The organism is Bacteroides sp. M10, assembly GCF_014334015.1.
Classification (GTDB): domain Bacteria; phylum Bacteroidota; class Bacteroidia; order Bacteroidales; family Bacteroidaceae; genus Bacteroides; species Bacteroides intestinigallinarum.
Window position 1 is genome coordinate 2,028,942 of record NZ_CP060488.1, and the last position, 57,671, is coordinate 2,086,612.

A 57,671-nucleotide genomic window follows, 5' to 3' on the forward strand; every position below is an offset into this window, starting at 1 on the left:
AGAACGGCATTGACGTGCTATTCGTATGTAGATACTTCTTCTTCTGGAGAACCAGACTTTCCATAAACTTTTCATCCTGTTTTATTTTAAAATAGATAAACTAAACTTATTGAAGCCTTACTAGGCCCTATGTAATGATAATCACCTTTGTCTCGTAATCCGGCGCATTTCTTGACGCAGTTGTACTGCTTGTAGCGGATAAAATCGTATCCTACTCCCAGACTTGTTTCTATATTCCAATGATTATCCAGCATCCAGTGATATCCGGCACTGATACCTCCACCTGCCAGCCATCCTTCATATCTGTATTTTTTCAACCCGGCGAATATACCGAAAGGCAGTTTTTTCCCTCCGATATTGAATTGTGCCCCATTGAGGTAAGCACCCCAGAAAAAGCCGTTAAACTTCTGGCAAGTCCAGTATTTATATTCTGGCTGTATCAGCCAATAGCGGTTCACATATTTCTCTTCCCGTTTCCATGGTCGCAGACTGCCGGTCAGTTCAACTGTGCTTTTATTTCCTATGGCATAGGAAACTCCGGCTTCGAAAGCCCCATCTATTGCCGGAAGCGTATTCACGCTGACTGCTACTTTCTGTGAGCGACAGTGGAGCCAACCAACTGATAAGAACAGGAATAAGAATAAGAAATATTTCATTGTGTCTGTTCGTTAAGGACGTTTATTATTTTCAAAAAATACATTCAGATTGTAAGAAGCCTCTTCGGAACCTTCTGTCTTAGCAGCCTTTAACATGCGAATGCCTTCGTATGTGTTTCCAGTCATCAGCTCATATACACCCCGGCAATTCTTATAAGCAAGGCTGTCATGAGGAGCCATCGATAAAAACTTGCTTATTGATTGAGTGTCTCCTTGTTCGATGGCAGCAGCGGCAGCGTTTAGGTTGGCGATGGGGTGTACAGGATACAGTTTGACACTGATGTTAATAATTTGGTAAAACTTAGCTTTGTTATCTGCATACGACAGAGCTACGGTATAGAGTTCGCGGAGCGACAACATTTGTGGATTGACGTCAGCCATAATCTTAGCCTCTTCAAGATTAAAATTCAACTCTTTCTGATTTCGTATATCTACATCATCCGTAGCCGGGGAAACATACGAACCTTTATATTTCATTTTTGTGGTTGTCGTATCAGTTGGCGACGTGTTTTCTGCTGTTGATGTAACCTCGTCCGGATTCTTTTGGGAGGATGGGAGTGCAGCAGGTTGAGATGTAATGAGTAAAGTATCTTTCAACGCTTGTTCACCTTCAGGACGGATGATTGTTCTCCGAAGGAGGAGAGTTGCATGGTTCATCCAATCTTCTGCGGGCAATGAAGTCCGGTAAGCGATGGTGCGGGAATGACTTTCGTCGATACCGGCAACGAGGTAGGTTGCGTCCTCTTCCTTATGCTCGCTTTTTTTTCGTAATATCTGGTTACGCAGATATAATTTCTGTTTTTGTTTGCCGTTCAATAAGATGGAAGGTAGTAAGATTTTTCTTTCCTGTCCGGTTAAGACGGGCGTTAGTCTGACGGCATTTTTAGACTCCATATTTTCTATCTCTACCGATACATCCATGGAGAGTAGTAATGAATCTGCCCGCACTCCGAGAAAGTGTGGAGTAATATCCAGTTTAATGTTTTGTGCCGGGAGTAGATTGCATATCAATAAGCTGAAAAATATGAATGCTTTCGTTTTCATTTTATGTGGTTATTATTAGGTTGATTTATCGGATGAAATATATAATTGATATCCCTGCTTGTGTAGGTCCCCAGTAGTTGCAGCTTGATTTTTCCAATAGGGCTGCACCTTCAGACTGTCCGTAGCGTTTATAGTTAAGGTGTGCATATCCGAGTGAGATTCCTGCTTCCAGATTCCATTGAGGGCTGATTATCCATTGATAACCGTAGGAAATGCCGAAACCTGCCAGATTGCCTTGATATCTGTTGTGAGCAATCTGCCTGTTCTCAATACCCAGCATTTTCCCATCGCTGAATCCCCAGGGGAGCATTCCTCCAAAATTGAACAAAGCATAGTGTAGCTGAAAGCCGATAAAACTTCCTGTGAATGCTTCATTAAACCATTTACGGTATTCTGGCTGCAACAGGAAATGCTTCATCTTTTTGTTCCCTCCGAAGTTCCAGGGGTTGTAATTGAGGGAAAGGCTGATGGTATGCGTATCGTCACATCGCACTTCTCCTCCCATATTGAGAGTAGTGGTTAGATCGTAAAGCAGATTGCTTTTAATGGCTATATTTTGTCCGCAAAGGTTCGAAGCAGGCAGAATACATGCAACAAAGGCAATGATAGCTAGCCCATGTTTAATGTTTGCCGCATGTCTCCACCTGTTGCTGGCAGCAGACCTTTCATTTTTGCTGATATTGGGTTTGTGTGTCATAATTATTTGTTTATGTGTATCTGTTACTTCTTAGGTAACGGAACTCCTGTTTAATGACAGGAACACATGGGGGAAAAGTAAAAAAGACGGTGGTCTTTTATTGATATATGTCTCTGGAAGCTTTCGGACAGAAAAAAGTGGTCCGATGATTGGCAATAGATAGTTGGAACATGAACTAAAAGTGATTCGTGTTCTCATATCTTATTTTATTCTTCGAAAGAAGTTGAATAAAATAATGTATAATTAATTTGGAATGTAATACTCTTTTTATATATCTTTGTGCAGTATTTATATCCGTTACCTAAGAAGTAATGGATAAGGCAGATTGCTGATAGATAGTTGTTTATGTATTATTGATGACTTGTGTTGTAAGATTCTACGTAAAAACAATTCAATTGATTGGCTTCTGTTCTTTTCTTCAAACCAAAACCTTTCAGATAAGTTTGCGTGGTTTTTATAGATTTATGTCCTAGTGATTCACTGATCATTTCAATAGGGATTCCCTGGTATTTGGCATTTGTTGCCCAAGAATGCCGAATGGTATATGAACTGACAGGTGATTTTAGGTTTAGTTCTCTTGACAGGCTTTTTAATTGATTGTTGAATCGGCGGAGGGCTGACTGATATTCCTTATATATGCCTTCTTCTTTTCGTCTCTTATCTCCTCTCATTATATTAAATAGGTAGTCTGGGCAATCTTCTCTCGGTGGATTGCTGTTACGCAGCCTGTTTATCTCTTTCTTGGAGGTGTCCAGGATTTCAAGACTCATTGGTGTGCCTGTTTTTATACGATTGTATCTAAGGATTCCGTCTTCCAATGCCGATTTCTCTAAATGTGCGAAATCAGAGAACGGCATACCGCAGAATTGGAACATCAACCGTGCGATAGCTTGCGTACGGATTAAGTGTTGGGATTGAGGGGCTTTGTAGAGAAGTGTATGCAGTTCGCTGACCGGGAGCGCCTTTTTCTGTCGTACATCTACGCCAGTGTATACGTCACGAAACAGTCGGGGGATAAAGCGGGCTACCCCTGCTTCTACACCACGATTATAGATGCTGCGCAACATACGCATATAGGTCGAAACAGTGTTTGGCTTCAACCCATGTTCGTGGAGGTGCTGTCCGTATCGTCTCAAACTATCGCGAGTGATCTGCCCGAAAGTTATGCTGGGAGTACCACAGAACCTTGTGAATGACAGAATTGCATTCTTATACACATGTGCTGTCGAATAACGACCTTCTTCCTGTAAATTCCGGATGTATGCTTTGGCGCATCCGGTAAATCCGTTTTTATTACTTTTTCGTTTCATAAGCTTGTTTATCTTTACTTGTTATTCAGGGACTATAACAAAAGTAGTTATCTTTTTTGTTGTTAATGCCTTTAAAATCTCTCCGATTACCTTGTATTTTTTGTAGCTTTGCTTCGGATTTGGAAATGAGGTTATTCAGTTATGCTGCAAAAAACGAAAGGAATAGTTCTTCATACGTTGAAATACAATGATACTTCTATCATTGTAGATATGTATACGGAGTTGTTCGGCAGAGCTTCTTTCCTTGTAACAGTGCCTCGTTCGCGAAAAGCGGCTGTGAAATCCGTACTTTTCCAGCCGTTATCTTTTATCGAGTTCGAGGCTGACTATCGGCCTAATGCGACACTTTATCGTGTGAAGGAAGCGAAATCTTTTTATCCATTTTCTTCCATACCTTATGATCCGTATAAGTCTTCGATGGCACTTTTCTTGTCGGAGTTTCTTTACAGGGCTATCCGGGAGGAGGCAGAGAACTGTCCGTTATTCGCCTATCTGCAACATTCTATCATTTGGCTGGATGAGTGTGGAGAGGGATTTGCCAATTTTCATCTGGTTTTTCTGATGCGTCTTTCGCGTTTTCTGGGGCTTTACCCAAACCTGGAAGATTATCATACCGGCGATTACTTCGATTTATTGAATGCCTGTTTCACTTCCATTCGTCCCCAACTACATTCTTCCTATATCAATCCTGAAGAGGCTGCCCGTCTCCGTCAATTGATGCGCATGAATTATGAGACCATGCATCTTTTCGGTATGAGCCGTGCGGAGCGTACCCGTTGCCTGACGATTATGAATGATTATTATCGTTTGCATCTGCCTGACTTCCCGGCATTGAAATCATTGGAGGTATTAAAAGAACTGTTTGATTAGTGCTTTTAATCGTTTACGGTTATCCTGCTTTTATTCGTTTCCAATCCAGAAAGGCCAATACGGCGTTTTTCAGTGCGGCGATGCTTTTGATTACAGACAAGATACTGAATTCTAAAAATATATGTTACTTTTGTCCCTTATGAAATGACAAGAGAGAAAACAACATGAAAACATTCATAAACTTCACGACTTATTTTCTTATTCTATTGGGACTCTATAGTTGTAACGGTGATGTATTTGTTGATGATTTCCGGTCTTCCGATTCAGAACTTACTTTGGACGGAAACGGTGATGTCGCAACGATCCGATTTGCATCTTCCAATTGGGATTTATTTGGGATGTATAATTACGATGAAAGCTTTTCCTATCCATATAAAGTTTTTGATGAGAATGGTAATCTGATAATGACGGATCAAATCCCATACTTGAAGGGATTGGGCAAGATTGTATGCGACGAGGAGTTGATAGGTTTCACCGTCGATCGCAGCAATCCTAAAGAATTGAAGATAACGGTGGACGAGAACGCTCGTTCTACTCACTTTCGATTAATGCTTGTAGTAGGCAACGAATATGAGTCGCAAGATATATATGTTGAAATTTCACCATCGGACAGGTATGTGTTCGATCATATCACTTATTCTTTAGATATGTATTCTTACGGAAAGGTGATAGAGACACAAAGAAGTTTTGTACAATCTAACTATTGGGACATTCCATACCCCTATCTGTTATCTCCTTATGAGGATGTTCAACATGAAGTGATATTCACAAGCTATATGCCCGAGGCTTTTCAATTATTGGGAGAAAGTAATCTGACAGTAGAGATACCGAGCATTAAGAGTAGATATTTGGAGATGAATGGTAAAAAGGCGCAATATATCTCTACAAAACAATCCTTTCCTTACCATAATACAGAGCAGAAAGAAATCCTCATTCCGCCTTCTACTATTCAGAGAATCACCTTGATGTTAGAGTATGAGCGGTTTGAAACGCAATACACTCTCTATGCTTTCCACCCTAAAACCAAAAAGCAACGAATCATCACCGGTATGCTGCAAAGTAAAATGCCTGTAGACTATCACATAAAACGCGAGAACATCAATGAATAGAAATATGAATACCGGACGATTGCTGTATATGATTTGCTTATTAGCTTTCTCGGCAGTTGGCGGAAAGTTAGAGGCACAGACAGTTGTGCAACCAGTCGAACAGCAACACGACAGCATAAAATATGCGCCTATCCATCAGATTGGTTTTGACATTCGTCCCGGTTATGTGGCTCCGACAAATAGTTTCCTCGAAGGAGATAATGCGCAACAGAAAAGGATTAACCAATCACTTTCCCTGCATTTGAAATATGCTTTCCGGTTTAGCAAAGACTCCAATTTGGGTAGATTGTATCCTCATGCTTATCAGGGGATAGGTATTTCATATAATACTTTCTACTGTCCCGCTGAATTGGGAAATCCCGTGGCGGTATATGCCTTTCAGGGCGCACGTATTATGCAAGTTTCACCTCGTCTGTCATTTGATTATGAGTGGAATTTCGGTGCATCTTTCGGTTGGAAGAAATATGACGGGCAATACTATCCGCAGAATGAAGTTATTGGTTCTAAAATCAATGCATATATCAATTTAGGTTTGGTATTGAATTGGCAACTTCATCCGCAGTGGAAACTGGCAGCAGGTGTAGATCTCACACATTTTTCCAATGGAAATACACATTATCCTAATGGGGGACTTAATGTTATTGGAGGAAGAATCGGAGTGGTACGTACGTTCGGTGAAGAGGATGCATCCACAGATGTTCCCAAACGCCTTTATGTGAAGCCGCATATCAGCTATGACTTGGTGATATACGGAGCTACACGTAAAAGAGGGTTTGTAAAAGATGGCGTACCAAGTTTGGTGCCCGGTTCATTTGGTATTGCCGGGCTCAATTTCGCTCCGATGTATAATTTTAACAACTATTTTCGTGCCGGGCTTTCTCTGGATGCACAGTATGACGAGAGTGCCAATATTAAAGACTATAAACTGGAAGGAAGCTTTATGGACGATTTAAAGTTTCATCGTCCTCCTTTCCGGGAACAATTTGCCGTTGGTTTGTCTCTCCGGGCAGAATGGGTGATGCCTATTTTTTCAATCAATGCAGGTATTGGGCGAAATCTGATATGCAGTGGGGATGATACAAAAGGGTTTTACCAGATTTTGGCTCTCAAAACCTATGTCACCCGACATTTGTTTTTGCATGTGGGATATCAGTTGAGCAAATTTAAAGATCCTAATAACCTGATGTTGGGGCTTGGATATAGATTTCATGACAAACGATGAAAGAATAATCTTCATTTGCACGTTATTACACCGATATTTCGTGATAAAATCGAATAATTACGGCTTTAAAATCAACTTATACTACACAGAATGGGTCGTATACAATGGAAGAGTAACTGTTTCATGCCTTGAAACAGGCTGTTTGCTATATCGAAACACTTTGTTTCTAGGCTCTAAACAAAGTGTTTTTGACGTTGAAACAATGTGTTCTTATACTGTGAACTAATGCTCTATACAAAAGATAAGAGGTGTTGCTACTATAAAAGAAAGTTGCAGATGTGTGTAAGATAAAACATCTTGCACGCATCTGCAACAGTATCTTGCACGGGTTTATACTGCTATTAATCAAATAGATAAACTCTGGTTAGTGTAGGGTGCAAGATAAAAATAAAATCTTCTGTGGAAGTCCCGGAGGTTATCCCAAAAGCTCTTTCACTTTTGCAGAAATGGCACGTCCTTCTGCAAGACCTGCCAACTTCTTGGAGGCAACTCCCATAACTTTACCCATATCTTTACCGCTTGTAGCACCTGTTTCAGCGATAATTTCCTTCAATGCAGCTTCCAGTTCTTCGGCAGTCATTTGTTTCGGCAGGTATTTCTCCATAACGGCTACCTGGCCTAATTCTACGTCAGCCAAATCCTGACGACCCTGTCCGATATAGATTTCAGCAGAATCTTTTCCTTGTTTCACAAGTTTCTGGATAATCTTCAGAGCAGCATCATCCGTCAATATATCGTTAGCTCCCGGGGCAGTCTTAGCTTCCAGGAAGAACTTCTTTATATTTCTCAAAGTTTCAAGGGCTACTTTGTCTTTCGCCTTCATTGCGGTTTTAATGTCTTCGCTGACTTGATCGAATAAATCCATACTATTATAATTAAAAATTAAAGATTAAAAATTAGATCTGAAGCCTGATTTTGCGAGTTTATAATTTTCGTTCTTAGTTCTTTGTTTAGAACGTAATCACACCGTTGTCATCTGTAGCTTCTTCCGTGGCTACTTCCTCTTCCAGAGCGGCTTTCGTCCGGATTTTGGTAAGAGTAGTCTTATCACGCATATAAGTGGGAGAATCTTCTACCATGGCGATGATGTCATCGTTGTCCAGATCTTCCGTGTTGAAAAGATAGATGTGGCGGCGTTTGCGGAGGCTCTTGCTTCCGATGTTGCTGGCACTTTCGCCGTATGCCTTGCGGATACGTTCCTTGTTCTTTTCTTTTTCCTCTTCCAGTTGCAGTTGGCGTTCTTCCTCTTCCTGGCTGCGTGCAGCGTGCAGGCTGTCCATTCCGGGAACGTCTTCCACACCGAATCCGGTTGCCAATACGGTGATTTTTACTCTTGTTTCTAGTGAGTTGTCGATGGCAACGCCCCAAATCACTTCCACCCCTTCGCGGAATTTGCTCATGAACTCGTGTATCTCGTTCATTTCCTCCATCATCAGTTCCGATGACGGGCAGAAAGATACGTTCAACATTACTTTCTTGGCATTGAAGATATCATTGTTGTTGAGCAACGGAGAATGCAGGGCATCGTCGATTGCTTTCGTCACACGATTTTCTCCTTCGCCGAATCCGGTACTCATGATTGCTACTCCACCATCTTTCAGGATGGTTTTCACATCGGCAAAGTCAAGGTTGACCGTACCCCGCATGGTGATAATCTCGGCAATGCTTTTGGCAGCAATGGAAAGAGTATCATCGGCTTTGCCGAAAGCGTTCATAAAGGTAAGGTCGGCGTATATTTCGCGCAGGCGTTCGTTGTTGATAACCAGCAAGGCATCAACATGCTGGGCGATGCGCTCTACGCCGTCCAGTGCCTGGATAATTTTCTTTTCTCCTTCGAAGATAAAGGGGATGGTGACGATACCGACAGTCAGAATATCCATTTCCTTCGCAATGCGGGCGATGACCGGAGCAGCTCCCGTTCCGGTTCCTCCTCCCATTCCAGCGGTGATGAATACCATCTTGGTGCCGTCGTTCAGCTGGTTTCTGATATCTTCTATACTTTCTTCGGCGGCGTCGCGTGCCCGTTCGGGACGGTTGCCGGCTCCAAGCCCTTGCGTGATGCTACGGCCCAGTTGCAGTTTCACCGGGACAGGTGATTCGGCCAATGCCTGGTTGTCCGTGTTGCAAAGAACGAACGTTACATCATGGATGCCTTCCCGGTACATGTGGTTTACAGCATTACCACCACCACCACCTACACCAATCACTTTGATGATCTTCGGTGAATCTGTCGGGAAATCGAATTGTACTATCTCGTCCATAATAATATGATTTCTGATTTATGATTTCTGGTTTCTGAACTCTGATTTTTGAATCTTGATTTATAAGTTATGATTTATGATTTATGATATAGCGCGCAGCCAACTCATAAATCATAATTCATAAATCATAAATCACTTCATATCGTCGTCGGAGAAGATTTCTTTCGTCAACGAGTCGATCTTGCGCTGAATCCAGCTCGGACCGGCTTCTCTTTTCCGTCTTTCCTTCTCTTCCTTTTCCTTTTGCTTGCGAAGTTTTTCCGCTTCTTTAGCAGCTAACTTGGCTTCACGCTCTTCTTCCTCTTTCTTGAGGCGGGCGAGGCGGGCCTGTTCCTTCAGCTCCTGGTCGTCTTCAAATATGTCTGCGGTCCTATGCACTTCCGGCTCCGGTTTGGAGACTGGCGGTACGGGAGCAGCAGCTTGCGGGGCGGTTTCAGTCAGGCAACAGTTTTGGTTCCCTTCAAACAGGAGACCGAACAATGTGTTCTGTGAACCGTCTTTTTTTAGTATATTGTTGGGGGCATGGACCGTATTGCGTGGAAGTTTCGCCATCCGTATCTTTTCTATCTTGCTGCGTTTGCGCAAGGTTTCGTCCAAGTTCTTCAGGTTGGCGGCCCCTCCTGTCAGGATGATTCCTGCCAGCAGTTTGTCCTCGTAGCTCGATAGTTGTATCTGGTTCCATACGTTGGCAACGATTTCCTCGGCACGGGCTTCGATGATATTGTTAAGATCCGCCACTTTGATGATACGGTTGTCATCATCCAGTTTGCAGGTTGCTTCTTCCTGTTCGGGGTCCTCTTCATAGAGGGCGTCGCCGTAGGCTTTTTTCAGGCGTTCGGCTTCTTCCTCCTCCATTTGCAGGGTGGTGATGTCACGCGTGATGCTGTTGCCTCCCAAAGGCAATACAGTCAGGAAGCGGAGAATGTTATTCTTATATACAGAGATGGTAGTTGTGTCTGCTCCGAAGTCGATCAGTGCACAACCCGAACGGCGTTCGCTTTCTGTCAGTACGGCATTTGCGGTTACTAACGGGGCGATCAGTTGGTCGGCAATATCAATTTTAGCCTGTTGGAAACAGTGCTCCAGGTTCTTACGTACGGAAGCACGGGCAACGATATTGAGGAAACGTCCTTCGATGTGGCTTCCTACCAGACCTACCGGATTGGCTTGCAGGTTATTACCTACCTTATATTCTTGTGGAGCTACGTCCAATATATCCATATCGACCACCGGGATGGCAATGTTCTCATCACCAATAGCGCTTACAAGCTCTTCGGATATGATAGCTTCTTCCTCCAGGTCGCGGCTTACTACATTGCGGACGGTGCGGAGTGATTGTCCGCCGATGCCTACATATACCTTGGCAATTGAGTTTTTCAACTCACCTTCCAGTCTGTTGATGATTGAAGTCAGGCTTTGCGCTGTCTTGTCCAGGTTAAAGATTACTCCTTTACGAATGAACGTAGAAGAGTCTTCCTGGGCATACGCTAATACCTGCATGCTTCCGTCACTGTTCTTTCTTCCGGCCACACCGGTTATCTTCGATGAACCAAGTTCAATAGCGGCGATAAATTCTGTTGTTGCCATAGGGTTATTTTATTTACTATTTTACTATTTACAATTTACTATATAGAGAGACTGTTTACTTATCATCTATCACTTATCAACTACTCTCGTTTTGTGCAGATAATCTGGTTGCTGAATTCGAGATTGATACGTGAATATTTGTTCCAGCCTACCCGGTTGAGTCCTTTTTTGTAGAACTCCTTCAAACGTGCCAGTTTATCTTCAAAGTTCTCCAGTTTTCCGAGATAGACCAGATGGTCTCCCACACGCGGCACCAATTCGATGTTCTGGTCGGGCAACACATGAATCTGTTCTATCTGGGCGTCCCAGAATTTATTATTATGCAAAAATACACCAAACTTATATAAATCCTTCATTGCAAACGACTTTTCTACGTTTCCGGTGACAATTACCCGGTGAGCGACGCATTTTGCATCCGGTGGCATGACGGTTCCTTTGTTGTCAAGGTAGTAATTCTGACCGTTGGAGCTCATCACCCGAAGAATAGGGATACGTTGTGTCACTTCCACGCATACTTTGCCGCTGGGTGTTTTGTAACACTCGGCTTCGTCAATCAACGGATGTTTGCTTAGTTCCCGTTCCAGTGACTTGGTAGAGATGCGCTCCATCTTCTTCCCGATGGGGTAGATCCCTTTGTGCTGAAGGATACCTTTCAGCTCTTCTTTGGTGATGAAGCCGGCGTATGCGGTATCCTTGATAACCAATTCCATGTCACGGCAGGTCTGGTCGGCAGGCTTGCGGTTGAATGCGGTGATAGCTACGGCGAGGTAGGCTATAAGCACCAGCATGACGATGGATAGAAGGATTCTCTTTACCATAGTTTTTTTATTAATGAAGAATTAAGAATGAAGAATGAAGAATTGCTGCGCATCAATACGCTGGATAGAGATTCTTCATTCTTCATTATTCATTCTTAATTTTTTTGTTTCTAATAGTTCCTTTATTTCAGGGACATAGTTGTCAATGTCTCCAGCCCCCAAAGTGATTAATACTTCAATGTTTTTATCTTTCAGAATGTTCAGTATATCTTCCTTTTTGCACATACTTTTTTCAATACCCGGACGGAGATTGTCATAAATCAGTTTGCTGGTGACGCCCGGAATCGGTGCTTCACGTGCTGGATAGATGTCTACCAGAATCACTTCGTCGAGTAGCGACAGGCTATCGGCAAAATCTTGATAGAAGTCGCGGGTGCGGGTGTAGAGATGCGGCTGGAAGATGGCTGTGATCTTCTTGTCCTTGTAAAGTTCGCGCATAGACAACACGCTCTGTTTGATTTCAGAGGGGTGGTGGGCGTAGTCACTCAAAAAGACGATACGGTCGTTCTTGATCTTGAAGTCGAACCGGCGGTCTACTCCGCGGAAACTTGCCATGCCTCTTTTTATTTCTTCATCGGTCACCCCGTTAAGGTGTGCCAATGCCATGGCGGCTACGCCGTTTTCTATGTTGATGCTAACCGGAATTCCCAGTTGAATATCGTTGATACGGGTGTCCGGGGCAACAAAGTCGATGAATATTTCTCCGTTTCCGATGCGGATGTTTTCTGCATGGAAGTCGCCTTCGTCACGTGAGTAAGTATAGACACGAACGCCCGGCTGCACTTTGGGTTGCAGGGAGATGCCTTTGCGGATAATCAGTGCGCCACCCGGTTGGATAAGCGTGGTATAATGCTCGAAACTTTCCAGGTAGGCTTGTTCTGTGCCGTAGATGTCCAAATGATCGGGGTCGGTAGATGTAATTACGGTCATATAGGGCGACAGCCAGTGGAAAGAACGGTCGAACTCATCTGCTTCAATCACCGTGTAAGGGCTTGTTTGAGAGAGTAGCAGGTTGGTGCCGTAGTTCTTCGAGATTCCTCCGAGAAAAGCGGTACATTCCACGTGCGATTGATGGAGCAAATGGGCTGTCATTGTCGATGTGGTTGTTTTTCCGTGAGTACCTGCCACGCACAGACCTTTGCTCGAATGGGTAATTGTTCCCAATACTTGGGCGCGTTTCTGTATTTCGAATCCGTTGTTGCGGAAATAAACGATTTCTTCATGTTCCTGCGGAACGGCGGGCGTGTATATGACTAACGTGCTTTCCTTGTCTTTGCAGGCTTCGGGAATCAGGTCGACGTTTTCTTCATAATGTATTTGTGCACCTTCAGCGATCAGGGTTTCAGTCAATGGAGTAGGGGTACGGTCATATCCGGCCACTACCTTGCCTTTGAAGAGAAAGTAGCGTACAAGTGCACTCATACCGATGCCGCCGGCACCTACGAAATAGACTGATTTTATCGTTTCTATATTCATTTCTTCTGTTTTTTATTTTAGTACGGATTACGTCGTTTGATCCCGGAGCTATACCGCTACTTCAACCTGTGTGCAATCCGATAATCTATTTATCTGTTTTTTGCTTCTGTTTATCAGCTCTTTGCTTCCGCCAGTTTGATAACCTCCTGTGCGATGATTCTCGCAGAATCGGGCAAAGCCAGCTTGGCGATATTCTCTTTCAGTTCTTTCAGTTTCTGTTCGTCATTGACGGTGGATAATGCTACATCCATCAAGGTTGTTTCTGCTTCACTGTCTTTGACGTAGATAGCTGCCTGCTTATTCACCAATGCTAAGGCATTCTTAGTCTGATGGTCTTCCGCTACATTGGGCGAAGGCACTAAAATAACAGGTTTATGTAACAGGCAGAACTCTGAAATGGAACCTGCCCCCGCACGGGAAATCACAAGATCGGCTGCTGCGTATGCGGCTGCCATGTCTTTGATGAAATCCGTTACATATAAGTTCGGAAGTGCGCCTGCAGCTTTCACGGCTTCTTTCACTTGCGGGTAGTAGTATTTGCCCGTTTGCCAGATGAATTGCACGTCCGTGTTTTCTTTGATGGTTGCCAGTCCGGCTGTCAGCGTATTGTTGATGGTACGTGCACCCAGGCTGCCGCCTACAATCAGAATCGTTTTTTTGCCGGGCTGTAAGTTGAAGGAGCGCAATGCTTCTTCTTTAGACGGCATATCCTTTGTCAGGTTTTGGCGGACAGGATTCCCCGTCATAATAATCTTGTCTGCAGGGAAGAACTTTTCCATTCCGTCATAAGCTACACAAATCACTTTTGCTTTCTGTGCCAGGAGCTTATTGGTCACTCCGGCATAAGAGTTTTGTTCCTGGATTAATGTCGGTACTCCCATCATTCCGGCAGTCTTCAATGTAGGTCCGCTTGCATATCCGCCTACGCCTACCGCCACTTGTGGGCGGAAGTCCTTGATAACTTTGCGTGCTTTCCACTGGCTGCGCATCAGTTTAATCAATACAGATACATTTTTCCATAAACGTTTGCGGTCGAATCCGGCAATCGGAAGCCCGATAATACGGTAGCCTGCATCGGGAACCCGTTGCATTTCCATACGTCCTTCAGCACCTACAAAGAGAATTTCTGCGTCGGGGCGTAGCTCTATTATAGCGTTTGCGATAGAGACGGCAGGAAAGATATGTCCTCCTGTTCCTCCACCACTGATAATAATTCTAAGTTCTTTTTCCATCCTAATTCTTTTTTCTATCCGTTGTTCAACGTTTTTCGTTCACCACTCACCGTTCACCACTCACCGTTTATCAATATCATGCTCATCTTCAAACTTGGCATCGCTGTTCAGAATCTGTGCTGTCGGTTCGGCGGCAGTCTGTGCCTCGGAACTTGCAGCTGCATCTGCCTCTAATTGCAGTTGGATCTGTGCATCGTGCGCTTTTTGTTCTTCCAGATGGGCGGTATATCGGCTTACACTTAATATCATACCGATATAAGCGCAGTTGATTAACGTGCTTGTACCTCCTTTGCTGACCAAAGGCAGGGGCTGGCCGGTGACGGGGAATAATCCGACGGCAACCATCATATTCAATATTGCTTGCGATACCAGTAGCAACGCAATGCCCATAACGAGAAAGGCGGGGAAGGTTCGCTCGCATTTCTGGGCGATTCGTCCGGCTCGCATCAGCAGCCATAGATAGAGGAATACCACAAATATTCCTCCGATTAATCCCATTTCTTCAATCACAATCGCAAAGATAAAATCGGAGAATGCCTGACTAAGGAAGTCACGTTGTATCGAGTTTCCCGGACCTTTGCCGACTACGTGGCTGGTAGCAATGGCGATGCGTGCATGCGCCACCTGTGCATCTTTGTCAATATCAAATTTGGCAGCCGGCACTTCCTCCTTCTCAAAGAAGCCGGAAACACGATTCTGCCACGTTTCGAAACGGTGAAGTCCCGGAGTGTTATGCAGCGTTTTGGCGGGAATAGCCATCAGTATACCTACGGCAACACCGCCCACAAGTGCCAATATTCCCAACATTCCAAATAGCTTTTTTGCTGACACCCGGCCGATAAACATCATCATGCATACTACTCCGAAAAGCAGCATGGCTGTCGAAAGGTTTTCCGGTGCGATAAGCAGGAATACCAGTCCGGTGAGGATCATGATATATTTGAAGGCGTTCGGGTTGGCTCCGTATTCGTCCTGCCTTTTGGACAGGATGAATGAGACGGCAATGATAACCGCCATCTTTGCCAATTCCGAAGGCTGGAACTGTAATCCCATAAAGGTCATCCAGCGGGCTGCCCCATTGACACGGTCCCCTGTGATGATACCCATCAGCGTGACAAATGCCAATAGAACCAGGGAAATCGGATACAGAAAGACCGGAAATACCTGGAACCATTTGTAGGGAACATTATGCAGAAACACTACTACCACAGCACCTACCATCAGGATGATGGAGTGTTGTGTAATCGGTCCCCAATGGTCGCCACTTTTGTAAGTCAGTGTCGACGCTGCCGAGAACACCTCGATAATAGAGATGAGGCAGAGACAGAGGAAGATAATCCAGATTACCTTGTCACCTTTGAATATGTTCTTTAATAAATCCAATCTTGTAGCAATTAAAAATTAATAATTAGAAATTAAAGGGCGCGGACACATTCCTTAAACTGGTCGCCACGGTCTTCATAGCTCTTGAAGAGGTCGAAAGAGGCGCAGCAAGGGCTCAATAATACCGTTTCACCTTTCTTTGCCAGTTTGTAGGCTGCTTCTACGGCATCCTTCATTCCGGTTTGTACGTCTGCTACGGGCAGGCCGAAACGATCGAAGAATTCGTGAAGTTTTTCGTTGTGAAGTCCCAGATATACCAGTGCTGAACACTTTTCGCGTACCAGATCTTCAATTTCAGTATAGTCGTTTCCTTTATCTTTACCACCGAGAATCAATACCGTTTTGGTAGTCATGCTTTGCAGGGCATACCAGCAGGAGTTGACATTCGTGGCTTTAGAGTCGTTAATAAAATCAATTCCGCGCACACGTGCCACCTTTTCCAACCGATGTTCCACTCCCTTGAAATCAGAGAGGGCTTTCCGGATGTTTTCTTTGGTGATGCCGGCAAGGTTTGCCGAGATACCGGCGGCTAAAGAGTTGTACAGGTTGTGTTGTCCTGTCAGGGCCAGTTCCTCTTGCTCCATGTTGAAGGCAATCGGTTCGGTGATTTTCACTTCGTGATCTTCTACGTATGCAATCGCTCCGTCCTCTTTTACAGCGGCAAAAGGATACAAGTGAGCTTTCAGACCATGTTTTGCCAGTTCTTGTCTGATGATAGGGTCATCGTTCCAGAAGATGAAAGCATCGTCCGGTGTTTGGTTCTGGGTGATGCGGAATTTAGCGTCGATGTAATTCTGCATACAATGGTCGTAGCGATCAAGATGGTCCGGAGTGATGTTCATCAATACGGCGATGTTCGCACGGAAGTTATACATATTATCCAGCTGGAAAGAGCTAAGTTCGATAATATAATAATCATGGTAATCTTCGGCTACCTGCAAAGCAAGACTTTTGCCGATGTTGCCTGCCAAACCTACGTTCAGACCTGCGCTTTTGAAAATGTGGTAGATCAGGGAAGTCGTTGTAGTCTTTCCGTTAGAACCTGTAATACAGATCATTTTGGCATCAGTATAGCGTCCGGCAAACTCTATCTCGGAGATCACCGGTGTGCCTTGAGCTTTCAGTTTCAGGATGATCGGGGCGTTATTCGGGATACCGGGGCTTTTGATTACCTCGTCGGCATTCAGAATGAGTTCTTCGGTATGGTGTCCTTCTTCCCAGGCAATCTGATGGCTGTCGAGAAGTTCCTTATACTTGTCCTTGATAGCGGACATGTCCGAAACAAACGTCTCAAATCCTTTGACTTTAGCAAGTACGGCTGCACCTGCGCCGCTTTCGCCAGCTCCTAAAATTACTATTCTTTTCATCTACAATAATGTGCCCTTATTTTCTAATTGATTGATTTATCTATTAGCTGTGCACATCTTTAAAAGTTTATAATCGGGTTAATGCTCTCTATATTTTTAATTAGGCACGGATTACGCGGATTTCACGGTTTTAAGGGATTATGCAGTTAAAGCCGCGTTAATCCGTGTAATCCGTGCCTTCATTTTATCTAATCTTTAATGTTATAATCGTTATTGCTGCCAATACAATCGTTACAATCCAGAACCGGACGGTGATCTTTGATTCGTGAAACAGTTGGTCGGGTTTGGTGAATTTCACCGTGCATCCCGGTTCAATCAGGCTCATCGAAGTGCGGAAGTGATCGTGAATCGGTGTGCGCTTGAACAATCGTTGTTTCACACCTTTTCGTTTTCCTGCCTTATAATAAGCCCGTTGCAGGATGACCGACAGGTTTTCTACCAGGAATACACCGCAAAGAATCGGTATCAGCAACTCTTTGTGGATGATGATGGCAAACACTGCGATAATACCGCCGATAGTAAGACTGCCTGTGTCTCCCATAAATACTTGTGCCGGATAGGCATTGTACCATAGGAAACCGATCAGTGCACCGATAAAGGCGCAGATATAGATTACGAGTTCTTCCGAGCCCGGAATATACATGATGTTCAGGTAGCCTGCAAATTCGATATGCGATGATACATAGGCCAGTACCCCCAACGTTGCACCGATAATTGCCGAGTTCCCGGCCGCCATTCCGTCCATACCGTCATTCAGGTTGGCACCGTTTGATACGGCGGTAACTACAATGATTGTGACAATGACGAACAATATCCATCCGGCTGTTTGCGCATGTTCTCCCATGAACGAAACCAGATCGGCATAATCAAGGTTGTTGCTCTTGAAAAAAGGAATCGTTGTCTGGGTAGATTTCAGGTCATTCGTTCCGTGTATCACTTCCATCTCCCTTCCCGGATTATGCACTTCGATATTCTCACGGATCACTACGTCCGGACTTAGGTACAAAGTCATGCCGACAATTAAACCTAAACCAACCTGCCCGATGATTTTGAATTTACCATGCAAACCTTCCTTGTCTCTTTTGAAGATTTTGATATAGTCGTCTGCAAATCCGAGTGATCCCAACCATATAGTAGTGATTAGCATCAGTATCATGTATATATTATGCAGTTTACCTAACAGTAAACAAGGTATCAGGATGGCTACAATGATGATAACACCACCCATGCTCGGCACGCCCACCTTGTTGACGCCGAACGGGTCGGTTTTAGCATCACGCTGCGTTTCTGTGATTTGCTTCCTTTTGAGTAGGTTGATGAACTTGTCTCCCCAGATACTTGAAATCAGTAACGCGAGGATAACCGCCATCAAAGCACGGAATGAAGTATATCCAAACATTCCCGCTCCTGGAAAATTGAGCTTATGTAGCCATTCAAATAGATAGTATAACATAAATAATTTGCCAATTTATTGATGTGTTGTTATGCCGGTTGCTGTCGGATAGATAACGAAGCCGGTCGGCATATTAGCACAGTCTATTCATTATTTAAAAATTTCTTTGAGTACTTCTTTGTCATCAAAATGATGTTTCACTCCTTTTATCTCCTGGTAATTCTCATGTCCTTTTCCGGCAACGAGAATTACATCTCCTTTCTCTGCCAGCATGCAAGCCGTGCGAATTGCTTCTTTACGGTCGGCAATGCTTAGTGTTTTCTTCATATCTTCCGCATCCAGTCCGGCAAGCATATCATTGATGATGTCTTGCGGCTCTTCAAAGCGCGGATTGTCGGAAGTGATGATGACGCGGTCACTCGCTTTGGCAGCTTCCTTTGCCATGATGGGGCGTTTGCCCTTGTCGCGGTTGCCGCCGGCGCCTACCACAGTAATCACTTTTCCTTTTCCTTCAAGCACTCCATGAATAGCGTTCAGTACATTAATGAGAGCATCCGGGGTATGTGCATAATCAACAATCGCCGTAATTCCCTGCGGTGAGCGGACTGCATCGAAGCGTCCGGCTACCGGATGAAGTGTGCTAAGAGCTACAAGCACCTCTTCCTCTTTCTTGCCTAACAGAACTGCCGCCCCGAATACCGCCAACAAATTGGAAGCATTGAACTTTCCGATAAACTGAACTGCCAGTTCATGATTGTTGAAATCGAGCAGCATCCCTTCGAAATGAGACTCTAATACCCGTCCTTTAAAGTCGCTAAGACTTCTCAATGAATAAGTATAGACCTTCGAACGTGTGTTCTGTGTCATTACCAATCCGTTTTTATCGTCCAGATTGGTCAGGCTGAATGCATTTTTCGGCAGATCGTCAAAGAACTTCTTCTTCGCTTTCAGATAGTTCTCTACTGTTTTATGATAGTCGAGATGGTCGCGGGTCAGATTGGTAAAAATCCCTCCTGCAAACTTTAATCCACTGATACGTTTCTGTGCAATCGAGTGGGAGCTGACTTCCATGAAAACATATTTGCATCCTTCATCTGCCATCCGTCCCAGCAAACAGTTCAACGTGATTGGATCAGGAGTAGTATGTTCTGTCGGAATCGGTTCATCATCGATGTAATTGCAAACGGTAGAAATCAATCCCACCTTATATCCGAAATAACGGAATGTATTATATAATAAGGTAGCGATTGTTGTTTTTCCATTCGTTCCGGTAACGCCGACCAGTTCCAACTTGGAAGTCGGGTCTCCATAAAAGGTAGTGGCAATCTTTCCTACCGCATCTTCGCTGTCTTTTACTTGTACATAGGTGATCCCCGGCACAGGCTCTTCCGGCATATCCTCGCAAAGGATGGCGATTGCTCCTTTTGCGATGGCAGCAGGTATATAAGCATGGCCGTCGGCTTGTGTGCCGCGCATTGCCATGAATAGCTGTCCGGCTTCCACTAGACGGGAGTCGATGTTGACACCGGTGATTTCTATGTTTGAATCTCCGGCTACCTCTACCGGTTGGATTGCTTTCAGTAATTCATTTAATAACATCACTCTATTCAATTTTTAATCTTTAATTTTTAATGAAGCGTAAGCGTCACTGTCTGTCCCTTCTTAACAATCGTTCCGTTGGCTATCGACTGGCTTTTTACTTTGCCCACGCCGACCAGATTGACTTTCAATCCTTTGCTTTCCAATAAATACACAGCGTCTTTCGCTCCCATACCTATCACACTCGGTACAAAATTCTGCATATTGCTCCGGCTCTCAAGAACCACAGCTTGTGGGGCAGAATGGGTATTTCCCCAAACCTCTTTGCCCGAATCAGCAATTTTGCCTTGTACATTAATCTGCAACTCTTCCAATACCCGTTGCGCTTCGCGCATCTCTCCGGCTTTTACATTCGGAATGACTACGGAATTAGTATCAATCGCATTGGTCAGCGGTAACCGCAGGTCTTTGGCATACACCCTTTCTGCAATTTTGCTGAACACACTACCTGCCATCAAACCTCCCGAAGCCGGTAATCCCGGTTTCTGTATAGAGACAATCATACTGTATTTAGGTGCTTCTGACGGGAAATACCCGCAGAAACTAACCAGATAATTCGTTCTTCCCGTTTTGTACCCGGCTGCTCCCTGTGAGATCTGCGCCGTTCCTGTTTTTCCTGAAACGTGGAACTGCTTGCTTCCCGCAGGTTTGGCAAGTCCTTCACCAACCACTTTCCGGAGAATCTCACGGATCTGTGCCAAAGTCTTATCCGAACAAATCTTGGGATTGATTACCTCTGTCGGATATTCTTTCACTACTTCCCCGTCCTTCATGGCAGCTCTGACAAACTTCGGACGCACGGTGACTCCATTGTTGGCTATCCCATTATAGAATGTGAGAATATTGATCGGCGGAACCTGTGTTTCGTAGCCGATACTCATCCACGGCAAAGTTGTCTTTGCAAAATAACGTTCTTTCGGACCGCGTATATTCGGTTTTCCTTCTCCCGCAATCTGCAGATGTAGCGGCTGGTCGATGCTCATCCGTTTCAACCCGTCTACAAACTTCTGCGGGTTGCTGCCGTAGAAATGGTCTATAATATAAGAGGTACCCACATTGGACGAAACCCCTAGGATTTCTGTAACAGTCAGTTTCCCATATCCTCCGCGATGCCAGTTGTGGTCTTTCATGACACGTCCGTACATCGGCATCTGTCCGTTGCCGGTGTCTACCACATAGTCCGGCGTGATCTTTCCGTCTTCAAGAGCTACCATGATAGAGGCAGTTTTGAAAGTAGACCCCGGCTCGAGCATATCACTGATGGCATTGTTGCGCATTTCGTAGTACTCACCGTCTTTGCCTTGCATCATGTTGACGATGGCTTTCACTTCTCCGGTAGTTACCTCCATCAATACCACCACGCCCACACTGGCATTCAACTCTTTCAGTTTATCCACCAATGCTTTCTCGCAAATATCCTGCATACCTACGTCGATAGTACTAATCAGATCGCAACCGTCAACCGGTGGCACATCGACAATGTTCAGATATTTGTTCATCACCTTCTGACGGTGTGTCAATCCGTCCCGTCCTTTCAGGATGGTGTCGAAAGCAAGCTCGATACCATTTCTCGCTCCTTTGGCTGTGTCTGCATACACATCTCCCAGTGTACGGGCAGCCAGTGAACCGAACGGTTTCTTACGCTGATTGTAAGCCTGTTCTTTGAATCCGCCTTTATAACGGTTCAAACAGAACACAGGCAGTCTCTTTACCTCTTTATATTGTATATAGGAGATACGTTTCGGATAAATCAGATAATTGCGGCTTTTTGCCTGGCGTCCTTTTTTGAGATGTGCCTTGAATTGTGCCGCGCTCTTGTCCGGGAATATCTTGTGAAGTCCGATACAGATAGAATCCATGTTTGCGTTGAGGATAGAATCCCGGCGTGCCTGATCTTTCTGCCTGCGTTTTTCGTCCTTTTCACCGGACATAAAGTCCATATATATTCTGTATTCGGGCAGAGAACTGGCCATTAGTTTACCATCAGAAGAAATAATGTTTCCACGATTAGGTTTCACCGTCACATTTTCTTTTACGAAACGATCAGCCACATCCTGCCAGTATTGTCGTTCGGCAAACATGGTGATGCCTGCTTTTACAACAATAGCTACTCCTATCAACGCCATCAACAGGATGACGAAGAAGTAACGGGTCATTATGTTCTTTTTATTAACTGCCACAGCATTTGTCCTTTAAAACTCTTAACTATCATTTATCAACTATCCACTCTCACCTATTTAATAAGGTAGGGAGGATTTGTCGATGTCTGCAAATCGCTTTCTTTACTCGATATATAATCTTCAATGCGCGACTGGCGGCTCTTTTCCATCAGTTCCGAGCTGCGTGTCAGCGCGTCATATTTAATGTCTATCAATTCTTGTTTCAGCCGGTCTATCTCGATCTGTTGTTGTTGACTGGCATAACGATTGTGAATGTAGAAGATGATGAATACCATGATAAGTACCAGCAACTTCGTTTGACGGCGGAAAAAATCGGTAGCCAGAATGTCTCCACCCAGAATACTCTTCAGTGAGGTACGTTTTTTCTTCTTGTCCTCTTCTGCTTTCTTGTTTACTACTTCTTCTTCCATATCTTTTTATTTCTTTTCTGCAATTCGTAATTTGGCGCTTCTCGACCGCGGGTTTCGTTCTATTTCTGCTTCGTCGGGAACGATTACCTTATTGTTGACAAGGCGGAAAGGCGTTTGCAGATTACCGAAGAAGTCGGTTTCCGCTTTTCCTTCTACATTGCCTGTCTTCATGATGTTTTTCACCATGCGGTCTTCCAGCGAATGATAAGTGATAACCACCAGTCTGCCGCCCGGCTTTAATGCTTCCGTGGCAGCCTGCAACATCTCCTTCAACGCTTCCATCTCTTGGTTTACTTCAATTCGCAGTGCCTGGAACACCTTTGCCAGCTCTTTCTTTTCGCGTTCACGACCGAAAAGCGGTTTGATGATTTCCAAAAACTCACCGATGGTCCGGATATTCTGTCCGCTTCTGGCTTTAACGATGACAGAAGCCAGTTTGCGGCTATTCTTTAGTTCCCCGTATAGGTAGAGGACGTTTGCAAGACGTTCTTCATCGTACGTATTCACGATATCTGCTGCTGTCATTCCGGCGCGCTTGTTCATACGCATATCCAGTGCCCCGTCAAAACGGAAGGAGAAGCCGCGTTCGCTATCATCGAAATGATGGGAAGATACGCCGAGGTCGGCCAGGATCGCATCTACCTGCTCAATGTCGTGATAACGCAGGAAGTTGTGCAGATAGCGGAAGTTACTGCGCACAAAGATAAAATGACTATCGTTGACGATGTTCCGTTCAGCGTCCTCGTCCTGGTCGAATCCCAGCAGACGTCCGCCTTCTCCGAGCCGTGAAAGGATCTCGCGCGAATGTCCCGCTCCTCCGAATGTAACGTCTACATACGTTCCATCCGGTTGGATATTCATACCGTCAACGCTTTCTTTCAGCAATACAGGTACGTGATATGTCAATTCATCTTTCTCCATCTTGTCTATTATCATCGTTCATAATTTCTTCTAATGCTGCACCGAACTCTTCGGGTGACATGAAAGGCTGTTCTGCCCGTTCTTTCGCCCAGATCTCTATCTTGTTATCGATGCCGATAAAGCGAATATCCCCATGGATACTGCAAATCTGTAAATACCGTTTCGGAATTAATATGCGCCCGTTGCTATCAGGTGTCACTATTTCAACGTCGCTCACGAATTGCCTGAAAATAAGTTGGTGTTTGCTATTCCATTTGTTAAGTCTACTACGTAGCTCGTTCAACTCCTCGTTCCACACGCTCTCGGGGTATAGGGTTAAACAGTCTTGAAATACGTCTTTACGCATAATAAGCCTCTCTTCGGAAGCGGCTTGTAATTGCTTCCTGAAGGTGGCGGGTATGAACACCCTTCCTTTGGCGTCCGCCCTGGCTTCAATATTTCCTAAAAAACGTATCATTACCTTATTATAATAAGCGACCGTAAAAGTATGAAATTCCCCACAATTCCCCACAACTTTCCATAAAAAACTTTCAGAGAAGTTTTCAACAGAATGTTAAATGTCTATTTGCTTGAAAATGATGTGCCTCCGAGAATGCTTTACTGGTGGGGAGCCCGTGGGCGCAGAACGAAAAAAATGTCTGTATAGGTAAAATTTAAATAATGTGGTGGGGGAGATTCTTTTTCATGCAATAGAGGTTTATCTGACACCCGGGTGTCGGACAACTAATCTTCGCAATAAAAGAAAAGGCAGAATATACCGGAGTATTTCTGCCTTTTAATCATTATCAAAACTAAAAATCTGCATTAAAGAAATATGTGATTCAAAATCACTAAGTTTTATATAGTTAAGGTTTAGCGGAAGTCTTTCAACTCTTCCTGTAATTTCTGGCGCGTGAAGAAAATACGGCTTTTCACTGTACCCAACGGGAGGTTCAGTTTTTCCGCAATTTCACGGTATTTGAATCCTGAAACGTGCATCGCAAACGGAACTCTGTATTCTTTGGGGAGTTTGTTAACTACACGGTGCATCTCTTTCAGGTCGTATGCTCTTTCTGTATTTTCAGAACTTCCATCCTGTGGCAAATTCAGATGATAAAGATTATCAGTCTGGTCGATGAATGTCTGGTCGCGGACTACCTTGCGGTAGTTGTTTATGAATATATTGCGCATGATGGTATACATCCATCCTTTGAAATTTGTATCAGGGGTATATTTATCTTCATTATCTAATGCTTTTAATGATGTCTCCTGCAACAAATCGTTTGCTTCTTCACGGTCAGTTGTCAGTTTATAAGCGAAGCGTAGTAATTCATCTTGTACTCCTACTAAGTCTTTTCTGAAGCTTAAACTTTTCATAATGTGTTGCTTTTTAAAGGTGAATATTCGTTTGTTATTTTCGATGTTGCAAGTTTACATGAATTTTTGAAACCCGGTAGGGGAAAAACTGACGTTTTTTTACCCGAAAACTATCCGCGGATAGTTTTTAGGTCATTTTTGATAGTTTTTGGGTGGTGTTTTTTTATGTTCTGAACTTAAATCCTGCATTTTCTACCAAATTATTGCGATTAATAAAAAAGAACCGTTAATTTTGTGCCATCATTTTTATTTGAAAAGAATGACTGATGACTCTTTATTTTTGATCGATGTCGATAAGATACTTCGGACGAAGGCTCCGAAGCATTACAAGTACATCCCTAAGTTCGTGATTTCTTATCTGAAGAAAATTGTTCATCAGGATGAAATTAATGTATTCCTGAATGAGTCGAAGGATAAACTGGGAGTGGACTTTCTGGAGGCGTGTATGGATTTTCTGGATGCGAAAGTGGACGTGAAAGGCATTGAGAATTTGCCAAAGGATGGTCTGTACACTTTTGTTTCCAATCATCCGTTGGGCGGACAGGACGGTGTTGCGCTTGGTTATGTGTTAGGAAAGCACTATGAGGGAAAGGTGAAATATCTGGTGAATGATCTATTGATGAATTTACGCGGGTTGGCTCCCCTTTGCATACCTATTAATAAAACCGGCAAGCAGGCAAAGGACTTCCCGAAGATGGTGGAAGCCGGATTCCAGTCCGACGACCAGTTGATTATGTTTCCTGCCGGACTGTGTTCGCGCCGTCGGAATGGAGTGATTCGCGATCTGGAATGGAAAAAGACATTTGTAGTAAAGAGCATACAAGCAAAACGTGATGTAATACCCGTGCATTTTGGGGGCAGGAATTCTGATTTCTTTTACAATCTGGCAAATGTTTGCAAGGCACTGGGTATCAAGTTTAACATTGCTATGTTGTATCTTGCGGATGAAATGTTTAAGAATCGCCACAAAACTTTTACTGTCACTTTTGGCAAACCCATACCCTGGCAGACTTTTGATAAATCGAAAACTCCTGCGCAGTGGGCTGAATACGTAAAGGATATTGTTTATAAACTGTAACTGATAGAACAACTATAACAAGGAATATGGAAGAGATTATTAAACCGGTAAGCAAAGAACTGCTAAAAGCAGAATTGACGGAAGACAGACGCTTACGAATGACGAATAAGAGTAATAATCAGATTTATATTATTACTCATCAGAATGCTCCCAATGTGATGAGAGAGATTGGTCGTTTGCGTGAGATAGCTTTCCGTGCTGCTGGTGGAGGTACAGGTCTGTCAATGGATATCGATGAATACGACACGATGGAAAACCCCTACAAGCAGTTGATCGTATGGAATCCGGAAGCGGAAGAAATTCTGGGTGGTTACCGGTATCTGCTAGGTACGGACGTGCGCTTTGATGAAAAAGGTGCTCCGATTCTGGCTACTTCCCATATGTTTCATTTCTCTGATGCTTTTATTAAAGAATACTTGCCGCAGACAATTGAATTGGGGCGTTCGTTCGTTACGCTTGAATATCAGTCTACCCGTGCCGGAAGCAAAGGTTTGTTTGCCTTGGATAACTTGTGGGATGGATTAGGAGCGTTGACTGTGGTTATGCCGAATGTGAAATATTTCTTTGGTAAAGTGACCATGTATCCGAGCTATCATCGTCGTGGCCGTGATATGATTCTTCATTTCCTCAAGAAGCATTTTTATGACAAAGAGAAACTTGTCACTCCGATCGAGCCTCTGAAACTTGAAACTTCCGAGGCAGAGCTGAAATCTCTCTTCTGCAAGCATTCCTTCAAGGAAGACTATAAAATATTGAATTGTGAAATCCGTAAACTGGGATATAATATACCTCCGTTGGTAAATGCATATATGAGCCTAAGCCCTACGATGCGTATGTTTGGAACAGCTATCAATTATGAATTCGGTGATGTGGAAGAAACCGGTATTCTGATTGCTGTAGACGAAATTCTCGAAGATAAACGGATTCGACACATCCAGACGTTTATTGAAAGCCATCCGGATGCGTTGAGGTTGTCTTCTTGTGAAGGGGAAGAAGTGTTTACCCCTAAAGTGGTTACACCGCAGGCAGACTGTTCCCGTTAATTTTACGATAAAGATCAAGAGCAAAGACGTCGGTCATTCCCGATATATAGTCAAGTACCGCCTGTATTCTTTCATAGAGTACGGGCGCTTTTATATTGTATTGACTGGAAACCCGGTCGATCAGGAGTTGGGAATAAGTCTTTTCGGGTGAGGTTACGGCGTCTATCATCAATTCGAGCAGGGTGCTGATGATGCGGAATCCCGCCAGTTCAACATCCAGTACGTCCCGTGAACGGTAGATTTTATTGATAGATACTTCGACGCTGTGTTTATAGGCTGCTGCCGGACGCTCGGCTATGCGCTTGATTAGTGATCCTTCGAACGTGCCGGACAGGATTTCTTGTTCATGATCTAAAAAGACACGGGTACACTCCCGGATCAATAAACCGATGACGGAAGAACGCAGGTAAGCGATTTGTTCGTTGACATCGTTGACGATCAGGAATGTTTTCCGGAGATGTTCCTGACGCTCTTCGCTGAAATAGGCCATTAATAGCTCCTTAGTCTCTTCTGTGGTGAGAATCTTCAGTTTATATGCATCCTCAATATCCATCATCTGATAGCAAATGTCGTCTGCCGCTTCAACCAAATACACTAACGGGTGGCGTGCATACTTCAAAGGATGTTCGTTGAGCAATATCAGTCCTAATTCTGTTGCAATTTTGCGGAAGCTTTCTTCTTCGCTGACGAAAAAGCCAAACTTGGATTTTGTTCCTGCAAGGCTCGATGAAAAGGGGTATTTTACGATAGAAGCCAAAGTGGTGTATGTTAGAACGAATCCACCTTTACGACGTCCCTCGAACTGGTGTGTAAGTATCCGGAAGGCATTTGCATTTCCTTCAAAATGTGTCAAATCTTCCCATTCCATCGGAGAAAGTTGCTCTCCGTTGGGCTGTTTCTCTTTCAAGCGAACTCCTTTCCCTTCAGAGAAAAAAGTGGAAATGGCCTTTTCGCCTGAATGACCGAAAGGCGGATTACCCAAATCGTGTGCCAGGCAAGCAGCCGAAACGATAGAACCGATCTCCGGCAGGAAAGAATCCTGAAGTTCCGGATGACGTTCCAGAAGTGCTTTGGCAACATCGTCCCCGAGTGAACGGCCAACGCTGGCGACTTCGAGACTGTGCGTAAGTCGGTTGTGTACAAAAACGCTGCCCGGTAGAGGGAATACTTGCGTTTTGTTCTGTAATCTGCGGAAAGGAGCCGAAAAAATAAGACGGTCATAGTCCCGTTGGAATTCGGATCGGTTTTCCTGTCGTTCCTCATGGAATTCTTCCATTCCGAAACGTTTCGCTGATATTAATTGGTTCCAATTCATCATTTTTATTTACGATTTAACGATTTGCGATTTGATGATTGATGAATGTGTCAATTGACAGTTGGTACATTAGCACCTTGCCTTATTAGCACATTATTTATTATTTAACTGCAAACTTAACTATTTTTCAGTTCAAAATGTGTATTTTCGCTTGTTAAATCTGCTGTCCGAGATATTTGTCGTTAAAGATAAAATAGGTTCGGGGGTTTGACTGAATCGGCGGTAGACTTGATCTGTATTAACCTTTTTACTTCTTATTTATATGAAAAAACAGGTTACAGCCTTTATCTGTATAATCGTTTTCAATTTTGAAGCCATATTCGCTTCTACTGATTTCTCTTTTAAAAGGTATCAGGTGGAAGACGGACTTTCGCACAATACGACTTGGTGTTCGATTCAAGATAGCTATGGCTTTTTGTGGATTGGCACAAGTGATGGACTGAATTGTTATGATGGTTGTGGCAACAGGGTGTATCGGAATGCTTTGAATAATAAATATTCTTTGGGTAATAATTTCGTCAGTTCCCTTTTGGAAGAAGGGGAAAATATCTGGGTAGGAACAAATTCGGGACTTTATATCTATGACCGTTCTACTGACCGCTTTTCTTATTTTAATGAAACAACACGGTATGGCGTATTTGTCAGTAGTGAGGTGAAGAAAATCATAAAAACTCAAAGTGGTTTGATTTGGATTGCTACGTTGGGGCAAGGTGTGTTTATTTATGAACCAGTGACAGGTGTGCTGACACAGAATAGTATTCATACTTCTTTTGTTTGGGATATCTGTCAGAGTGCAGATTCCCGTATTTATGTTTCTTCAATGCAGGAAGGACTATTTTGTTTTGATGAGAAGGGAACCTTTCTGCAAAATTATCCGGTTCTGTCAGATTCAAACATAGGCAGTCAGAGAATCAATTGTCTCTATAGTATTAAGAATGAAATATGGTTTGGCGTAGGTACTAATTTATTAGGTTGTTATCAGGAAGGAAGCCCGGATTTGAAAATTTATGATGCGTCTGCACAGAATTTCGGTGCTATTCTCTGTTTGATGGATTATAACGAAAAAGAATTGTTAGTTGGTACGGATAATGGACTGTATCTGTTCAATCGCGACCTTAAAACATTTCGTAGAGGCGATTCTCCCTTTGGCTTGCGAGCATTGGGCGATCCAACTGTTAATGCAATGATGTGGGATGCCGAAGGTACACTTTGGGTGATGACTAACTCCGGCGGAGTGAGTTACATGACTAAGCAATTGAAGCGTTTTGATTACTATTCCCTTATCTCATTATCAGGTACATTAGAGCTTGGCAGGGAGATCGGCCCTCTTTGTGAAGACCAGAATGGAAATATCTGGGTGGGAACCCGGAGCGGGTTATGTTTTTTCAATACACAAATTCATTCACTTTCGGAGTATACTTTAAAGAATGTGGATGCGAGATATGACATTCGTAGCTTGCTGCTAGATGGCGACCGCCTTTGGATAGGAACCTATGCGGAAGGGTTGCATGTGCTAAACCTGAAAACTGGAGCAGTAAAGAGTTATGTCCATTCTCGCGATATTCCCTATACAATTTGTAGTAATGATGTCTTGAGTCTCTTTAAAGACCGAAAAGGAGATGTTTTTGTTGGAACAAGTTGGGGGTTATGTCGTTACAATTCGCAATTGGATAATTTTGTGACAATCATTCATGTCGGCTCTATGGCTTCTGTAACTGATATTTATGAGGATATGTACAATAGTCTTTGGGTTGCGACCTCAAATAGTGGTGTCTTTCGTTATAATACAGTGAACGATCGTTGGGAACATTTTGAACATATACGTGAAGATACAACAACTATTACCAGTAATTCTGTGATTACATTGTTTGAAGATATGAAAGGAACAATGTGGTTTGGAACCAATGGAGGAGGATTATGCTCATTCTCCAAAGATACGGAGACTTTCATTGACTTCGACCCGGAAAATACATTGTTGCCTAATAAGGTAATTTTCTCTATAGAACAGGATCGGACCGGTGATTTTTGGATTTCCTGTAATGCCGGATTATGCCGCATTAATCCCGTGTCTCAAAAGAACTTTCATTTATTTACCGTAAATGATGGTTTGCAAGGTAATCAGTTTACTGCACAGTCTTCATTGAGATCGTCCACAGGGAAGCTCTATTTTGGAGGAATCAATGGTTTCAATGTATTTGAACCGGGGCGGTTTACGGATAATACCTATCTTCCCCCTGTTTATGTTACTGATATTAGTTTCCCTTATTTGACAAATGAACAAGAAGTGAAACGGCTGCTTCGTTTAGATAAGCCCTTCTATAAAGCGGATAAGATCCAATTACCCTATGCAAATAATAGTTTTACAGTACGTTTTGTAGCACTTAGTTATGAAGATCCACACAGAAATCGTTATACTTATATGTTGAAAGGTATTGATAAGGAGTGGATACATTCATCTAATAATACGGCCTCATACACCAATCTTCCAGCTGGGGAATATGAGTTTTTAGTTTGTGGCTCTAACAATGACCATCACTGGAATGAGAAAGCGGCTTCCTTATGGATTGTGATAACTCCGCCCTGGTGGCGGACTAGTGTCGCTTATTTTATGTATATACTATTATTTCTGTGTACAGCTTGCTATATTGGTTGGCGTTGGAATCTCTATGTCAAGCGTAAATATAAACGTCGTATGGAGGATTATCAGGTTGCCAAGGAAAAAGAGATGTATAAATCGAAAATCAATTTTTTTATCAGTCTGGTACATGAAATACGTACTCCTCTTAGTCTGATTCGGATCCCTCTGGAAAAGTTGAGGGAAGAGGAAAAAGAAGAAAGAAAAGAAAAATACCTTTCGGTGATGGATAAGAATGTAAATTATCTGTTGGGAATAACGAATCAGTTACTTGATTTTCAGAAGATGGAGAGTGGAGCATTGCAACTTAGCATGAAGGAGTGTAGTATTAATGCGTTGGTGAGTGATATATTCAATCAGTTCAATGGTTCTGCAGATTTGCAAGAGTTAACAATCTGTCTTAGTTTACCTCCTGAAGAAATTAGTATGATGATTGATTCGGAGAAAGTTAGTAAAATTTTGGTAAACTTGGTAGGAAATGCTATTAAATATGCAAAATCTCAAGTCGAGATGCGGCTAATATTATTGGGCGATAGGGTAAATATAATAGTGAGTGATGATGGCCCCGGAGTCCCTGAAGGTCAGCAAAATAAGATATTTCAGGCTTTCTATCAATTGCCGGATGATCCGGTGGCAACGTCTACAGGTACAGGGATTGGTTTGGCATTTGCCAGATCTTTGGCAGAAGCTCATCATGGAACTTTATCATTAGAAAATAGGATGGAAGGTGGTTCCTCATTTATATTGTCTTTGCCGTTGGAAACAGTAGTAACGGAAAGTATTCCGAATGAATTTGCTGAAATGCAGATGATAGATGTGGAAGGAAAAAAAATGCCGGATTCGGAGTTTGGAAATAAGAGATTCATTGTTTTGTTGGTGGAAGATAATGTCGAGTTATTAAATTTGACCAGAGAATCTCTAAGTGATTGGTTTAAAGTTTTTTCTGCCTGCAATGGAAAAGAAGCACTGGAAATACTTTCACGTGAGAGTATTGATGTCATTGTAAGTGATATTATGATGCCCGAAATGAATGGTCTTGAACTATGCAACTATATAAAATCAGATCTAGTTTACTCTCATATTCCCGTTATCTTGTTGACAGCGAAGACAACGTTAGACTCAAAAGCGGAAGGTTTTGAAAATGGTGCTGATGCATATATTGAGAAACCATTCTCTATTAAGCAGCTCCATAAACAAATTGAAAACTTATTAAAACTGCGACTGGCCTTCCATAAGTTGATGATTAATCTTTCTGGAAGTCCGACTTCTTCATTGGCGGATTTTGCTCTTTCACAAAAAGATGTAGAATTTATAGAGAGGGTAAATACGATTTTGTCGGAACTGCTTTCTGATGAGAGTTGTTCGATAGATTTGTTAGCAGAGCAGATGAATATGAGTCGTTCTAATTTTTCCCGGAAGATAAAAGCTCTGTCTGGTATGCCGCCTCATGATTATATAAAGAACTTTCGGTTGAATAAGTCGACTGAACTAATCATGAGTGGTATACGAATAGCTGAAGTTGCCGAACAGTTAGGGTTTACTACTTCTTCGTATTTTGCAAAGTGTTTTAAAGAAAAGTTTGGGGTATTACCGAAAGATTATAAAGGATAACAGCTAGTTCCTATCACTCGTGGGGGTGCCAGACGGCTTTTGAAGCAAGGTGCTTTCCTTTTGGGGGATTCCTAAAATGGGAATTCCATTTTCATCCCATTCTATCTTTTGTATGCGTGTTGTCCGACCGTCCAAAACGAACATGTCACGAAGGGCGTTTCGAGCGTGGTAAAGTATATACCATTCTTTCTTGTCGGGTGAAGGTATGAAACACAGGCTACCGGGGCCATACACATGATTCTCTGGTGCTTGTTTGAATACAGGTTCCAGAGATTTCTTCCATGAATTCGGGTTGAGAAGATCGCTGTTAGCATCAGCTGTTAATAACCCTACACAATAATAAGGTGTCCAGTTACCGCTTGCAGAGTAATATATTAATAATTTGTCTTTGTTTTTGGAACGGAAAAATTGTGGAGCTTCATTCACATGAATAGGATAACCGGTTTTATTGCCATCTATACTGATCCATTGACATTCCCATTCGTATTCAGGTTTGGATATTAATATACGGTCTGAGGCTAGTGTCCATGGATTTTTCATTTCAGCGATATAGATACATTGGGTTTCTTGATAAATTCTTCTGGTTTCCCATCCGCACCAGATTAGATAACGTTTGCCATTATGCTCGAAAGGATTAGCATGAATAGCCAAGTTATTATTTTTATCGGTCGATATTCTTCCTTTCATGACAAACTCTCCTTTCATGGGATCGGGAGATTCATTTTCTAGCACATATATCTGACGATTGTCTATATTACCATCATCAGCAGCGCAATAGATATACCATTTATTGTCCATATAGTGTATCTCTGGTCCCCAAAGATGAGATATACCCGAGGCATTTTGGGGCGAATATACGTTTTTTTTTGCTGCTTTTGCCAGTTGTGTAATATCGTCAGTTTCCCATAATATGATACAGTCTGCTAAACTTTGAGTATAGTAATATTTTCCTTCATGAAAGATGGCCCATGGCTCGGATCCTCCACCTATGACAGGATTTGTGTAGAAAAGTGTAGAGTCAATGCCTGTTTGTTTATCAGTCTTTTTGCTTTGGCATGATAGACAAACGATAAGCAATATTAAAAATAAGCAATTTTGAAATTTCATAGTGCTTTCTTTACTAAGATACTTGCAAAGAAAGCACAAATTATTTAATTCTGGAGCTGTTTGATTGGTTTTTATTGTTTGTTAGTTAGAAATTAGCCTATAATTAATACTTTCATTTCTAAATTTGCATTTAATAAAACCTTTGGATCTATTGGCTATTAATTTTTTATTAACTAAATTTATTATTATGATGAACAGGAAAGGAAAAAGAATGAATGTTGTTAAGGCATTTTGTTTATTTACTTTGCTTGGGTGCTTCATTGGCTGTAAAGACGATGAAAAGAAGAAAGAGCAAGCTTTTAATAACGATTTGCCTATTGAAATTGTGGGTTTTGAACCTCAAGAAGTTACTTCGCGCACGCAACTCCTTATCTATGGAAAAAATTTCGGAAATGACCCCTCTTTGATTCACTTGAAATTAGGAGGTGTGGATACAAAAGTGGTGGGTTGTAACAATGAATGTCTATATTGTATGATTCCTCGTAATTCGAATAAGGGAACTATCGAGATTTCTATTGGTGATCAGACCGCTATGGCTAACGATCGATTTACTTATATCTCGAATACACAGGTTACTACATTGTGTGGCTATGTAGACGAGACTGGACGTTATGAAGTAAAAGACGGTTCGTTCGACGAATGTGGCTTGAAGTGCCCGGCTTGGCTAAGTATTGATCCTCAAAATCCGAACCATATTTATATGATTGAAGAGAATAATAGTATCCGTTTGATAGATGTGGAAGCGGAAAAAATGTCTACTGTTATAACGGTAGGGCAGATGAATATAACGAGTCCGCGTACTTTGAGTTGGAGTCTGACCGGTGATACTCTATTTGTGAATAACTGGGCAGATTCGGAAGCAGCTCCGGCTATTGTTATGCTTTTGAGAAAAGACGAATTTAAGAAGCCACATGTACTTCTTTCTGGTCGTAAATTTATTATTGCGGCAATTACCCATCCAAAAACTGGTGATATATACTTTACTCAAGAATCTAATGGTAGCGTTTATCAGTATAGTATATCAACGGGAGAGGTGAAACAAATGTTTACGGTAGGAGGATCTTGGATATGGATATATCCTTATTTTCATCCGTCGGGCGACTTTGCCTATATCGTTCGGCCGCGTGAAGGTACTATTTTAAAATCTAAGTTTGATAAAGAAACCAATCAGTTGGAAGATCCCTCTGTTTTTGCGGGAAACTGGCATTGGGGGCATAGAGAAGGGGTAGGAACCAATGCTAATATGGGAGTTTTGTGGCAAGGAGCTTTTGTGAAAAATGAGAAATATGCGAATCAACATAAGGAGGACATATATGACTTTTATGTAGCTGACGGAGAGTTATATGACACACATCCGGGTGATTTGATATGGCGGGTCACTCCTACAGCTGAAGTTATCCGCTATGCCGGTCGTGGAAGCACGGGCATGGATGGTAACCATTGGGGCTATGTGGACGGTGATTTGCTTAAGGAAGTTCGGTTCAATGGTCCGCACAGTATTGCATTCGATGAAGAAAATAAAATCTTTTATATAGGTGATCAGTTTAATCACCGTATTCGTCAGATTATTGTTGAATAATAAAATATCCTGTAAATTATGAAACAAAAACTATGGGCTATCATAGCTTTTCTATATTGTTTTATGTTAGGAATAACTGCCCAGCAGAATAACCAAAAACAAATTGTGGTGTCCGGGGTAGTGACCGATGTCAATAATGAACCGTTGATTGGTGCTAATGTGACGGTGAAGAATGTGCCGGGATTAGGTGCTATCACTAATATTGATGGAAAATATACCATTAAGATGCAACCCTACAACCGCTTGGTGTTCTCCTACATCGGTTATGAGACTCAAGAGATTTTAGTGAAAGAGGAACATACTGTCAATGTGGTGATGAAAGAGAATAAGGAGACAGCCTTGGATGAGGTAGTCATCACTGCTACCGGTGCGCAGAAGAAGTTGACAGTGACGGGTGCAGTTACTACCGTCAATGTAGACCGGTTGAAGGCGTCACCTTCGGGTAGCATTTCCAACTCACTGGCAGGAAACGTGGCGGGTGTGATAGCCCGTCAGACTACTGGCCAGCCGGGAAAGAATGTTTCTGAATTTTGGATTCGCGGTATCTCTACCTTTGGGGCTGGGGCAGGTGCATTAGTTCTGGTGGACGGATTTGAACGTGACATGAATGAACTGAACTATGAAGATATTGAATCGTTCACCGTGTTGAAAGATGCTTCCGAAACTGCCATTTACGGTTCGCGCGGTGCTAACGGTGTGGTATTGATTACCACTCGCCGTGGTAAGGTAGACAAGATTACCATTGATGCCAAGGTAGAGACCATGTACAACACCCGTACTTTTACGCCTGACTTTGTGGATGGCATTACCTACGCCTATATGGCGAACGAGGCACGCCGTACGCGCAATCTCGAACCTATCTACACCGGCAACGAGCTGCAAATCTTGAAACAGGGTCTCGACCCCGACTTGCTACCCAATGTAGACTGGATGGACGAATTGCTGAAGAAAGGCGCTATGAGTTATCGTGCCTCGTTGAATTTGAGTGGTGGTGGACAGAATGCACGCTATTTCGTTTCTGCCAGTTATCTCGATGAAGGCGGTATGTATAAGGTGGACAAGTCTTTGAAAGACTATAACACCAACAGTAACGCCAAACGTTGGAACTATCGTATGAATGCGGATATCAATATTACCAAGACTACCCTTTTGCAGGTGGGTATCGGTGGTGCGTTGAAAAAGATGAACGAATCGGGCTTGACTTCGGATCAAATTTGGACCAGTCTGTTGTTTCAGACTCCCACTAGTATGCCCAAAATGTATTCCAACGGTTACGTGCCAACTGATGCGGGTGGTAACCTTAATCCTTGGGTGGCATCTACTCAATGTGGATACAACGAACAGTGGTGGAACAATATTCAGACCAACGTCACTTTGAATCAAAAATTGGACTTCATCACCAAAGGACTGAATTTTGTGGGACGTTTCGGCTTTGATACAGATAACTACAATTATATCCGCCGTTTCAAATGTCCTGAGTTATGGAGTGCTGACCGTTATAGAAAGGATGACGGTTCCATCAACTTCACCCGCCAAAAGAAAGAGCAGGTGATGGATCAGACTTCAGGCAATAGTGGAGAGCGCAAAGAATATTTTGAAGCGGAACTTCAGTATGCCCGCAATTTCAAAGGACATATGCTGAACGGAACATTGAAATACTCGCAAGACTCCAAAGTGAGAACACAGGAAATCGGTAAAGAAATCGTCAATTCGCTTCCTTTCCGTCATCAAGGGTTGGCCGGTCGTATTGCCTACAACTGGAACTATCGTTATTTCTTGAACTTTAACTTTGGCTATACTGGTTCAGAAAACTTTGCTTCTGGTCATCAGTTTGGTTTCTTTCCCGCCTATTCGACTGCCTGGAACATCGCCGAAGAACCTTTTGTCAAGAAGAACCTGAAGTGGATGAATATGTTTAAAGTGCGCTATTCGTGGGGTAAAGTAGGCAACGATAAAATGTATGAGCCCAATGGTGTACAGATACGTTTCCCTTATCTCTACACAATAGGTTATGGCGGTGCCCCTGCTAATTTTTGGGGAGATCATAACGGATATTATTCTGCGTTTGGAGGATATAACTGGGCGGATTATGGTTATGGAAGTCCTGGTACTACTATTTTTCAAGGTTTGCGCTATACATCGTATGCTAACCCGGGTGTGACTTGGGAGATCGCCACCAAACATGATGTAGGTTTGGACATGAGCATCTTTGATGACAAATTCATGCTGACTGTGGATTATTTCCAGGAAAAGCGTAAAGGCATCTTTATGTATCGTAAATTCTTGCCTGCTACCGCCGGTATTGAGGGCGGGATGACCAATCCGAGAGCTAATGTGGGCGCAGTATCCTCTAAAGGTGTCGACGGTAACATGACCTACAAGCAACAAATTGGCAAAGTGCTTTTGACTGCACGTGCTAATGCCACGCTCTCAAAGAACGAAGTGAAGGAAAAAGATGAACAAGAGAACATTTATCCTTATAGGATGGAGCGTGGCTACCGTGTCAACCAGGCTAAGGGATTTGTTGCATTGGGCTTGTTCAAGGATTACGATGACATCCGTAATAGCCCCAAACAGACTTTTGGCAATTATATGCCGGGCGACATCAAGTATAAGGATGTCAATGGCGATGGTATCATCGACGATCAAGATCAAGTGGCTGTGGGGGCTACTACCGTACCCAACTTGGTATATGGTATAGGTGTCTCCGCACAGTGGAAAGGTTTGGATGTGAATGTCCATTTCCAAGGAGCCGGGAAGTCTTCTTTCTTTATTGATGGAGAGGGGGTGCGTCCTTTTGCTAGTGGCAACCGGGGTAATTTCTATCAGGAAGTAATAGGCGGACGTTGGATTTCAAAAGAAGAATCGGGTACAATAGCTACGGAAAATCCGCATGCCAAATATCCTCGCTTGAGCTATGGCTACAACGGCAACAACAACCGCAACTCATCTTACTGGTTGCGCAATGGGGCTTATCTGCGTTTGAAAACGCTGGAAGTGGGCTACACACTGCCCAAAAAGATCGTAAATAGAATCCACTTCAACAACATTCGTATCTACATGATTGGCACCAATCTGATTACGTGGTCGAAGTTCAAGATGTGGGATCCGGAAATGAACAGCAGTAATGGTGCAACCTATCCGTTGGCCAAGTCTGTCACTGTGGGATTAAATGTTAACTTATAACAAAATGAAAGATATGAAATGGTTATATAATATGGTTATCACGTTTTTTGCTGCTGGCTGTTTGACGGCATGTAGTGATTATTTGGAGGTAGATTCCAATTTCAAAGACCGCTTGACAATTGAAAAAGTATTTACTGATAAGGATTATACGGATGCGTGGCTTTCCAATACTTATTCTTATTTGCGAGGCCAAAATCAAGATGTGGGTGGAAAAGAGAGCGTGCCTACGAATTTTGCCGATGACATTTATTGGGCGGATTGGAATGATGCGGGAAATGGTAAATCTACCAATGGTAGTTATTATTCTTTTTTCAGAAATGTGGAATACAATGAAAATTGGTATCAGGATTCTTATAAAGCGAGTTATTTAGGAATCAACAAGGCCTGTGTTTTCTTGAATAATATCCACATGAACCAACAACTCACAGACGAAGAACGGGCTGATTATGCGGCACAGGCGCGTTTTGTCCGCGCCTATTACTATTGGTTGCTGTTACGCAAATACGGTCCAATCCCTTTGATTCCTGATGAAGGTGAAGACTATATGCAGGACTATGATGGCTTGGCTCGTCCGCGCAACACCTACGATGAGTGTGTGGAATACATCACTTCCGAATTGGTGAAAGCGGCACAAGATCTTCCGTTGGAACGTGGAGCCAACAACATCGCACGTCCCACCCGGGGTGCTGCTTTGGCTGCTCGTGCTAAAGTCCTCTTGTATGCCGCCAGTCCGCTAATGAATGGCAATACTGGCTCTTATGCGCAGCAAATGGTAGATGACAAAGGTAACAGACTTCTTGCTGCTGAATACGATGAATCGAAATGGGCTAAAGCTGCCGCTGCCGCCCGAGACGTAATGGAATTACCGGGAAATAATGATGGTCATCGCTACCAATTGTATGTAAAGAGCCGCATTACAAGTGGAACCGAAGATTATCCGGAAACAATAGAACCGTTTAAGGATAGAAATTTCTCGGAAAACAACTGGCCATACGGATATGCGGACATTGATCCGTTTGAGTCATATCGTTCCGTCTTCAATGGCGAACTCTCTGCTTCTGAAAATCCGGAGTTGATCTTTTCGCGTGTGGATAATATAGCTGTTAATAATACATCAGCAGGAATCACTTCACCGGATGCTATTGCAAATATGGTGCTTCACCAATTGCCTACACTGGCCGGAGGTTGGGGTGTTCACGGAATGACTCAAAAGCAGTGTGACGCGTATTATATGAATGATGGTACGGATTGTCCGGGTAAGGATAAAGAGATTGGAAGAGGAGATGGAAGCAGCCGGCTAACCGGTTACGTGACTTCTGATGATGTGGATGCCGGTCGTTTCAAACCGCTGCGTGCAGGTGTGTCTTTGCAATATGCTAACCGTGAGCCTCGTTTCTATGCGTCAGTTGGTTTTAATGGCAGTGTATGGAATATGACTTCATTCGGTGGCAAGCAAGGAGCTCCCCAGCCTAATCAGCAAGTCTGGTACTATCGAGGGACTTCAGAAGGATATAATGGTGGTAATCGTATATTTACAGGTATCGGCATCAAGAAATATGTGAATCCTTATGATGCCAAATATCAGAATGAGCTTTTGTACAGACAAAAAGCAGAACCGGCTATTCGTTATGCAGAAATTTTATTGATTTATGCCGAAGCGTTGAATGAATTGGGAGAGGGAGCAAGCTACGACATCCCTTCTTGGGATGGAAGTATTACCTATACAGTTAGACGTGATGTGGAAGAGATGAAGAAAGGTATTCAGCCTGTTCGTATTCGGGCCGGTGTTCCTGATTATTCACCTACAGAATATCAGAATCAGGATGTTTTCCGAAAGAAGCTGAAACGCGAACGTCAGATTGAGTTGATGGGCGAGAATCATCGTTATTATGATTTGAGACGCTGGAAGATAGACGCTCCTTTAGAGGAAGAAACGTTGATTTACGGATGTAATATGCTGATGGATGACGGTCATAAAGATCTATTCCATACACCTGTGGCTATTATGTCATTGCCTGTTCGCTTTGTGGAGAAAAGCTATTTCTGGCCATTTAGTCATGAACAGTTGCAACGTAACAAGCGTCTGACGCAAAACCCGGGATGGACTTATTATGATTAATCTTTATATGACAATGAATATGAAAGAAAAAATATATTATCTGTTATTTGCCGTGTTGATGGCTTTGTTTTGCACGGCTTGTAATGAAGAATGGACCGATGAACAATATGAGCATTATGTTTCGTTTAAGGCACCGATGGATTATACGAGAGGTGTAACTGATATTTATGTGAAATACAAGCTGAATGGTGCGGTGACTTATCAACTGCCGGTTATTATGAGTGGCTCTACATTGCCCGGACACGATACAGAAGTGCAGATAGCGATAGACTCGGACACGTTGAAAAGTATCAATTGGGAGTATTTTCACAATCGGACAGATCTATATTATAAGGAGCTTACCTCCGATTATTATGAGGTGGAGAACATGAATGTGGTAATTCCGGCAGATGATTGTATGGGATTGTTGAATGTCAATTTTAAATTAGGTGGGATAGACTTGGTAGATAAGTGGGTATTGCCGTTTACGATTAGAGAAAGTCCTACCGGCAGTTATACTCCTCATCCTAGAAAGAACTACAAGAAAGCATTGTTGCGTGTTGTTCCTTTTAATGAATATTCCGGTATTTATTCAACAACCACAATGGAAGTCGGTTTTACTGATTCAGGGAATAAAATGACTACTAATACGCGTACGGCATCTGTAGTGGACGAACATTCTGTTTTCTTCTATGCAGGCTTGATGAATGAAGAAGAACTGGAACGTGGAAAGTATAAGATAATCTTCAGGTTTAACGATGACGGGACGGTTACGCTTTCTGCACCTGATCCGGACATTCGTTTCAATCCGATAAAAAATCCAACTTGGAAATTGGCGGAAAAAATGGACGTTTCGTTGCCATATCTAAAACATAAAACGATTACTATAGAAGGATTTAAATATGAATTTGATGATGTCACATCTGTTCCTGGTACTCCTATAAGATATGTAGTTGAAGGGACTGTGAATATGGAACGTAAAATTAATATTCAGATTCCGGATGAAGATCAAGCAATCGAATGGTAATAATTTGTAAGTCGGAGTGATATGTATAAATGGATTATATTAATGTTGGGATTATTTGCGTCACTGACCGCTTGTGCCAAAGTTAAGTTATCTCCTTTATTTTCCGATAATATGGTACTTCAGCAAGAGGCTGAAGTACCTGTTTGGGGAAAAGCATCTCCAGAAATGCGAGTTATAGTGATTCCTTCATGGAGTGGGGAGAAATATGAGAATATAGCTGACAGGACGGGTAATTGGAAAGTAAACATCAAAACCCCAAAAGCCGGGGGACCTTATCATTTAGAAATAACGGATGGAGAAAAAGTAAGATTGGAGAATGTAATGATTGGTGAAGTATGGCTTTGTTCCGGTCAGTCGAATATGCAAATGCCAGTAGAAGGATGGGGCAAAGTGAAAAACTATCAACAAGAGGTGGCACAGGCCAATTACCCGGATATACGCTTGATGACTGTGAGTAATACTATTAGTCTAAGTCCGTCGCAGGAGTTTACTGCTGTCGGAGGAGGATGGCAAGTGTGTTCATCGGTTACTATCCGGGAGTTTTCAGCAACAGCCTATTTTTTCGGTAGGGAAATAGCACGCACGCAGCAGGTACCGGTAGGACTTATCTGTGCCCATTGGGGCGGTACTAATATAGAGTCGTGGATAAGTGCTCAAGCATTGGGCGAAGTTCCCGATTTTGTTGAGCAATTGAAGCTTATCCGAAGGTTGGGAAACAAGGATTGTGATTTACAGGCGGAGGAAGAACAAAGGCAGGCAAAGATTTTGTCGTTAGATAAAGGAATGAGAAATGGAAAGCCTTTTTGGAATACTCTTTCTCATAATGATGAAGGATGGATATCTCATTCTTTCCCCGGAAATATCGAAAAGACTTTTCCTGATTTTGATGGTATTGTTTGGGGGCGAAAGACGGTGGATATTCCAGAACAATGGGAGGGAAAACCGTTGAGTTTACACATGGGGTATGTGGATGACGAGGATATTACTTATTTTAACGGAATCGAGATAGGGAGCACGAAAGGATATACTCGTTCCCGTACTTATGAAATACCGGGTAATTTAGTAAAAGCGGGCAAAGCTGTAATTACTGTTCGTATCGTGGATACTGGAGGAGGGTGTGGCATCGGAGGTGAAATGAAGTTAAGCAAAGATGTCGGAGACTGGATTCTTATATCTGGTGAATGGAAGTGTAAAGTTGCCGCTCAATCTCATATTGACCCAGTGTTTGAGATGAATCCGAATGTGCAAACTGTGCTTTATAATGGGATGATTCATCCATTGGCACCTTACAAATTTCGTGGGGTTATTTGGTATCAGGGAGAGAATAATGTAGGGCGTGCTACACAATATAGGATATTGCTTCCATTACTTATTCAGAGCTGGCGTGAGGAATGGGGGAATGATTTTCCTTTCTACCTTGTGCAATTGGCTAATTATTTAGAGAGAGTAGATGAACCGGGAGACTCACAGTGGGCTGAATTACGAGAAGCGCAGCGTCAGACAGCTTTGTATTATGACAATGTAGGTATGGCCGTTACCATAGACATCGGCGATATGAATGATATTCATCCCAAAAACAAACAGGAAGTAGGGCATAGACTTGCCTTATTAGCACGTACCGATACCTATGGTGAGCGGATTGTTTGTAGTGGTCCGGTTTATCAGACCTACCGTGTGAAAGGAGACAGAGTTATCCTTTCTTTTGAGTGTGCAGACGGAGGATTAAAAACGTCTGATGGGGAAACTTTGACAGGGTTTGCCATAGCAGGGATAGACGGAAAATATCATTGGGCGGAAGCTGAAATTTGTGGAAATGAAATCATTGTATCATCGGAAATGGTAAAACATCCTTTGGCTGTTCGTTATGGATGGGGAGATAATCCTGCATGTAACTTAATTAACGGTGCAGGATTACCAGCCTCTTCATTTCAAACTTTACGTTAAACTTAAAAAACAAGAAAAATGAAGAAACTTAACTTTTTATTTTTAGGCTTATTATCTTTTATGCCAATCTGGGGATGTAACAATGATGATTCATTACCGGAGGCTGTTGTTGAAGTCAAGGAAGTGCATAATGAAGATATTGTATCAGTCATTGATTATGATATTAAGAATGATGGAACACAGATTGGTTCTCAACTTAATAATTTGGTCGGTCAGTCTTATGGGAAAACGCTTTATTTTCCTGCCGGAACTTATAACCTGACGGAGCCTATCGTTCTGCCATTGGAATATACCAAAAATGTAAACCTTATTTTTGATAAGAACGCAACGGTTAAAAGTGATGTCCATTTAGAGGCACTCATTAAAGTAGGCTACTCTGAAACCTATTTTACAGATGTTTCACTTCGGCGGTTTTCTTATATTGAAGGAGGAATCTTGGATTGTTATAATGCGGACAATGGGATTCTTATTAATGGCAGAAAACAGATGGTGCAGATACGTACGATGAGTTTAGTGCGAGGACGCAATACACATATACGAATACATGTTCCGGAAGGTGTTGGAACAGGGGGAAGTGGTAGCTCAGATACTAAAATCGACAATGTGACCATTCAAGGAATTTCATCGAATGACAATGTATATGGCATTTATATAGATCAGTCTTGTTGTGATTGTAAGATTTCTGATACTTTTATTTATAGTACAAAAGAGGCTATTGTGACGAAATCGGCTGGTCATATATTGAACAATGTACATATTCTCTCTTGGGATACTACTGGGGGGACTCATCTTGAGGATGGTAAGAATTATCGTTCAACAGTTGGAATACGTATAGCTAGTGGTGGATTCTTCGTTTTCAACCAAGTCTATTATGATACGATTGATAGAGGAATCGTTGTGAATGAGGGTTATAGTCCTGATTTGATGTTAGACCAACAAATTTCTTTTTCATATTTGAATAATTTTGGAACCAGCTTTATTCAGGCAGGAGGAAATAACTCGGATTTGAAGGTGAAGTTATCCAATTCTACTTTTACTATTTTGAATGATGATTTTAGAATTTTAGATTGTCCTGAAGTTTTAGTGGGATGGGACATTGCAGATAAATTTTCTTTCTTGAATTGTGTAGTTGCGAATCCGCAACGTTTGTATCCGTATGAAATGACTTTGATGCAGAAGCTTAGAGGAGTAAGTTCAGACGGAATTATATGGACGACTTTAGCTAATTGTGATACTAATTGGTATGTGTTGGGTGCTGTTATTTCTTCTCCGATGCGAAGTTCTTTAGAAATGGATTTTACCGATGATTTGACTGCTAAACTCAATTTTACGTTCAAGGGTGGTACTCCTTTTTTGCAAGGCTATGAATTGCAGGGGAAGGAAGCTGAGAATGTAGAACTTGGATATGCTGTCTCCGGTCAGTTCTGTGTATTATTATTCAGAGCAAAAAAGAATGCTTCTTTCAATCCGATCATCTATGATGTATTAGGCTCCGGACGGTTTATGCCGACTCCATATAAAGGTAAAAAGTATACGCCTGCTGATTATGGAGTGAGTGATTCGGATATTAAGATTTTATCTCGTAAGTGAGTGACTAAATAATAAAATGAATATATAATGACGTTGTAAATATGAAGCGTAAATATTTGTTGTTAAGTGCTTTATGTGTATTGCTGCTGTCTTCTTGTTCATCGTCTCTTAAAGAGGGTGATAAGGAAATGGATCAATATATTACAAATTTGATGGGAAAGATGACACTGCACGAAAAGTTGGGACAGTTGAATCTTCCTTCTGGTGGTGATTTGGTTACAGGCAATGTAAATAGTGAAGAGTTGGAAGGATTGGTTCGTAATCAGGAAATCGGTGGTTTTTTTAATGTGAAAGGAATAAGAAAGATTGTTGATTTGCAGCCGAGAAGTTACGAAAAGAGTGTAATTTATTGGAAATGAGCGTAGGTTAATTGCTCTTGATAGTAATAGGTTACGATTTAGTTAGTTATCTACTGCATTATCCTTCTGCGCGTTGCGTAACCTTCAAAGAACTCTTCGTATGCAAAAGTAGCTATTTAATTCGAGATTTTGATATAAACTCCCGTTTTTTATCCCCTCATTCATAAGAATTTTCCGTAAAAGCGGTATTGTCCGTCGGCACACCATTGCCCAAAACGAGTTTGGAACAAACGTGTGCCGACTACCGCATAGCTGGAGAAAAGGGCATTGCCTCACGCCTAAACGATGTTTAGACAGATGAAGCAATGCCCCTTTCTTTTGCGCCTATGCCAAGAGGTGCTTTTACGGGTTTTCAAATGATTTTTCTTTTTTCGCTGTCTCTTTTGCCGGAAGCGGAAAGTGAATGCAGAGTGTGTCAGCCTGCCCCATGAATGAAACAGGCGCCCACACACAGCCGGACAAACCGGGAAGAATGATTGTTGCCACCCGGCTGAACAAGTTCCGTCGGATCGGAAACAATCATACTTCCTTTGTTGTGGTTTGCCCTTTTCACGCTTCCGGTGATGTCTTTTTCCTTTTGGTGATTCTTTTTTTTACGGATTTTCCCCTGAAGTTTTTTTCTACACAATCTGCCTCTGTTTTCGTTTACCTCCATTTTGCGCCTTTCAGTAAGCCGCATCAGTCAGTCATTTTCGTTCTGGGCGCAAAGGTAATTCCGGGATTGGACGGGAAAGCAAGGTCAAGCCTCCTGTTTTCGGTAAAAATCTCCAGCCCTGCGGGTAGTATTTTGACCGAAAAACCTTGCATTCCCTAATCCCTACCTTTTCAAGCACCCGAAACGAAAACGACCGATGCGACAGAAAGACGCATAAAAAAAATGTCGGATAAACGAGAGGCAGATAAGATAGTTTGAAACTCAACTCCCTCAGCTCTTGAATCCGCATTAAAAACAAAAAAATCAAAAACAGCGAAGATATGACGGCAACGGCAAATTTCAGACAAATGGCGCAACACATCGGGTTGGCGATATGCGGCTTGATGATGCGCACCGCCTTCGGGGTGTTCGGCATCCTTTGGGGCATCATCAGAGAGATTGTAAACGGAGTGTTCCGAGTGGCGATAGGTGTAATCGTGGCTATCCTTTCCACCATTGCCTTCTTTGGCTTCATCCTTTGGTTATTCACCCTTTAACCCTTACCGACATGGCAAAAAGAAACAGCAAGACGGCAGCGCAGCAGTGCAGATATTACGAGGTGGACAACATCTTCGTGTATATGGTGGAAACGTACATCAACGGCAATTTTGAAACTTTCCGAAGATTGTACCACGAACTGAACAAGGACGCACGGAGGGATTTCATGGACTTCCTTCTCAGCGAGGTAGAGCCGACCTATTGGAGAGAGATACTGAAACAGATAATCTAAAAATGACAGCGATATGAAAGGAACAGACCATTTCAAGAGAACGATATATATGTACTTGGAACAGCGTGCGGAGGAAGATGCGCTATTTGCAAAGAAGTACCGCAACCCTGCCAAGAACATGGACGAGTGCGTGACCCACATTCTGAACTATGTGCAGAAAAGCGGTTGCAACGGTTTCACGGACGGAGAGATATTCGGGCAAGCCATCCACTACTATGAGGAAAACGAGATAGAGGTGGGCAAACCGATGGACTGCCAAGTGGTTGTGAACCACGTTGTGAAACTCACGGCAGAGGAAAAGGCGGAGGCACGTCAGAACGCTGTCCGCAAATACCAAGAGGAGGAACTCCGCAAGTTGCAGAACCGCCACAGACCGTCAGCGAGAAAAGAAAACCAACCCCAACCCTCATTATTTGATTTAGGCTTATGAAACCGAAGACCAAGATACAGAAAGAGGTGGCAAGACTTTCCGCCAACCTTCGCCCCATATCAGCGACACAAATAGATTGGGCATACCGCCACTGCGTTGAGCATATCGGCTACCGCACCAAGAAAGGGAACATCACCTGTTCCGACTGCGGTCACGAGTGGCACAGCGACAGCGGACTATGCGACACCCTTGAAGGCTGCACCTGCCCCAAATGCCATGCCGAACTCAAAGTGCAGGACACACGCAGACGCATCTACAAGGAAACGCAGAATTTCAGCGTGATAACCACCTGCAAAGGGTATCAGGTAATCCGCGTGGCGCAGGTCAGATGCGAGAGCAGGAAAGGCGAACCGATGCGTTTCTACTGCCACGAGGTCGTGCAGCGTTGGATTTCACCCGACGGCAAGGTTACGGACATGGCGTTGCTCCGTGGCTTCCTTTTCTGCTATTGCGATGTGTGGGCATTAGGCAGCGATATGGAGGTAAGACCGCACAACAGCCTATACGATGATGTGGTGGCAAGAAGCTGTGCATATCCAAAGATGAGGATATTGCCCCAACTCAGACGTAACGGCTTCAAGGGCGATTTCCACGGCATCTCCCCCGTGCGTCTTTTCAAAGCCTTGCTTTCAGACCCAAGAATTGAAACCCTTATGAAAGGCGGTGAGATTGAGGTCATGAAACACTTTCTTTTCAATACCCGTACTGCCGATGAATGTTGGGCATCATATCTGATTGCCAAGCGTCACAAGTATCAGATAGACAACCTCTCAATGTGGTGCGACTATCTGCGTATGCTCAAAAAACTCGGTCAAGACCTCCGTAACCCGAAGAACATCTGTCCCGAAGATTTCATGGCGGCACACGACAACGCAACCCGAAAAATTGAAGCCATACACGAGAAGGAAAGAGCCGCAGAGCAACGCCGTTGGGAGATTGAAAGGCGTGAGCGTGAGCAACAGCGACAACTCCAACGAAAGAAAGATGCGGAGGATTTCATCGCCAACAAATCCAAATTCTTCGGCTTGGTAATCACGGACGAGGAAATAATCGTCAAGGTGCTTGAAAGCATAGACGAGTATTACAACGAGGGCAAGACGCAGGGCATCTGCGTGTTTGGCAGTGGATACTACAAGAAAGCCGACACCCTCATACTATCGGCAAGGATTGGCGATGAGATTATTGAAACCGTAGAGGTGGACTTGCGAACCCTCGAAGTGGTGCAGTGCCACGGCAAGCACAACCAGGACACCGAATATCACGAGCGCATCATAGACCTTGTGAACAAGAACGCCAACCTTATCCGTGAGCGGATGAAAGCGGCATAGCATAACCCCTAAAACAACATTGATATGGAAGTAAGAATTGAAAGTATGATTTGTGTGTGGGATGATGCAATCCCCACGATGTTCCTTGAATTTGTGAACCTCCTCACTCTCACAACGAGTGAGGGGGAATTGAGAAAGAGCGTAAAGGAGTTTGCCGAGAAGCACGAACTTGACAAGTTTTTCCTTTACGGCTTCGGCTCACACCATTTCTACCTGCACCAACGCTACACAAGCAACCCCGAAATGGTGATGAAGAACAGAGTTCTGTCAGTACATTTTTAACCATCTAAAAAGCAACATTATGACAACACGAATGACCATCAACGGAGTAAGCACCTGCGCGGAAGCAGGTACGGAGAAATACGAGCGTTTCCAATCGGGTATCGGAAGACGCAGGCGGACACTTGTGCAGTACGACTACCGCCACCCCATAGACAGAGAATTGTTCTCTTGTGTCAAACCCACGTTGGACGAGTGCCGAGCCGCACGGGACAAGTGGCTGAACGCAAAGAAGGGAAAGGAGGACAGACTATGAACACGACCTATCAAACGCTGATAGTCAAGTTCAGCGAACCTATCACGGCATTGGACGGTATCTTTGACGATACCGGAGCGTGGGGAACGGACACCCTCAAGGGGTGGATAGATGATTACGAAAGCACACGTTTCACCGCCACCGACAGCCATACGGCAGTCATCACGAGCGAGTACAATATGGAATGTGTGAAAGAGTGGCTACAACGGCAGACCCCCATTTCCGAAATGCGAGAATTTTGAACGGGATGGCGGTGTCCGCACCGCCAATACTTAAAACCCTAAAAACAAAAGATATGATAGCCAAGACGATATTACAGCAGATAGGCGGAAAACGCTTCACCGCCATGACAGGTAGCCGTGATTTCATAGATATGGGCAACGGCTTACGGATGAGCCTTGCAAGGAACAAAACAAGTGCCAACCGCCTTGACATCATCTATGACGAAGGGGCAGACCTCTACAATATGCGCTTCTACCGCAGGACGTTCAGCAAAAAGACCTTTGAGTGCAAGACAAAGGACATTGCCGTACACGAGGGTATCTATTTTGATATGCTGGAGGAAATGTTCACGATGGTGACGGGACTTTACACACGCTTTTGAGTGGCGGGGCGGCGAGAGCCGCCCTACTTTCTTTCAGTGAGCATGATGGCGGACAAAGAAAGTAGCAAAGAAACCTTTGTCCAATCTGCGATAACTAAAAAATCCGCAAGTAAAACTTGCGGAGGCTATATATTGGGTCGTTATTTTTTGGTGGAGGGGAATGATAATCTCGAACCGTTGAACTACACATTTCTGCTTCGTCTCCATTTCCCCCAACGATTTGATACGTTCAATCATTTTTGTTGTTCCTTTCTGAATTTTCCTAAATACTTTCTTCATAATTTCGCTATACTTTTTATGGTTAATAACTATGTTTTGTATTGCTCTCACAACACTTACAACTTGAAGTGTTATTTGGAAACCGATAGGCAAAAATGGCTCAACGATGTCAATTAACGAGAAAATCCTACGATAATCTATCAAGTGATAGAGCAAAAGACGTGCCAAGTTAAATATGGCACGTCTTTTGCCAGTTTTGTCAGTCCTTTTATGGGATATACAACAGCGCAAACTCCGCCTTTCTCCGTTTGAGCAGCATGGCGTGGCGTTTTCCTTTGTAGTTGCAGAAGGCTATATACTCACGGTAGATGTTCCTGTCACCAGCTTCCAGCTTCTTGATTAAGGTGCTTTTGGGGATTGTTTTGCTGCCTAACAGCTTCGCCGGTCCCACATTGTAAGCTAACGTGCCAAGCAAAATCGAATCAACCCCGAATTTACGGAACATGGCGACAAATTTGCGCAGGTCTTTCCGCAAAAGTTCATCCGCATCCCGTTTTGTCATGGTTCGTGCCGAATACTTCTCGTTTGGCAAAAGTTTGTGACCCCAACCGACGTATGGGTAGTGTTTTTCTGAGTGCCAGCCTTCAAAGTAGCGGCAGCATAAAAAAGCACGTTCCATAAGCGGCAGTCGGTAGATTGCCGCCTGCCCGTCCGTTCCCTCTTGGCGGCTGATCTGCGCGGACACAGAACAGACCGTCAGAAGTGAACAGAGCATTGTCATGAATACACGCATCATTTCAACAAGGGGCTGAAGTTGCCGATGGGAACGATGGTAAGATCGTCGTCCTTTACATTCCTGTTGTTGAAGTCAAATTCCAGTTCGTAGGAGTTGCTAAAGTTATCCTCCACCACCACGATGAAATTATGCGCCTCATCACCCGCCGCCGTGTAGTACAGGCGGAATTTTTCGTTCTCCAGCAGGTAGCGGTCGTTAGGCAGGAAGGTGATGCCGTTATCCATTTTGAGCGAGCCTTCCCCCTCGAACTGGAAATAGCGGATGGTATAGAGCGTACCCGAAAAGTCGCCCTCCTTTTTCAGTTCACAGCGGATTTCCACTGTCTGCCCCTTTACTACCTTGTTCGGCACGGGCATGACCTCCACCGTGAAGGGATAGGACTGCTGGATGTCCATGTCATCGTCACATGACACGAGGGTGAATGACATGGCGGCTATCAGGCATAACGCCACTGCCTTGAATATTGATGTTCTCTTGTTTCTGTTGTTCAGTATGTTCATTGTTCTTCGATTTTTAGATGGTTGTTTTTCTGTTTTTTCGTTGTCAGTTGCAGGTACTCGTTCAAGTCCTTGCAACCGTCATAGAGGGAGGAACGGTCGGTGACACGTTCCCCGTATCGCATGGTAAGTGCGGCAAGCGTCCGCCGTCCGGCTTCGTCACGGTCGAGGAAGCAGCCGATGCGCCCGTATCCGTCCAGCAATCCCGCCGCCTTCTCCACGTTGGCGACTGAGTTCAGCACAAGACAGTCAGCGTTACCGGTTACACCAAGCGTCACGGCAGAGAGAAAGTCCATGAAGCCCTCGAACACGAGGCACTCGTCAGCCGGGATGTCATTCGCCTTTACCAGTGATACAGACTTCGGAGGTATGCAACCCTTGAAATATCGGCTTCTGACTTCATAGCCACCTGCCATGTTCGGAAAGCCAACGGCAAAATACCGTTTCCCACGCACACCGTAGTTCAAGCGGCAGCAGTGACGGGATGCGATGGCGTAAGGGATGCCCCGTTCCTCTAAATACTCCGTCAGCAGTGAGCGGAGCAGCGGAGCGACCTCCACATCCTCAAAAACGGATTCGGTCGGCTTCGAGAGATAGACGGGCTTTTCCCATCCGGCAACCGTCATATTGGCGGCTTCCGCTATGAACTTCGCTTGCTTCATGAAGTCATCGCTTTGCAGAAACTCCCCGGCAAGCGTGAAGATGTCGCCGCCCTTGCCCAAACCGAAGTCGTACCAGAGCTGTTTCGCCACGTTCACACGGAAAGAGGATGTGCGCTCGCCCCTGTACGGGGCAAGATACCACAGCTCGTTACCGCTCCTTCTGACAGGCTCATGCCCCAGCCGTGCGAGAAAATCCGCAAGCGGCATCCTTCTGACAGCATCTATTTCCGTCCTTTCCATGCCCGTGTCAGTTGATGATGAACTTGATACCGACCCCGAACTGCGTGTGGAACTTCCGTGTGTCGCCACCCCAAAGGCAACGCTCCCGCAGGTTGGCAAGCAGGGCGATACGGTCTGCCACGTAACACTCCACATCGAGCGTCAGCGCACCGCCGTAGATGAAGGCGTCCCGGTCGTGCAGCGTGGAGCCGTCATGCAGCACCTTCTTCCCCCAATTTACCGCCTCATATCCGGCGAGAGCCGAAGCCCCGGCATAGACGAAAACAATCTTTCGGGCGTCCGACAGTATCTTGAAGTAATAGCCGCCCTCCGCCGTGAACTGCGCCACGGGTATCTTGGTGTCCTTGTAGGGATTGTTCTTCAACAGGTATTCGCCACCGAACACCCACTTGTTCCCCTTCTTCGTGTAGGTGGAGAGAGCCGCCCCGAAGCTGTACCCGCCGTCCTTGCCGCCGAGATTGAAGCCGTCCGCCATGTCCGCCCTCACCTCGATGCCCTGCATCTTCGGCAGACACCGCTGGGCGTGCGCCTGCCCTGTAAAAAGGGCAAGCGACGCGATGATTATTGCGATGTACTTTCTCATGGTCAGCGTACTTGAAGTTCGTTGATGGTACCCGCGCGTACCAAATCCTCGTTCTCAATCACGAAGGACTGGTGACGGCCGCCGTTCTTCTCGTTCAATTCCACCACGAGGCACTTGTCATCGGGGATGGTGAACTTCGCCATCGTGAAGACCGTGCGCTCGCTCTTTTTGCCCGGCACGAGGGTGGCGTAGTTCTGCGCGCGGAGCGGCAGAATAATCTGCTCCTGCACGGCAGTACGCTTCGCAACCTTCTTGTCCACGATTTTCCAAGTGATGTAGTCCACATCGAAAGGCACGTTGCTCTGGTTCTTTATCTCCGTGTGGAAATAAAGCAAGCCGTTGTGCGTGTAGATGCCTTTCAACAGGTATTGGATGCCGAAACGCTTGCAGCCGATATGCTTCACCTCGCGCTTGTTCTGTTTGTGGATGGACTTCATGATAAGGCGCACCAGCATCGGGCTTTCGCTGCCCAGCTCTTTCAGATAGATTTCCTGCGCGTTGTTCGGGCGGTTCACCGTGCTGCCGTCATGGATGAAGTCGCACATCTCCACGTTGAGCAACAGCGGTTCGGCGGCGTACTTCACGTTGAAGGTGTAGAAACTGCCGTCCTCCGTGATGACGGACATATTCGTTTCGTTGGGAAAATTCCTTACGGTAGCCTTCACACGGATGATGTTCTCCGCTCCGTCGGCTTTCCCGGCAATCAGGTCGGGCGAGCCTAAATCGACATAGCGCACCTCCGCCGGAAAAATGACGTGGACGGTCTTGTCGTAGGTCACTTCCAGACCGTGCGGCGGTATCATGCGGTCGAAGGTCAGCTTGCGTGACAGCCCGTGATATAGGTCGCCGTCCGCCTCCTTCTGCGGATAGACCTCCTTCGTCAAGGTCGGTTGTTCACTTCCGTTGGTCGTTTCAACGGTTACATTCTCCTGCGCGTTGGCAGTTATGATGCCCATAGCGAGGGCAAACATGATGATTACTTTTCTCATTACTTTTGGATTTTAGTGGTAATTTTTATTGTTTTCAATATTTTTCTTGGTAAAGCATGACCCTGTACCCGGCTTTCAGATGCACCTTGACGGTTCGCATCTTTTTGGCGATGTACTGGCTCGTGCCTTGTATCAGCCCCTTGCCCAAGTCGGAGGCGAGCTGCGCCCCGGCATTGGTGGAGATGTTGATGCTGCTTCCCAGCGAGCCGCCCATGTTGGCGGCGACCTCCCGGACGGCGTTCATCTCCATCGAGTTCGGGATGAAGATGCCGGGCTGTCCGTCCGTGTCATAGACCGCAAGCTCCACGGGGATAATCGTGCCGTCGTATTCCAGCGAGGTAATCTCGATGTCGAGCCGCTCACCCTGTATCTTGCCCGTGCCGACCACCACCGCACCCCGGGGTATTGTCCTGCCTGCCACCGCCATAGGCTCCAGCAGGCGCAGCCTTACCGTCTGCCCGTCCGTCACGCTCTGCGCCCCATGCACGCACGCCGGTATGGTGTTCCTGTCCAATACCTCCGCCGTGCCGACAGCCGTGTTGAAACCCCGGTTGCGTTCCTGCGATAAGGCGGCGACAAACTCCGCGTTACTCATAGGCTGTGAGAGTGAAGAAACTACTTGATGCTCCACCTGTCTGATAGGCATTGCCTTGTTCTTCTTCCCTTTCTGCACGGTAGTTGGCTCTGCCCTCTGTTCCGCCGATGGCTGTCCTCCGTTCTGACCGCCCATGTACTTTGCCGCCAGCTCGTAGGACTTCTCCATAAGAGCCACCTGCTCGTCCATAGAGGAAGCCTTGCCCCTCTCGCTTTCCAGTTCCGACTCCAGCGATGCGATGCGCTCCAACAATTCGTCCATCTCCGCATTGTCGTTTTTCGGCTGGTCGTAGAAGTTTCCGAGCGTGGCGTTCAGGTCACGGTAGGCGGCTGCGGAGGACTGGATGGTCTGCGGCGTGGCTGGCTTTGCCCTTTCTTCCTTGCCGCCCGGATTGGCGAGGTCGAAGTCCACTCCGTTCTCCGTTCCCGCTATCTCGCGGTCGAACATGTCGCCCAGCTGCCCGATGGCACGGTTGCGGCTCTCCTGACGCTCTTCCATCTCCCCATGCTCGTAGGCTTTCAGCTTGTCGCCGATAATCTGCCGGTTCGCCTTGTCAGCGTCGGGCATCTCGGTGTTGTATCCGTCCGTTCCCGGCGGTTGCTCCTTGCCGGAGGACGGGGCGAATATCAGCCACATCGCCCCGATGAACACCAACACCATAGCGGGCAGCACGATCATCTTCTGCCGTTTCAGCCGTTGCGCCTCTGTCAGCGGTTCGCGCTCCTTTTTCGGTTTCCCCGTTTCGGGAGCAGCTTTGTTCTCTTTCGTCGGTTCATTCTTTGTCTGTTCCATATAAATAAGGTGTTAAGTGATTGCCTGTTTCCGCCGGGGTCGGCAGTTCCACCCGTCCGGCGTGTCCCGTTTCCATATGTGAGCCGTCGTTCCTGCCGATGTCATAGACGGCTCTGCCGAAGGTGTAAAGGGCAAGCACCGCGAAGGCGGCGAACATCCCCAGCACGATGCGGCGGCGTGTTTCCGGCGGCAAGCCGTCCAGATACCCTTTGAGACTTGCCGCCAAGCGTTTCCGTTTGTCGTGGAGTTTCCAATACATGCCCCACATTGATTTTCTGATACTTTTCATGTCCTGTTACCGTTTGATAGTCTGTAAATCCTTGTTCTCAATGATGGTGAAACCCTCGATGGTAAAACCGTTCGGGTTGTCATCCGACCGCGATGCGTTCAGCAGGCGGCAGGTGGTCACGAGGCTGCGCTCGGTGACGTTGCTCTGCCGGATGATTTTCTGTGTGGCGTAGGTCACGGCACGGTAGGGATAGGCGTTGAAGTCGCACACCACGCTGTCCACCTTCAGCACTTGGTTGATGTTCCCGGCGATGATGCGGTTGTAGTACCCCTTCTCCGCGAAGTCCGAATAATAGTGGTACACGCTCTTGTCCGCCAGCAGCAAGGCACGTTTCACGTTGTGTTCAATCGCGCTTTTTTCAGGTGATAGCGTGAAGAACATCTCGTGGAAACGGCGCACATGTTCCCGTGCCTCCGCCGGGCGGTTCTGCGACAAATCCTGAGACAAGGCGAGCATCAGGCTCTTGCCGTTGTCCAGCACATAGATTTTCTCCCGTTGCTTCTCTGCGAAACGGTAGGAGTTCCACACGCTCCACACCGTCACCACGGCGCACAGCGAGAGGAAGACGATACCGAACAGGCGTATCTGCCTGAACGACGATTCGATGTTTCTAAGTGATTTGAATTCCATTTATATTTTCCAATTTATGATTGCACATTGATTATTTCAGCAATTTGCCGACACGTCCGACTGCGTTTCCTGCGGCTGCACCCGCCACGCTGCCCGCCATGCTTCCGGCTCGTCCCGCCATCTGGTTCACGTTGCGACCGTAACCGCCCATGCCTCCGGCTTGGATAATCCAGCCCGCAACGGTGGGAATGGTAAAGTAGCCGATGATGCCGATGCAGAGGAATACGATATACACCCCGTCGCTCGAATCCAGCGAGAAGTTCGGGTCTGCCTGCATCCGCTCGATGTCGTTTTGCAGCATCAGAACCTGTATCTTCGCCAGTATGGTGCTGAACATGTCCGATACCGGTAGCCACAGATAGACCTGTATATAGCGGCATATCCACTGCGTGAGCGTGTTTTGGAAACCGTCCCATACCGACAGGGCGAAGGCTATCGGACCGAGAATCGCCAGCACCACGAGAAAGAAGGTGCGGACGGTGTCTATCACGAGGGCGGCGGCTTGGAACAGCAGTTCGAGTATCTCGCGGAAGAAGTCGCGGATGCTCTTCTTCATGTTGTACATTCCCCGGTCGATATACATTCCCGCCATCGTCACCATGTCGGAGGGCGACCAGCCGAGTTCCTCCAGTTGCTTGTCAAATTCCTCGTTGGACACGAGGTAGGCGGTTTCGGGGTTGCGTACCATCGCCTCGTATTCCAGTTTGTCCTTCTGCTCCCGGTATCGGTTCATGTCCAGCGTTTCCGCCTCCAGCATCTTTGCCGTGCCCTGTACGACGGGTGAGAGGATGCTGTTTATCGTGCCCAGCACCACAGTCGGGAAGAACATGATGCACAGACCGATGGCAAAAGGACGGAGCATCGGGAATACGTCTATCGGTTCAGCTCTCGCCAGCGACTGCCATACCCGGTAGGCGACGTAGAACAGCGCACCCAGCCCGGCGATGCCTTTCGCCACACCAGCCATGTCCCCACACAGCGGCATCATCTGCTCATAAAGTGAACGTAAAATCTGATGAAGGTTGTCGAACTTCATAGGCTACCAGTATCTTTCGTTCATGTTCCCGTACAGCCCCATGATGCGGTCGAGGTCGTTCTTCTTTTTCGCACGCAGGTAACTCACGGAGATGTTCTTGTTCGTGTAGTAGCTCACGAGGTTGCGGTAACGCTTCATCTTCGAGTGGCAGCGTTCCACCACGTCCATGCGCTCCTTGTCGGTCATGGAGAGCGTGGTGATGTTCACCACGTTCCTGAGTTCCGTCAACACTTCGTTGCTTTCCTCCAGCAGTTTCGTGTAGCCGAAAGCGATTGCGGAAAGCTCTTCGGGTCTGAAATTCCCGTCACGGAGCATCCGTTGGAAACTGTTCACATAGATGTCTGTGATGTCGCCCACCATCAGGATGGTCTGCTGCACCTTGCGGGCGTCCTTGACCAGATTGTTCACCGATTTGAGGGCATCGTAATACTTCTTGCCCTGCTGATAGATTTTCACCGTCTCCTGAAAGTTGCTCACCATGTTCGTGGCGGTCTTGGAGGTATGGATGATGTTTTTGGAGGCATTGATGATGCCCTGCGCTAGATTGCCCGGATCGCTT

55 protein-coding genes and 1 pseudogene (2 of these 56 cut by a window edge) are annotated in these 57,671 nt (G+C 44.6%); 22 read left to right on the forward strand and 34 right to left on the reverse strand.

The window, feature by feature from the left end; all coding sequences use genetic code 11:
* From H8796_RS07285 to H8796_RS07305, 5 genes are all read right to left on the reverse strand, one after another.
* Positions 1-75 carry the 5' portion of a hypothetical protein gene (locus H8796_RS07285; protein WP_158570829.1) on the reverse strand. 117 nt of this gene lie to the left of the window's left edge, so 75 of the gene's 192 nt are visible here — the first part of the coding sequence; the start codon lies at positions 73-75; its stop codon lies beyond the left edge, outside the window.
* 11 nt (positions 76-86) lie between these two features.
* Entirely contained in the window at positions 87-656 is a 570-nt protein-coding gene (locus H8796_RS07290) for a DUF3575 domain-containing protein (RefSeq protein ID WP_117932393.1), read from the reverse strand.
* Between the two features lie 12 nt (positions 657-668).
* Positions 669-1,700 (reverse strand): DUF3868 domain-containing protein, encoded by a 1,032-nt coding sequence (locus H8796_RS07295; RefSeq protein WP_117932392.1) that lies wholly within the window; start codon positions 1,698-1,700, stop codon positions 669-671.
* Positions 1,701-1,725: 25 nt separating this feature from the next.
* Positions 1,726-2,397, reverse strand: a complete 672-nt coding sequence (locus H8796_RS07300; RefSeq protein WP_117932390.1) for a DUF3575 domain-containing protein — start codon at positions 2,395-2,397, stop codon at positions 1,726-1,728.
* A gap of 350 nt (positions 2,398-2,747) precedes the next feature.
* Positions 2,748-3,707 carry a tyrosine-type DNA invertase cluster 3b gene (locus H8796_RS07305; protein WP_117932388.1) on the reverse strand — a complete coding sequence of 320 codons (960 nt, stop codon included), beginning with the start codon at positions 3,705-3,707 and terminating at the stop codon, positions 2,748-2,750.
* Positions 3,708-3,848: 141 nt separating this feature from the next.
* Here H8796_RS07305 and recO point away from each other — a divergent pair, with 141 nt between their 5' ends.
* The 3 genes from recO to H8796_RS07320 all read left to right on the forward strand — a co-directional run bounded on the left by recO (position 3,849) and on the right by H8796_RS07320 (position 6,908).
* A complete protein-coding gene (gene recO / locus H8796_RS07310) occupies positions 3,849-4,577 on the forward strand; it encodes a DNA repair protein RecO (protein ID WP_117932386.1) in 729 nt (242 codons plus the stop codon).
* A gap of 164 nt (positions 4,578-4,741) precedes the next feature.
* The gene (locus H8796_RS07315; protein WP_117932385.1) at positions 4,742-5,686 is read left to right on the forward strand and encodes a hypothetical protein; all 945 of its coding nucleotides are present in this window, start codon (positions 4,742-4,744) and stop codon (positions 5,684-5,686) included.
* On the forward strand, positions 5,679-6,908 hold the full coding sequence (locus H8796_RS07320) for an acyloxyacyl hydrolase (RefSeq protein WP_117932383.1): 1,230 nt from the start codon (positions 5,679-5,681) through the stop codon (positions 6,906-6,908). The genes H8796_RS07315 and H8796_RS07320 overlap by 8 nt, the downstream gene beginning before the upstream one ends.
* Before the next feature lie 415 nt (positions 6,909-7,323).
* On the opposite strand, the gene H8796_RS07325 is transcribed toward H8796_RS07320, so the two are convergent.
* The 15 genes from H8796_RS07325 to H8796_RS07395 all read right to left on the reverse strand — a co-directional run bounded on the left by H8796_RS07325 (position 7,324) and on the right by H8796_RS07395 (position 24,891).
* A complete protein-coding gene (locus tag H8796_RS07325; protein ID WP_004298215.1) occupies positions 7,324-7,773 on the reverse strand; it encodes a GatB/YqeY domain-containing protein in 450 nt (149 codons plus the stop codon).
* Between the two features lie 85 nt (positions 7,774-7,858).
* Positions 7,859-9,169, reverse strand: coding sequence for a cell division protein FtsZ (gene ftsZ, locus H8796_RS07330; RefSeq protein ID WP_004307359.1), 1,311 nt, complete (start codon positions 9,167-9,169; stop codon positions 7,859-7,861).
* Positions 9,170-9,301: 132 nt separating this feature from the next.
* Positions 9,302-10,756 (reverse strand): cell division protein FtsA, encoded by a 1,455-nt coding sequence (gene ftsA, locus H8796_RS07335; RefSeq protein ID WP_117932381.1) that lies wholly within the window; start codon positions 10,754-10,756, stop codon positions 9,302-9,304.
* A gap of 80 nt (positions 10,757-10,836) precedes the next feature.
* Positions 10,837-11,574: a cell division protein FtsQ/DivIB gene (locus tag H8796_RS07340; RefSeq protein WP_117932379.1), complete on the reverse strand. Its 738-nt coding sequence runs from the start codon at positions 11,572-11,574 to the stop codon at positions 10,837-10,839.
* 75 nt (positions 11,575-11,649) lie between these two features.
* Positions 11,650-13,050, reverse strand: coding sequence for a UDP-N-acetylmuramate--L-alanine ligase (gene murC, locus H8796_RS07345; RefSeq protein WP_055235122.1), 1,401 nt, complete (start codon positions 13,048-13,050; stop codon positions 11,650-11,652).
* 113 nt (positions 13,051-13,163) lie between these two features.
* Positions 13,164-14,282 (reverse strand): undecaprenyldiphospho-muramoylpentapeptide beta-N-acetylglucosaminyltransferase, encoded by a 1,119-nt coding sequence (gene murG / locus H8796_RS07350; RefSeq protein WP_117932377.1) that lies wholly within the window; start codon positions 14,280-14,282, stop codon positions 13,164-13,166.
* Between the two features lie 60 nt (positions 14,283-14,342).
* Positions 14,343-15,665, reverse strand: coding sequence for an FtsW/RodA/SpoVE family cell cycle protein (locus H8796_RS07355; protein WP_008024120.1), 1,323 nt, complete (start codon positions 15,663-15,665; stop codon positions 14,343-14,345).
* 32 nt (positions 15,666-15,697) lie between these two features.
* On the reverse strand, positions 15,698-17,032 hold the full coding sequence (gene murD / locus H8796_RS07360) for a UDP-N-acetylmuramoyl-L-alanine--D-glutamate ligase (protein ID WP_117932375.1): 1,335 nt from the start codon (positions 17,030-17,032) through the stop codon (positions 15,698-15,700).
* A gap of 184 nt (positions 17,033-17,216) precedes the next feature.
* Positions 17,217-18,485: a phospho-N-acetylmuramoyl-pentapeptide-transferase gene (locus H8796_RS07365; protein ID WP_004307345.1), complete on the reverse strand. Its 1,269-nt coding sequence runs from the start codon at positions 18,483-18,485 to the stop codon at positions 17,217-17,219.
* A 90-nt stretch (positions 18,486-18,575) separates the two neighbouring features.
* On the reverse strand, positions 18,576-20,024 hold the full coding sequence (locus H8796_RS07370; protein ID WP_117932373.1) for a UDP-N-acetylmuramoyl-L-alanyl-D-glutamate--2,6-diaminopimelate ligase: 1,449 nt from the start codon (positions 20,022-20,024) through the stop codon (positions 18,576-18,578).
* 29 nt (positions 20,025-20,053) lie between these two features.
* Positions 20,054-22,180, reverse strand: a complete 2,127-nt coding sequence (locus H8796_RS07375) for a penicillin-binding protein (RefSeq protein ID WP_117932371.1) — start codon at positions 22,178-22,180, stop codon at positions 20,054-20,056.
* Positions 22,181-22,257: 77 nt separating this feature from the next.
* The gene (locus tag H8796_RS07380) at positions 22,258-22,614 is read right to left on the reverse strand and encodes an FtsL-like putative cell division protein (protein WP_008649240.1); all 357 of its coding nucleotides are present in this window, start codon (positions 22,612-22,614) and stop codon (positions 22,258-22,260) included.
* Between the two features lie 6 nt (positions 22,615-22,620).
* Entirely contained in the window at positions 22,621-23,535 is a 915-nt protein-coding gene (rsmH, locus tag H8796_RS07385; RefSeq protein ID WP_117932369.1) for a 16S rRNA (cytosine(1402)-N(4))-methyltransferase RsmH, read from the reverse strand.
* Complete coding sequence (gene mraZ / locus H8796_RS07390; protein ID WP_004307337.1) at positions 23,522-23,992, reverse strand: division/cell wall cluster transcriptional repressor MraZ; 471 nt, start codon at positions 23,990-23,992, stop codon at positions 23,522-23,524. Before mraZ ends, rsmH begins: the two co-directional genes overlap by 14 nt.
* A 395-nt stretch (positions 23,993-24,387) precedes the next feature.
* Complete coding sequence (locus H8796_RS07395) at positions 24,388-24,891, reverse strand: RNA polymerase sigma factor (protein ID WP_004298201.1); 504 nt, start codon at positions 24,889-24,891, stop codon at positions 24,388-24,390.
* Between the two features lie 259 nt (positions 24,892-25,150).
* Between H8796_RS07395 and H8796_RS07400 the strand changes: the two genes are divergently transcribed.
* Positions 25,151-25,969, forward strand: a complete 819-nt coding sequence (locus H8796_RS07400; RefSeq protein ID WP_117932367.1) for a 1-acyl-sn-glycerol-3-phosphate acyltransferase — start codon at positions 25,151-25,153, stop codon at positions 25,967-25,969.
* Positions 25,970-25,995: 26 nt separating this feature from the next.
* On the forward strand, positions 25,996-27,012 hold the full coding sequence (locus H8796_RS07405; RefSeq protein WP_117932365.1) for a GNAT family N-acetyltransferase: 1,017 nt from the start codon (positions 25,996-25,998) through the stop codon (positions 27,010-27,012).
* Here the strand turns inward: H8796_RS07405 and H8796_RS07410 are convergent.
* A complete protein-coding gene (locus H8796_RS07410) occupies positions 26,984-28,330 on the reverse strand; it encodes a deoxyguanosinetriphosphate triphosphohydrolase (RefSeq protein WP_117932363.1) in 1,347 nt (448 codons plus the stop codon). The genes H8796_RS07405 and H8796_RS07410 overlap by 29 nt on opposite strands.
* A 259-nt stretch (positions 28,331-28,589) precedes the next feature.
* On the opposite strand from H8796_RS07410, the gene H8796_RS07415 reads away from it, so the two are divergent.
* Positions 28,590-32,573 carry a two-component regulator propeller domain-containing protein gene (locus H8796_RS07415; RefSeq protein ID WP_187343953.1) on the forward strand — a complete coding sequence of 1,328 codons (3,984 nt, stop codon included), beginning with the start codon at positions 28,590-28,592 and terminating at the stop codon, positions 32,571-32,573.
* Positions 32,574-32,576: 3 nt separating this feature from the next.
* Here the strand turns inward: H8796_RS07415 and H8796_RS07420 are convergent, their stop codons facing one another.
* Positions 32,577-33,680 carry a family 43 glycosylhydrolase gene (locus tag H8796_RS07420; protein ID WP_099146431.1) on the reverse strand — a complete coding sequence of 368 codons (1,104 nt, stop codon included), beginning with the start codon at positions 33,678-33,680 and terminating at the stop codon, positions 32,577-32,579.
* A 187-nt stretch (positions 33,681-33,867) separates the two neighbouring features.
* On the opposite strand from H8796_RS07420, the gene H8796_RS07425 reads away from it, so the two are divergent.
* From H8796_RS07425 to H8796_RS07455, 7 genes and pseudogenes are all read left to right on the forward strand, one after another.
* Complete coding sequence (locus H8796_RS07425; protein ID WP_117932534.1) at positions 33,868-35,259, forward strand: IPT/TIG domain-containing protein; 1,392 nt, start codon at positions 33,868-33,870, stop codon at positions 35,257-35,259.
* 18 nt (positions 35,260-35,277) lie between these two features.
* Positions 35,278-38,445: a TonB-dependent receptor gene (locus tag H8796_RS07430; protein WP_117932359.1), complete on the forward strand. Its 3,168-nt coding sequence runs from the start codon at positions 35,278-35,280 to the stop codon at positions 38,443-38,445.
* Positions 38,446-38,458: 13 nt separating this feature from the next.
* A complete protein-coding gene (locus H8796_RS07435; RefSeq protein WP_117932532.1) occupies positions 38,459-40,564 on the forward strand; it encodes a RagB/SusD family nutrient uptake outer membrane protein in 2,106 nt (701 codons plus the stop codon).
* A 19-nt stretch (positions 40,565-40,583) separates the two neighbouring features.
* Positions 40,584-41,570 carry a DUF4973 domain-containing protein gene (locus H8796_RS07440; RefSeq protein ID WP_117932530.1) on the forward strand — a complete coding sequence of 329 codons (987 nt, stop codon included), beginning with the start codon at positions 40,584-40,586 and terminating at the stop codon, positions 41,568-41,570.
* Between the two features lie 42 nt (positions 41,571-41,612).
* Entirely contained in the window at positions 41,613-43,514 is a 1,902-nt protein-coding gene (locus H8796_RS07445) for a sialate O-acetylesterase (protein WP_233527346.1), read from the forward strand.
* 18 nt (positions 43,515-43,532) lie between these two features.
* Entirely contained in the window at positions 43,533-45,104 is a 1,572-nt protein-coding gene (locus tag H8796_RS07450) for a hypothetical protein (protein ID WP_117932355.1), read from the forward strand.
* 41 nt (positions 45,105-45,145) lie between these two features.
* Positions 45,146-45,424 (forward strand): annotated as a pseudogene (locus H8796_RS07455) (beta-glucosidase); the annotation flags it as partial.
* 123 nt (positions 45,425-45,547) lie between these two features.
* On the opposite strand, the gene H8796_RS25600 reads toward H8796_RS07455, so the two are convergent.
* Positions 45,548-45,760 (reverse strand): hypothetical protein, encoded by a 213-nt coding sequence (locus H8796_RS25600; protein WP_007567577.1) that lies wholly within the window; start codon positions 45,758-45,760, stop codon positions 45,548-45,550.
* A 106-nt stretch (positions 45,761-45,866) separates the two neighbouring features.
* Between H8796_RS25600 and H8796_RS25605 the strand changes: the two genes are divergently transcribed.
* The 9 genes from H8796_RS25605 to H8796_RS07505 all read left to right on the forward strand — a co-directional run bounded on the left by H8796_RS25605 (position 45,867) and on the right by H8796_RS07505 (position 49,784).
* Entirely contained in the window at positions 45,867-46,277 is a 411-nt protein-coding gene (locus H8796_RS25605; RefSeq protein WP_004291538.1) for a hypothetical protein, read from the forward strand.
* A 161-nt stretch (positions 46,278-46,438) separates the two neighbouring features.
* The gene (locus H8796_RS07470; protein ID WP_004291535.1) at positions 46,439-46,654 is read left to right on the forward strand and encodes a hypothetical protein; all 216 of its coding nucleotides are present in this window, start codon (positions 46,439-46,441) and stop codon (positions 46,652-46,654) included.
* 11 nt (positions 46,655-46,665) lie between these two features.
* Entirely contained in the window at positions 46,666-46,887 is a 222-nt protein-coding gene (locus tag H8796_RS07475; protein WP_004291534.1) for a hypothetical protein, read from the forward strand.
* Positions 46,888-46,900: 13 nt separating this feature from the next.
* Positions 46,901-47,317 carry a PcfK-like family protein gene (locus H8796_RS07480; RefSeq protein WP_004291533.1) on the forward strand — a complete coding sequence of 139 codons (417 nt, stop codon included), beginning with the start codon at positions 46,901-46,903 and terminating at the stop codon, positions 47,315-47,317.
* The gene (locus H8796_RS07485; RefSeq protein WP_004291532.1) at positions 47,314-48,645 is read left to right on the forward strand and encodes a PcfJ domain-containing protein; all 1,332 of its coding nucleotides are present in this window, start codon (positions 47,314-47,316) and stop codon (positions 48,643-48,645) included. The genes H8796_RS07480 and H8796_RS07485 overlap by 4 nt, the downstream gene beginning before the upstream one ends.
* 24 nt (positions 48,646-48,669) lie before the next feature.
* A complete protein-coding gene (locus tag H8796_RS07490; protein WP_004291531.1) occupies positions 48,670-48,927 on the forward strand; it encodes a hypothetical protein in 258 nt (85 codons plus the stop codon).
* Positions 48,928-48,946: 19 nt separating this feature from the next.
* Positions 48,947-49,180: a DUF3873 domain-containing protein gene (locus tag H8796_RS07495; RefSeq protein WP_004304291.1), complete on the forward strand. Its 234-nt coding sequence runs from the start codon at positions 48,947-48,949 to the stop codon at positions 49,178-49,180.
* The gene (locus H8796_RS07500) at positions 49,120-49,422 is read left to right on the forward strand and encodes a hypothetical protein (RefSeq protein WP_005783104.1); all 303 of its coding nucleotides are present in this window, start codon (positions 49,120-49,122) and stop codon (positions 49,420-49,422) included. The genes H8796_RS07495 and H8796_RS07500 overlap by 61 nt, the downstream gene beginning before the upstream one ends.
* Positions 49,423-49,475: 53 nt before the next feature.
* Positions 49,476-49,784, forward strand: coding sequence for a hypothetical protein (locus H8796_RS07505; RefSeq protein WP_004304290.1), 309 nt, complete (start codon positions 49,476-49,478; stop codon positions 49,782-49,784).
* 33 nt (positions 49,785-49,817) lie between these two features.
* Here the strand turns inward: H8796_RS07505 and H8796_RS25610 are convergent, their stop codons facing one another.
* The 11 genes from H8796_RS25610 to H8796_RS07565 all read right to left on the reverse strand — a co-directional run.
* Positions 49,818-50,207 carry a hypothetical protein gene (locus H8796_RS25610; RefSeq protein ID WP_004291527.1) on the reverse strand — a complete coding sequence of 130 codons (390 nt, stop codon included), beginning with the start codon at positions 50,205-50,207 and terminating at the stop codon, positions 49,818-49,820.
* Between the two features lie 64 nt (positions 50,208-50,271).
* Positions 50,272-50,799 carry a hypothetical protein gene (locus H8796_RS07520; RefSeq protein WP_004291526.1) on the reverse strand — a complete coding sequence of 176 codons (528 nt, stop codon included), beginning with the start codon at positions 50,797-50,799 and terminating at the stop codon, positions 50,272-50,274.
* A complete protein-coding gene (locus tag H8796_RS07525) occupies positions 50,796-51,299 on the reverse strand; it encodes a DUF3872 domain-containing protein (protein WP_004291525.1) in 504 nt (167 codons plus the stop codon). Before H8796_RS07525 ends, H8796_RS07520 begins: the two co-directional genes overlap by 4 nt.
* The gene (locus H8796_RS07530) at positions 51,296-52,198 is read right to left on the reverse strand and encodes a toprim domain-containing protein (RefSeq protein ID WP_004291524.1); all 903 of its coding nucleotides are present in this window, start codon (positions 52,196-52,198) and stop codon (positions 51,296-51,298) included. Before H8796_RS07530 ends, H8796_RS07525 begins: the two co-directional genes overlap by 4 nt.
* Before the next feature lie 7 nt (positions 52,199-52,205).
* Positions 52,206-52,781 carry a conjugal transfer protein TraO gene (locus tag H8796_RS07535; protein WP_004291523.1) on the reverse strand — a complete coding sequence of 192 codons (576 nt, stop codon included), beginning with the start codon at positions 52,779-52,781 and terminating at the stop codon, positions 52,206-52,208.
* 2 nt (positions 52,782-52,783) lie between these two features.
* Complete coding sequence (gene traN, locus H8796_RS07540) at positions 52,784-53,770, reverse strand: conjugative transposon protein TraN (protein ID WP_004291522.1); 987 nt, start codon at positions 53,768-53,770, stop codon at positions 52,784-52,786.
* Positions 53,771-53,804: 34 nt separating this feature from the next.
* Positions 53,805-55,157 (reverse strand): conjugative transposon protein TraM, encoded by a 1,353-nt coding sequence (gene traM / locus H8796_RS07545; RefSeq protein ID WP_004291521.1) that lies wholly within the window; start codon positions 55,155-55,157, stop codon positions 53,805-53,807.
* The gene (locus H8796_RS07550; protein WP_004291520.1) at positions 55,138-55,446 is read right to left on the reverse strand and encodes a TraL conjugative transposon family protein; all 309 of its coding nucleotides are present in this window, start codon (positions 55,444-55,446) and stop codon (positions 55,138-55,140) included. The genes traM and H8796_RS07550 overlap by 20 nt, the downstream gene beginning before the upstream one ends.
* A 6-nt stretch (positions 55,447-55,452) precedes the next feature.
* Positions 55,453-56,076 (reverse strand): conjugative transposon protein TraK, encoded by a 624-nt coding sequence (gene traK / locus H8796_RS07555; protein WP_004291519.1) that lies wholly within the window; start codon positions 56,074-56,076, stop codon positions 55,453-55,455.
* Positions 56,077-56,107: 31 nt separating this feature from the next.
* Positions 56,108-57,112 carry a conjugative transposon protein TraJ gene (gene traJ / locus H8796_RS07560; RefSeq protein ID WP_004291518.1) on the reverse strand — a complete coding sequence of 335 codons (1,005 nt, stop codon included), beginning with the start codon at positions 57,110-57,112 and terminating at the stop codon, positions 56,108-56,110.
* A gap of 3 nt (positions 57,113-57,115) precedes the next feature.
* Positions 57,116-57,671: the 3' portion of a DUF4141 domain-containing protein gene (locus H8796_RS07565; RefSeq protein ID WP_004304283.1), read on the reverse strand. The gene runs 74 nt beyond the window's last position; 556 of the gene's 630 nt are visible here — the last part of the coding sequence; its start codon lies off the right edge, out of view; its stop codon occupies positions 57,116-57,118.

What these genes read in the sequence shown, in the direction of transcription:
- H8796_RS07315 (WP_117932385.1), top strand. Translation starts at nt 4,742, where the DNA reads ATGAAAACATTCATAAACTTCACGACTTATTTTCTTATTCTATTGGGA.
- H8796_RS07380 (WP_008649240.1), bottom strand. Translation starts at nt 22,614, where the DNA reads ATGGAAGAAGAAGTAGTAAACAAGAAAGCAGAAGAGGACAAGAAGAAA.
- H8796_RS07400 (WP_117932367.1), top strand. Translation starts at nt 25,151, where the DNA reads ATGACTGATGACTCTTTATTTTTGATCGATGTCGATAAGATACTTCGG.
- H8796_RS07415 (WP_187343953.1), top strand. Translation starts at nt 28,590, where the DNA reads ATGAAAAAACAGGTTACAGCCTTTATCTGTATAATCGTTTTCAATTTT.
- H8796_RS07410 (WP_117932363.1), bottom strand. Translation starts at nt 28,330, where the DNA reads ATGATGAATTGGAACCAATTAATATCAGCGAAACGTTTCGGAATGGAA.
- H8796_RS07475 (WP_004291534.1), top strand. Translation starts at nt 46,666, where the DNA reads ATGGCAAAAAGAAACAGCAAGACGGCAGCGCAGCAGTGCAGATATTAC.
- H8796_RS07480 (WP_004291533.1), top strand. Translation starts at nt 46,901, where the DNA reads ATGAAAGGAACAGACCATTTCAAGAGAACGATATATATGTACTTGGAA.
- H8796_RS07420 (WP_099146431.1), bottom strand. Translation starts at nt 33,680, where the DNA reads ATGAAATTTCAAAATTGCTTATTTTTAATATTGCTTATCGTTTGTCTA.
- recO (WP_117932386.1), top strand. Translation starts at nt 3,849, where the DNA reads ATGCTGCAAAAAACGAAAGGAATAGTTCTTCATACGTTGAAATACAAT.
- H8796_RS07290 (WP_117932393.1), bottom strand. Translation starts at nt 656, where the DNA reads ATGAAATATTTCTTATTCTTATTCCTGTTCTTATCAGTTGGTTGGCTC.
- murC (WP_055235122.1), bottom strand. Translation starts at nt 13,050, where the DNA reads ATGAATATAGAAACGATAAAATCAGTCTATTTCGTAGGTGCCGGCGGC.
- traK (WP_004291519.1), bottom strand. Translation starts at nt 56,076, where the DNA reads ATGGAATTCAAATCACTTAGAAACATCGAATCGTCGTTCAGGCAGATA.
- murD (WP_117932375.1), bottom strand. Translation starts at nt 17,032, where the DNA reads ATGAAAAGAATAGTAATTTTAGGAGCTGGCGAAAGCGGCGCAGGTGCA.
- H8796_RS07300 (WP_117932390.1), bottom strand. Translation starts at nt 2,397, where the DNA reads ATGACACACAAACCCAATATCAGCAAAAATGAAAGGTCTGCTGCCAGC.
- H8796_RS07535 (WP_004291523.1), bottom strand. Translation starts at nt 52,781, where the DNA reads ATGAGAAAGTACATCGCAATAATCATCGCGTCGCTTGCCCTTTTTACA.
- mraZ (WP_004307337.1), bottom strand. Translation starts at nt 23,992, where the DNA reads ATGATACGTTTTTTAGGAAATATTGAAGCCAGGGCGGACGCCAAAGGA.
- H8796_RS07520 (WP_004291526.1), bottom strand. Translation starts at nt 50,799, where the DNA reads ATGATGCGTGTATTCATGACAATGCTCTGTTCACTTCTGACGGTCTGT.
- H8796_RS07340 (WP_117932379.1), bottom strand. Translation starts at nt 11,574, where the DNA reads ATGGTAAAGAGAATCCTTCTATCCATCGTCATGCTGGTGCTTATAGCC.
- H8796_RS07325 (WP_004298215.1), bottom strand. Translation starts at nt 7,773, where the DNA reads ATGGATTTATTCGATCAAGTCAGCGAAGACATTAAAACCGCAATGAAG.
- H8796_RS07470 (WP_004291535.1), top strand. Translation starts at nt 46,439, where the DNA reads ATGACGGCAACGGCAAATTTCAGACAAATGGCGCAACACATCGGGTTG.
- ftsZ (WP_004307359.1), bottom strand. Translation starts at nt 9,169, where the DNA reads ATGGACGAGATAGTACAATTCGATTTCCCGACAGATTCACCGAAGATC.
- H8796_RS25605 (WP_004291538.1), top strand. Translation starts at nt 45,867, where the DNA reads ATGCAGAGTGTGTCAGCCTGCCCCATGAATGAAACAGGCGCCCACACA.
- H8796_RS07530 (WP_004291524.1), bottom strand. Translation starts at nt 52,198, where the DNA reads ATGGAAAGGACGGAAATAGATGCTGTCAGAAGGATGCCGCTTGCGGAT.
- rsmH (WP_117932369.1), bottom strand. Translation starts at nt 23,535, where the DNA reads ATGGAGAAAGATGAATTGACATATCACGTACCTGTATTGCTGAAAGAA.
- H8796_RS07370 (WP_117932373.1), bottom strand. Translation starts at nt 20,024, where the DNA reads ATGTTATTAAATGAATTACTGAAAGCAATCCAACCGGTAGAGGTAGCC.
- H8796_RS07485 (WP_004291532.1), top strand. Translation starts at nt 47,314, where the DNA reads ATGAAACCGAAGACCAAGATACAGAAAGAGGTGGCAAGACTTTCCGCC.
- H8796_RS07550 (WP_004291520.1), bottom strand. Translation starts at nt 55,446, where the DNA reads ATGAAAAGTATCAGAAAATCAATGTGGGGCATGTATTGGAAACTCCAC.
- H8796_RS07435 (WP_117932532.1), top strand. Translation starts at nt 38,459, where the DNA reads ATGAAATGGTTATATAATATGGTTATCACGTTTTTTGCTGCTGGCTGT.
- H8796_RS07425 (WP_117932534.1), top strand. Translation starts at nt 33,868, where the DNA reads ATGATGAACAGGAAAGGAAAAAGAATGAATGTTGTTAAGGCATTTTGT.
- H8796_RS07405 (WP_117932365.1), top strand. Translation starts at nt 25,996, where the DNA reads ATGGAAGAGATTATTAAACCGGTAAGCAAAGAACTGCTAAAAGCAGAA.
- H8796_RS07440 (WP_117932530.1), top strand. Translation starts at nt 40,584, where the DNA reads ATGAAAGAAAAAATATATTATCTGTTATTTGCCGTGTTGATGGCTTTG.
- H8796_RS07495 (WP_004304291.1), top strand. Translation starts at nt 48,947, where the DNA reads ATGACAACACGAATGACCATCAACGGAGTAAGCACCTGCGCGGAAGCA.
- H8796_RS07375 (WP_117932371.1), bottom strand. Translation starts at nt 22,180, where the DNA reads ATGACCCGTTACTTCTTCGTCATCCTGTTGATGGCGTTGATAGGAGTA.
- H8796_RS07320 (WP_117932383.1), top strand. Translation starts at nt 5,679, where the DNA reads ATGAATAGAAATATGAATACCGGACGATTGCTGTATATGATTTGCTTA.
- H8796_RS07365 (WP_004307345.1), bottom strand. Translation starts at nt 18,485, where the DNA reads ATGTTATACTATCTATTTGAATGGCTACATAAGCTCAATTTTCCAGGA.
- H8796_RS07490 (WP_004291531.1), top strand. Translation starts at nt 48,670, where the DNA reads ATGGAAGTAAGAATTGAAAGTATGATTTGTGTGTGGGATGATGCAATC.
- traN (WP_004291522.1), bottom strand. Translation starts at nt 53,770, where the DNA reads ATGAGAAAAGTAATCATCATGTTTGCCCTCGCTATGGGCATCATAACT.
- H8796_RS07305 (WP_117932388.1), bottom strand. Translation starts at nt 3,707, where the DNA reads ATGAAACGAAAAAGTAATAAAAACGGATTTACCGGATGCGCCAAAGCA.
- H8796_RS07295 (WP_117932392.1), bottom strand. Translation starts at nt 1,700, where the DNA reads ATGAAAACGAAAGCATTCATATTTTTCAGCTTATTGATATGCAATCTA.
- H8796_RS07450 (WP_117932355.1), top strand. Translation starts at nt 43,533, where the DNA reads ATGAAGAAACTTAACTTTTTATTTTTAGGCTTATTATCTTTTATGCCA.
- H8796_RS07395 (WP_004298201.1), bottom strand. Translation starts at nt 24,891, where the DNA reads ATGAAAAGTTTAAGCTTCAGAAAAGACTTAGTAGGAGTACAAGATGAA.
- H8796_RS07525 (WP_004291525.1), bottom strand. Translation starts at nt 51,299, where the DNA reads ATGAACATACTGAACAACAGAAACAAGAGAACATCAATATTCAAGGCA.
- traJ (WP_004291518.1), bottom strand. Translation starts at nt 57,112, where the DNA reads ATGAAGTTCGACAACCTTCATCAGATTTTACGTTCACTTTATGAGCAG.
- murG (WP_117932377.1), bottom strand. Translation starts at nt 14,282, where the DNA reads ATGGAAAAAGAACTTAGAATTATTATCAGTGGTGGAGGAACAGGAGGA.
- H8796_RS07445 (WP_233527346.1), top strand. Translation starts at nt 41,613, where the DNA reads ATGTTGGGATTATTTGCGTCACTGACCGCTTGTGCCAAAGTTAAGTTA.
- H8796_RS07505 (WP_004304290.1), top strand. Translation starts at nt 49,476, where the DNA reads ATGATAGCCAAGACGATATTACAGCAGATAGGCGGAAAACGCTTCACC.
- H8796_RS07430 (WP_117932359.1), top strand. Translation starts at nt 35,278, where the DNA reads ATGAAACAAAAACTATGGGCTATCATAGCTTTTCTATATTGTTTTATG.
- traM (WP_004291521.1), bottom strand. Translation starts at nt 55,157, where the DNA reads ATGGAACAGACAAAGAATGAACCGACGAAAGAGAACAAAGCTGCTCCC.
- ftsA (WP_117932381.1), bottom strand. Translation starts at nt 10,756, where the DNA reads ATGGCAACAACAGAATTTATCGCCGCTATTGAACTTGGTTCATCGAAG.